This is a genomic window from Vallitalea maricola (assembly GCF_036985595.1).
In the GTDB taxonomy this organism is placed as follows: Bacteria; Bacillota; Clostridia; order Lachnospirales; family Vallitaleaceae; genus Vallitalea; species Vallitalea maricola.
Map to the genome: position 1 here is coordinate 57,672 of NZ_BTPU01000009.1, position 57,671 is coordinate 115,342.

At 40.6% G+C, this 57,671-nt stretch carries 53 protein-coding genes and 1 pseudogene (2 of these 54 cut by a window edge); 49 read left to right on the forward strand and 5 right to left on the reverse strand.

What is annotated here, in order from left to right; translation table 11 throughout:
- From AACQ14_RS03295 to AACQ14_RS03345, 11 genes are all read left to right on the forward strand, one after another.
- Window positions 1-87: the 3' portion of a BMP family lipoprotein gene (locus AACQ14_RS03295; protein WP_339362140.1), read on the forward strand. 966 nt of this gene lie to the left of the window's left edge; 87 of the gene's 1,053 nt are visible here — the last part of the coding sequence; its start codon lies off the left edge, out of view; it ends in the stop codon at window positions 85-87.
- Window positions 88-250: 163 nt separating this feature from the next.
- A complete protein-coding gene (locus tag AACQ14_RS03300; protein ID WP_339362141.1) occupies window positions 251-1,780 on the forward strand; it encodes an ABC transporter ATP-binding protein in 1,530 nt (509 codons plus the stop codon).
- Window positions 1,770-2,843: an ABC transporter permease gene (locus tag AACQ14_RS03305; protein ID WP_339362142.1), complete on the forward strand. Its 1,074-nt coding sequence runs from the start codon at window positions 1,770-1,772 to the stop codon at window positions 2,841-2,843. The genes AACQ14_RS03300 and AACQ14_RS03305 overlap by 11 nt, the downstream gene beginning before the upstream one ends.
- 1 nt (window position 2,844) lies before the next feature.
- Window positions 2,845-3,753 carry an ABC transporter permease gene (locus AACQ14_RS03310; RefSeq protein ID WP_339362143.1) on the forward strand — a complete coding sequence of 303 codons (909 nt, stop codon included), beginning with the start codon at window positions 2,845-2,847 and terminating at the stop codon, window positions 3,751-3,753.
- Window positions 3,746-4,324 carry a cysteine hydrolase family protein gene (locus tag AACQ14_RS03315; protein ID WP_339362144.1) on the forward strand — a complete coding sequence of 193 codons (579 nt, stop codon included), beginning with the start codon at window positions 3,746-3,748 and terminating at the stop codon, window positions 4,322-4,324. Before AACQ14_RS03310 ends, AACQ14_RS03315 begins: the two co-directional genes overlap by 8 nt.
- A complete protein-coding gene (locus tag AACQ14_RS03320; RefSeq protein ID WP_339362145.1) occupies window positions 4,317-5,273 on the forward strand; it encodes a carbohydrate kinase family protein in 957 nt (318 codons plus the stop codon). The genes AACQ14_RS03315 and AACQ14_RS03320 overlap by 8 nt, the downstream gene beginning before the upstream one ends.
- A gap of 30 nt (window positions 5,274-5,303) precedes the next feature.
- The gene (locus AACQ14_RS03325) at window positions 5,304-6,062 is read left to right on the forward strand and encodes a nucleoside phosphorylase (protein ID WP_339362146.1); all 759 of its coding nucleotides are present in this window, start codon (window positions 5,304-5,306) and stop codon (window positions 6,060-6,062) included.
- 87 nt (window positions 6,063-6,149) lie between these two features.
- On the forward strand, window positions 6,150-6,932 hold the full coding sequence (locus AACQ14_RS03330) for a BtpA/SgcQ family protein (RefSeq protein ID WP_339362147.1): 783 nt from the start codon (window positions 6,150-6,152) through the stop codon (window positions 6,930-6,932).
- 397 nt (window positions 6,933-7,329) lie between these two features.
- Window positions 7,330-8,496 (forward strand): iron-containing alcohol dehydrogenase, encoded by a 1,167-nt coding sequence (locus AACQ14_RS03335; protein WP_339362148.1) that lies wholly within the window; start codon window positions 7,330-7,332, stop codon window positions 8,494-8,496.
- Window positions 8,486-9,196 (forward strand): tryptophan synthase subunit alpha, encoded by a 711-nt coding sequence (locus AACQ14_RS03340; protein ID WP_339362149.1) that lies wholly within the window; start codon window positions 8,486-8,488, stop codon window positions 9,194-9,196. The genes AACQ14_RS03335 and AACQ14_RS03340 overlap by 11 nt, the downstream gene beginning before the upstream one ends.
- A gap of 426 nt (window positions 9,197-9,622) precedes the next feature.
- The gene (locus AACQ14_RS03345; RefSeq protein WP_339362150.1) at window positions 9,623-10,177 is read left to right on the forward strand and encodes a uracil-DNA glycosylase; all 555 of its coding nucleotides are present in this window, start codon (window positions 9,623-9,625) and stop codon (window positions 10,175-10,177) included.
- Between the two features lie 105 nt (window positions 10,178-10,282).
- On the opposite strand, the gene AACQ14_RS03350 is transcribed toward AACQ14_RS03345, so the two are convergent.
- The 5 genes from AACQ14_RS03350 to AACQ14_RS03370 form a co-directional block, all read right to left on the reverse strand.
- A complete protein-coding gene (locus AACQ14_RS03350) occupies window positions 10,283-10,987 on the reverse strand; it encodes a histidine phosphatase family protein (protein ID WP_339362152.1) in 705 nt (234 codons plus the stop codon).
- Between the two features lie 47 nt (window positions 10,988-11,034).
- Window positions 11,035-12,390: an MATE family efflux transporter gene (locus AACQ14_RS03355; RefSeq protein ID WP_339362153.1), complete on the reverse strand. Its 1,356-nt coding sequence runs from the start codon at window positions 12,388-12,390 to the stop codon at window positions 11,035-11,037.
- Window positions 12,391-12,513: 123 nt separating this feature from the next.
- Window positions 12,514-13,239: a sulfite exporter TauE/SafE family protein gene (locus AACQ14_RS03360; RefSeq protein ID WP_339362154.1), complete on the reverse strand. Its 726-nt coding sequence runs from the start codon at window positions 13,237-13,239 to the stop codon at window positions 12,514-12,516.
- A gap of 249 nt (window positions 13,240-13,488) precedes the next feature.
- Complete coding sequence (locus AACQ14_RS03365; protein ID WP_339362155.1) at window positions 13,489-14,859, reverse strand: PhoH family protein; 1,371 nt, start codon at window positions 14,857-14,859, stop codon at window positions 13,489-13,491.
- 60 nt (window positions 14,860-14,919) lie between these two features.
- Window positions 14,920-15,417, reverse strand: a complete 498-nt coding sequence (locus AACQ14_RS03370) for a shikimate kinase (protein WP_339362156.1) — start codon at window positions 15,415-15,417, stop codon at window positions 14,920-14,922.
- A 332-nt stretch (window positions 15,418-15,749) separates the two neighbouring features.
- On the opposite strand from AACQ14_RS03370, the gene AACQ14_RS03375 reads away from it, so the two are divergent.
- From AACQ14_RS03375 to AACQ14_RS03560, 38 genes and pseudogenes are all read left to right on the forward strand, one after another.
- Window positions 15,750-17,000 carry a Y-family DNA polymerase gene (locus AACQ14_RS03375; RefSeq protein WP_339362157.1) on the forward strand — a complete coding sequence of 417 codons (1,251 nt, stop codon included), beginning with the start codon at window positions 15,750-15,752 and terminating at the stop codon, window positions 16,998-17,000.
- Window positions 17,001-17,036: 36 nt separating this feature from the next.
- Window positions 17,037-17,300 (forward strand): hypothetical protein, encoded by a 264-nt coding sequence (locus tag AACQ14_RS03380; RefSeq protein WP_339362158.1) that lies wholly within the window; start codon window positions 17,037-17,039, stop codon window positions 17,298-17,300.
- 407 nt (window positions 17,301-17,707) lie between these two features.
- A complete protein-coding gene (locus AACQ14_RS03385) occupies window positions 17,708-18,529 on the forward strand; it encodes a ParA family protein (protein WP_339362159.1) in 822 nt (273 codons plus the stop codon).
- Entirely contained in the window at window positions 18,486-19,415 is a 930-nt protein-coding gene (locus AACQ14_RS03390) for a ParB/RepB/Spo0J family partition protein (protein ID WP_339362160.1), read from the forward strand. The genes AACQ14_RS03385 and AACQ14_RS03390 overlap by 44 nt, the downstream gene beginning before the upstream one ends.
- A 14-nt stretch (window positions 19,416-19,429) precedes the next feature.
- Window positions 19,430-19,744 (forward strand): DUF5720 family protein, encoded by a 315-nt coding sequence (locus tag AACQ14_RS03395; protein ID WP_339362161.1) that lies wholly within the window; start codon window positions 19,430-19,432, stop codon window positions 19,742-19,744.
- Window positions 19,745-19,791: 47 nt separating this feature from the next.
- Window positions 19,792-20,700 (forward strand): annotated as a pseudogene (locus AACQ14_RS03400) (DUF6017 domain-containing protein).
- A gap of 73 nt (window positions 20,701-20,773) precedes the next feature.
- Entirely contained in the window at window positions 20,774-21,118 is a 345-nt protein-coding gene (locus tag AACQ14_RS03405) for a DUF7768 domain-containing protein (RefSeq protein ID WP_339362162.1), read from the forward strand.
- A gap of 36 nt (window positions 21,119-21,154) precedes the next feature.
- Entirely contained in the window at window positions 21,155-21,631 is a 477-nt protein-coding gene (locus AACQ14_RS03410) for a PcfB family protein (protein WP_339362163.1), read from the forward strand.
- A complete protein-coding gene (locus AACQ14_RS03415) occupies window positions 21,628-23,418 on the forward strand; it encodes a VirD4-like conjugal transfer protein, CD1115 family (RefSeq protein ID WP_339362164.1) in 1,791 nt (596 codons plus the stop codon). The genes AACQ14_RS03410 and AACQ14_RS03415 overlap by 4 nt, the downstream gene beginning before the upstream one ends.
- A 160-nt stretch (window positions 23,419-23,578) precedes the next feature.
- Window positions 23,579-23,791: a Maff2 family mobile element protein gene (locus AACQ14_RS03420; protein ID WP_339362165.1), complete on the forward strand. Its 213-nt coding sequence runs from the start codon at window positions 23,579-23,581 to the stop codon at window positions 23,789-23,791.
- Window positions 23,792-23,801: 10 nt separating this feature from the next.
- Window positions 23,802-24,665 carry a VirB6/TrbL-like conjugal transfer protein, CD1112 family gene (locus AACQ14_RS03425; protein ID WP_339362166.1) on the forward strand — a complete coding sequence of 288 codons (864 nt, stop codon included), beginning with the start codon at window positions 23,802-23,804 and terminating at the stop codon, window positions 24,663-24,665.
- A 24-nt stretch (window positions 24,666-24,689) separates the two neighbouring features.
- On the forward strand, window positions 24,690-25,070 hold the full coding sequence (locus tag AACQ14_RS03430; RefSeq protein ID WP_339362167.1) for a PrgI family protein: 381 nt from the start codon (window positions 24,690-24,692) through the stop codon (window positions 25,068-25,070).
- Window positions 25,042-27,447 carry a VirB4-like conjugal transfer ATPase, CD1110 family gene (locus AACQ14_RS03435; RefSeq protein WP_459112794.1) on the forward strand — a complete coding sequence of 802 codons (2,406 nt, stop codon included), beginning with the start codon at window positions 25,042-25,044 and terminating at the stop codon, window positions 27,445-27,447. Before AACQ14_RS03430 ends, AACQ14_RS03435 begins: the two co-directional genes overlap by 29 nt.
- Window positions 27,448-27,459: 12 nt before the next feature.
- Window positions 27,460-29,223: a CHAP domain-containing protein gene (locus AACQ14_RS03440; RefSeq protein ID WP_339362168.1), complete on the forward strand. Its 1,764-nt coding sequence runs from the start codon at window positions 27,460-27,462 to the stop codon at window positions 29,221-29,223.
- Between the two features lie 12 nt (window positions 29,224-29,235).
- Entirely contained in the window at window positions 29,236-29,493 is a 258-nt protein-coding gene (locus tag AACQ14_RS03445; RefSeq protein ID WP_339362169.1) for a DUF4315 family protein, read from the forward strand.
- Window positions 29,480-30,208 (forward strand): DUF4366 domain-containing protein, encoded by a 729-nt coding sequence (locus AACQ14_RS03450; protein WP_459112795.1) that lies wholly within the window; start codon window positions 29,480-29,482, stop codon window positions 30,206-30,208. Before AACQ14_RS03445 ends, AACQ14_RS03450 begins: the two co-directional genes overlap by 14 nt.
- Window positions 30,205-30,363: a hypothetical protein gene (locus AACQ14_RS03455; RefSeq protein WP_339362171.1), complete on the forward strand. Its 159-nt coding sequence runs from the start codon at window positions 30,205-30,207 to the stop codon at window positions 30,361-30,363. Before AACQ14_RS03450 ends, AACQ14_RS03455 begins: the two co-directional genes overlap by 4 nt.
- Window positions 30,364-31,383: a DUF3991 domain-containing protein gene (locus AACQ14_RS03460; RefSeq protein WP_339362172.1), complete on the forward strand. Its 1,020-nt coding sequence runs from the start codon at window positions 30,364-30,366 to the stop codon at window positions 31,381-31,383.
- 4 nt (window positions 31,384-31,387) lie between these two features.
- Complete coding sequence (locus tag AACQ14_RS03465) at window positions 31,388-33,454, forward strand: type IA DNA topoisomerase (protein ID WP_339362173.1); 2,067 nt, start codon at window positions 31,388-31,390, stop codon at window positions 33,452-33,454.
- 19 nt (window positions 33,455-33,473) lie between these two features.
- Window positions 33,474-35,801, forward strand: coding sequence for a YodL domain-containing protein (locus AACQ14_RS03470; protein ID WP_339362174.1), 2,328 nt, complete (start codon window positions 33,474-33,476; stop codon window positions 35,799-35,801).
- Window position 35,802: 1 nt separating this feature from the next.
- On the forward strand, window positions 35,803-36,030 hold the full coding sequence (locus AACQ14_RS03475; RefSeq protein WP_339362175.1) for a transposon-transfer assisting family protein: 228 nt from the start codon (window positions 35,803-35,805) through the stop codon (window positions 36,028-36,030).
- A gap of 773 nt (window positions 36,031-36,803) precedes the next feature.
- A complete protein-coding gene (locus AACQ14_RS03480) occupies window positions 36,804-37,151 on the forward strand; it encodes a TnpV protein (RefSeq protein WP_339362176.1) in 348 nt (115 codons plus the stop codon).
- A 290-nt stretch (window positions 37,152-37,441) separates the two neighbouring features.
- Window positions 37,442-43,618 (forward strand): SNF2-related protein, encoded by a 6,177-nt coding sequence (locus AACQ14_RS03485; RefSeq protein ID WP_339362241.1) that lies wholly within the window; start codon window positions 37,442-37,444, stop codon window positions 43,616-43,618.
- Entirely contained in the window at window positions 43,618-43,953 is a 336-nt protein-coding gene (locus AACQ14_RS03490) for a plasmid mobilization protein (protein WP_339362177.1), read from the forward strand. Before AACQ14_RS03485 ends, AACQ14_RS03490 begins: the two co-directional genes overlap by 1 nt.
- A 70-nt stretch (window positions 43,954-44,023) precedes the next feature.
- Entirely contained in the window at window positions 44,024-44,305 is a 282-nt protein-coding gene (locus AACQ14_RS03495) for a CD1845 family protein (protein WP_339362178.1), read from the forward strand.
- 216 nt (window positions 44,306-44,521) lie between these two features.
- Window positions 44,522-45,676, forward strand: coding sequence for a toll/interleukin-1 receptor domain-containing protein (locus tag AACQ14_RS03500; protein WP_339362179.1), 1,155 nt, complete (start codon window positions 44,522-44,524; stop codon window positions 45,674-45,676).
- Window positions 45,669-46,091, forward strand: a complete 423-nt coding sequence (locus tag AACQ14_RS03505; RefSeq protein ID WP_339362180.1) for a hypothetical protein — start codon at window positions 45,669-45,671, stop codon at window positions 46,089-46,091. The genes AACQ14_RS03500 and AACQ14_RS03505 overlap by 8 nt, the downstream gene beginning before the upstream one ends.
- A 72-nt stretch (window positions 46,092-46,163) precedes the next feature.
- Entirely contained in the window at window positions 46,164-47,576 is a 1,413-nt protein-coding gene (locus AACQ14_RS03510) for a relaxase/mobilization nuclease domain-containing protein (RefSeq protein ID WP_339362242.1), read from the forward strand.
- A gap of 297 nt (window positions 47,577-47,873) precedes the next feature.
- Complete coding sequence (locus AACQ14_RS03515) at window positions 47,874-48,557, forward strand: response regulator transcription factor (protein ID WP_339362181.1); 684 nt, start codon at window positions 47,874-47,876, stop codon at window positions 48,555-48,557.
- Window position 48,558: 1 nt separating this feature from the next.
- On the forward strand, window positions 48,559-49,839 hold the full coding sequence (locus tag AACQ14_RS03520) for a sensor histidine kinase (RefSeq protein WP_339362182.1): 1,281 nt from the start codon (window positions 48,559-48,561) through the stop codon (window positions 49,837-49,839).
- Window positions 49,840-49,854: 15 nt separating this feature from the next.
- Window positions 49,855-50,517, forward strand: a complete 663-nt coding sequence (locus tag AACQ14_RS03525) for a hypothetical protein (protein ID WP_339362183.1) — start codon at window positions 49,855-49,857, stop codon at window positions 50,515-50,517.
- Between the two features lie 152 nt (window positions 50,518-50,669).
- On the forward strand, window positions 50,670-52,607 hold the full coding sequence (locus AACQ14_RS03530) for an efflux RND transporter periplasmic adaptor subunit (protein WP_339362184.1): 1,938 nt from the start codon (window positions 50,670-50,672) through the stop codon (window positions 52,605-52,607).
- 3 nt (window positions 52,608-52,610) lie between these two features.
- Window positions 52,611-53,813 carry an ABC transporter permease gene (locus AACQ14_RS03535; RefSeq protein ID WP_339362185.1) on the forward strand — a complete coding sequence of 401 codons (1,203 nt, stop codon included), beginning with the start codon at window positions 52,611-52,613 and terminating at the stop codon, window positions 53,811-53,813.
- Between the two features lie 31 nt (window positions 53,814-53,844).
- Window positions 53,845-54,396 carry a hypothetical protein gene (locus tag AACQ14_RS03540; protein WP_339362186.1) on the forward strand — a complete coding sequence of 184 codons (552 nt, stop codon included), beginning with the start codon at window positions 53,845-53,847 and terminating at the stop codon, window positions 54,394-54,396.
- Window positions 54,380-55,060 (forward strand): ABC transporter ATP-binding protein, encoded by a 681-nt coding sequence (locus tag AACQ14_RS03545; protein ID WP_339362243.1) that lies wholly within the window; start codon window positions 54,380-54,382, stop codon window positions 55,058-55,060. The genes AACQ14_RS03540 and AACQ14_RS03545 overlap by 17 nt, the downstream gene beginning before the upstream one ends.
- A gap of 273 nt (window positions 55,061-55,333) precedes the next feature.
- Window positions 55,334-55,756: an RNA polymerase sigma factor gene (locus AACQ14_RS03550; protein ID WP_339362187.1), complete on the forward strand. Its 423-nt coding sequence runs from the start codon at window positions 55,334-55,336 to the stop codon at window positions 55,754-55,756.
- Between the two features lie 536 nt (window positions 55,757-56,292).
- Window positions 56,293-56,523, forward strand: a complete 231-nt coding sequence (locus AACQ14_RS03555; protein WP_339362188.1) for a helix-turn-helix domain-containing protein — start codon at window positions 56,293-56,295, stop codon at window positions 56,521-56,523.
- A 107-nt stretch (window positions 56,524-56,630) separates the two neighbouring features.
- Window positions 56,631-57,671, forward strand: partial view of a tyrosine-type recombinase/integrase gene (locus AACQ14_RS03560; RefSeq protein ID WP_339362189.1) — the 5' portion only. It continues 255 nt past the right edge of the window; only the first 1,041 of its 1,296 coding nucleotides appear in the window; its start codon is at window positions 56,631-56,633; the stop codon falls past the right edge of the window.

A 57,671-nucleotide genomic window follows, 5' to 3' on the forward strand; every position in this document is an offset into this window, starting at 1 on the left:
AAACCAGAATATCTCGACCAACTTGAAGAAATAAGAGAAAAAATAGTTAGTGGAGAAATCAAAGTCACTGATGTGACAAAAGAATAAAAAAAGATATCAACTAATCCTTGAGGCAATACATTTCAAGGTTTGGAATAAGGGAAAAGGCCTTGAAATGTATTGTAGATTAGTTAATACCTGATAAACATATAAAATCATCCAAGTTTACATCATAAATAAACGAACTCGTTATGTAAAGGAGTGAATTTCCTTGTATATCATAGAAACTAAAAATCTCACAAAAAAATTTGGAGATTTTACAGCTAATAATAAAATTAACCTCCAAGTTAAAGAGGGTGAAATCCATGCGATTGTTGGGGAAAACGGTGCTGGAAAATCAACTCTCATGAATATGTTATATGGTTTATTACAACCAACAGAAGGTGAAATATACATTAAAGGAAAACACGTATCTATAAATAATCCTCGTGATGCAATTAACCTTGGAATAGGTATGGTTCACCAACATTTCAAATTAGTACCTACATTTACAATCTTCGAAAACATCTTATTGGGTGATGAACTCACAAAAGGCATCAGAATCAATAAGAAGAAAGAAATCAAAGTTGTAAAAGAGCTTATTGAAAAATATGGTTTTAATATTAATCCCAAAGATAAAATTCAAAACGTACCCATAGGAACTGAACAAAGGGTAGAAATATTAAAAATGCTTTATCGTAATGTGGATATTCTAATACTTGATGAACCAACTGCTGTACTTACTCCTCAAGAAGTTGATGAATTACTAATTAGCCTTAATGAACTTCGTGAGGCCGGCAAGACAATCATCATTATTACACATAAGCTAGGAGAAGTCAAGAGATGCTCAGACAGCGTAACCGTTATAAGAAAAGGTGAAATTGTTGACAGGGTTGAAACAAAAGATGTAACAGAAAAAGACCTAGCCAAATTAATGGTGGGAAGGGATGTTCTACTTCAAGTAGAAAAACCAGAAGCCAAAATTGGTGATGAACTCTTTGCTGTCAATAACCTTAGTGTAACCAATAAGCAAAAGGTTAAATTACTTGATAATGTAAATTTCGCTGTTAAAAGAGGAGAGATTCTTGGTGTTGCAGGAGTTGAAGGTAATGGTCAATCTCAATTAATCAAAGTACTTACAGGGCTTATGAAATGTACTAATGGAAAAGTAACATACAAAGACAAAAACATAACTAATTATCCATCTGAAAAAATTAGAAAACTAGGAATTGGTATTATTCCAGAAGATAGATATAAACATGGTTTATGTAGAAATATGAAGATATCAGAAAACCTTATGGCAGGTTATCATGATACTGATAAATTTGGTTCTACCTATCATTATAACTATAAGAAAATAAGAGATAACCGTGATGAATTAATAAATGATTTTGATATTCGTGTAGGTTCAGCAGATGGTAATGTGGGGCAACTATCTGGCGGGAATGCACAAAAAGTAATTATTGCAAGAGAATTATCTATGAATCCTGATCTAGTTATCGCCAGTCAACCTACTCGTGGAGTTGATATTGGTTCCATAGAGTTCATCCACAAACAACTCATCAGTCTTAGAAATGATAATAAAGCCGTACTAGTTGTATCATCTGAACTATCAGAGATTATGAATCTTAGCGATAGAATAATTGTCATGTACAAAGGTAGTATAATCGGCGAAGTCAATGCTAAAGAGACTACAAAAGAGGAACTTGGATACCTTATGGCTGGAATAACAGATAAAAGAGAGGTAGAGAATGATGACTAAAATAAATTACAAGCAAATTTCAAAAAAAGTATTTTATCTCATATTACCTGTTATCTTTGCCTTTTTAGTAGGAGCTGTCTTAATTGTTGTATCTGGTCATAATCCAATAGAAGCTTATGGAGCTATGTTTAGAGGTGCACTAGTTGGAAAAAGCGCTCTTTATAATACACTATTTAGCTCTACTCCTATTATTGTAACAGGGCTTGCAATAGCAGTTGCTTTCAAAGCCAATCTCTTCAATATGGGTGTCGAAGGTCAGATGTATCTTGGTGCATTTGCTGCTGCTTATGTAGGATTTACTTTAAAAGGACTACCACCTGTACTTCATGTAATTCTATGTATACTAGCTGCTGTTGTCGTAGGTGGACTATTTGCCCTTATCCCTGGAGTATTAAAAGGCAGATTTAACGTAAATGAAATGGTTGTTACCATTATGTTGAACTATGTAGCAATATTATTGACTGATTACTTAACTAACTTCGTATTCTATTCTGGAGAAGGTTATGCTGCTACATACCCTATAGAACAAAGTGCTTACCTTCCTCGTTTTATGAAAACATCTCAATTAAACTGGGCATTCATTATTGCTCTTATTATGGTATGTATAGTCTATTATATATTTAAATATACTAGGCTGGGATTTGAGATAAAAGCTATCGGGCACAATGTAAGTTTTGCAGAAGCTACTGGTATGAATACTAGAAATAAAGCAATCATCATTATGGTAGTTAGTGGAATGCTTGCAGGTATTGCTGGTGCAGGGGAAGTTCTAGGTGTTCATCATAGATTTATAGCTGGATTTTCACCTGGGTATGGATGGGACGGTATGACAATCGCCCTACTTGGTAAAAATAACCCCCTTGGTATACTAATAGCCGCACTTTTTTTTGGAATATTAAAAAATGGTGGCAGTACTATGGAACTAATGGTTGGAGTACCAAGATCACTTATCAGTATAATTCAAGGTCTAATAATATTCTTCTTAGCTGTAGATTACTTGAATACAGAATTTGGTTTCATGTCAAGACTTAAACTTATTTTTAGAAGGAAAGTGAGGGGTTAGTATGTTAGAAGCTATATTACACACATCATTAAGAATGGCCACACCTATAGTATTAGCTGCACTTGGAGGACTATTTACTCATAAAGCCAATGTTCTTAATATTGCATTAGAAGGTATGATGCTTATTGGTGCTTTTGCAGGCGTACTAGCCAGCTTTGCTACTGGAAATATTTTTATTGCAATAATTGCAGCTATATTTGCATCAATGCTATTTGCTTTATTATTTAATGTATTTGGTATAACTTTAAAAGGTAACTTCATAATTACAGGTCTTGCTGTTAATATATTTGCAGCTGGTCTCACATCCTTTGTTTTGCAGGTTGCCTTTGGCAGAAGAGGTGTGTTCTCAGATCCAAAAATAGTGGGCACAACTCCTGTTCATATTGATTTTTTAGATAAAATCCCTTTTATAGGGCCTATAATAAATGATCATTCACCTATGGTCTATGTAAGTATTCTTATTGCGATAGGTGTGTATTTTGTACTCAATCACACAAAATATGGAATATATGTTAGAGCCGTTGGAGAGAATGAAGAAGCTGCCAAAGCCATTGGAATTAAAGTTAATCGTATAAAATATTCTACGGTTTATATAAGTGCAGTTCTATGTGCCCTAGCTGGTGTTAATCTATCTCTTGGTAATCTTACCATGTTTGTTGAGAACATGACTAATGGACGTGGATTTATTGCACTTGCAGCTATATTCTGTGGAAGAGGTACCACTCTTGGTACTTATGTATTCAGCTTCCTATTTGGTTTTGCTGATTCCATTCAACTTAGATTACAGAATCTAAACATACCAGGAACTTTTGTACAGATGATACCTTTTATATTCATTGTAGTGGTATTATCTATTGTTGGTGCTATAAGAATGATTGGAAACTTAGATAGGGGGATAAAAGATGAATAAAAAAACGGCTCTACTTATTGTGGATATGCTTTATGACTTTGCCCACCCAGATGGAAAAGTATTTTATCCTCAAAACCAAGAGATTCTACCTAGAATTAGAGATGTTATAGATCATTGCAGAGAAAAAAATATATTAATTATTTTCGCTCAACATTATCATAGAAAATATTTATTTGATAAAGAATTAGGTTCAGGAAGAAGAATCAATTGTCTTGAAGGTTCTGGCGGGGAAGATATCATGCCAGAACTTGGATATCAAGAAGAAACTGATTATATTGTTAAAAAGAGAAGATATAACTCCTTTTTAGGTACTGACCTGGACCTTATTCTTAGAGAACATGATATAAGAAACCTTCTTATATGCGGTACAAAGACCAATTGTTGTATTCGAGCAACTGTAGAAGGTGCATATCATTTGGACTATAACCCAATTGTTATAAAAGAATGTGTAGCGACTAACGATGAAGTTGTTAATAACGTTCACTTGATGGATATAAAAAAATACTTAGGTAGCGTTATTACAATAAAGGAACTATACGACAAGCTAGATGGTGGTGAATTAAATGACTAAAGATATAGATTTTATAGCAGTTGGCTATCCCAGCCTAGATAGGATAATTAAAACAGGAGACTCCATCTCTATTGGAAACACCTCTATAATCCAAAATGCTGACAACAGCAAAATATATTATGGCGGCTGTAATGTTAATATAGCCTACACATGTGCAAAATTATCATTGAAATCAATGTTGATGATGCGTGTTGGAAATGATTTTGAATCCACAGGATATAGAGATTTCCTCCACAATGTTCACATTTGTTTAGATGGTGTAGAAATTATAGAAGAAGATGTAACCTCTAATTCTTATCTTATAGAAAATAATATGGGTAATCATATAACCTTGTTTTATCCAGGTGCAATGTCTGATAAATACCCTATTCATATTGATAAAGAGATTATTAAAAGGGCAAAATACGGAGTCATAACAGTTGGAAACCTTAAATACAATATGGCATTTGCTGAAGCTTGTGTAAAAGAAGATGTGCCAATCATATTTGGTATGAAATGCGATTTTGACGCTTTTCCAAAAGACAGTCTAAAATATTTACTCAATTCTTCTACTATCATCTTTATGAATGAAGGAGAAAAAGAAGAAATCAAGAAGTTATTTGGGCTTCATGACATTTGTGAACTGTTTGATAATGGTCGTTGTAAATGTTTAGTTATCACACAAGGAAAGAACGGCAGCCTTATCATATGCAACCATAATGATACTATTCTCAAAGAAACAGTACCAATCGCCAAACCTGACAAAGTTGTAGATACATCAGGTGTGGGAGACTCATATATTGCAGGTTTCATATATGGATTAGTTAATGGTATGTCTTATATTGATTGTGGGAAAACGGGAGCTACTGTTGCTTCATTCATAATTGAAGAAATGGGATGTCTAGGTAATGTTCCTACAGAAGAACAATTAAAAAAACGTTTTGATACTAATTTTATAAATAATAAATAGATAATGGACAATAGAAAGGAATTGGCATAAATGGAAAAAACTTTATATCTGAAATCAACGGATAAAGACATTAGCAAATACGTTGTTTTTTCTGGCGACCCAAGAAGAGTCGAAAAAATAATTAGTTTCATGGATGATGTTAAAGAGATTGCAGTCAGCAGAGAGTTTCACTCTTATACTGGATTTTATAAAGGTGTGAAAATAACAATAAGTTCAACAGGTATTGGAGGTCCTTCAGCCGCTATAGCTATGGAAGAAATGTACGAATGCGGTATGGAAGTTGCTGTTCGTCTAGGTACAGTAATGGGACTTAGAGATGATTTGTTAGGAAAATTCATTATACCTGTAGGTGCTATGCGTGAAGATGGAACAACTTCAACATATGTTGATAAATCATATCCCGCAGTAGCTGATTTTGAACTAATTGAGTACATGAATAAAAGTGCTGAGAATAATGGATTTGGTTATGATAATTCTATTATCTGCAGTTATGATGGTTTCTATAGTCAAATGAGAGAATCAAGATTATCCAAGAAGCTTGAAATGTCTATAGTAGAAGATATCCAAGAACTTAAAAAATTCAACATTGGTGGAATTGATATGGAAAGTAGTACAATCCTTACACTCTCACGTCTAATGGGGATAAAAGGATGTGTTGTGACTATGACAACAGTTCTTGAAAATCTTAAGAACTACTTAAAAGGAGGTAATAGACAAAAAGCTGAAGAAGAAGATCTTGTACGTGTAGTACTTGATGGCATTGTTTTATATGATACAGCAAAAAAATAGATAACTATATTATAACGTGGACATTCAATGCAATAGATTCAAGGAAATATAAAATAGATATTCCTAGATAAGAAAGGAAGATGAAACATGAGTTGGTGTGAAGAACTATTTGGAACAAATAAACCTATTATTGGTATGGTACATCTAAAAGCATTACCAGGTACAGCTAATTTTGATGGTGATATGGAGAAAGTTTATACAGCTGCAATAAAAGATGCAAAAGCTTTGGAAGAAGGCGGAGTCAATGGAATAATGGTAGAGAATGATGGAGATATGCCTTTTAGCCATTTGCTTTCTATTGAACAGACTGCTGCGCTTGCTGCTTTAACAGCTGTTATTAAGGAACATACTAATATACCTATTGGTGTAGATGCTGCTTTTAGTGATTATAAAAGTGCTCTTGCTTGTGCTAAAGGGGCTAGAGCTGATTTTATACGTTTAGCTGTTTTTGTTGATACTGTTGTCAGTTTCAATGGAGTTATGGAAGCTTGTAGTGGAGAAGCTCTAAAATATAGAAAAGCTATCGATGCTACTGAAGTTAAAATATTAGCTGATGTACAGGTAAAATATACTCATATGTTAAACTCAAATATCAGCCTTGAAGAATCTGCTGTATGGGCAGGGGCTTGTGGCGCTGATGGAGTTATTGTAACTGGTTCACATACTGGTGGAGAAACTCCTCTTGACGCAGTTAAAAGAGTTAAAAGCAAGGTAAAAATACCAGTATTCATCGGTAGTGGTGTTACAACTGATAATGCTGATGAACAACTTGATATTGCTGATGGAGCTATTGTTGGATCAAGCCTTAAGACTGATGGTGTTATTGATAGTGGTAAGGTTAGGGAGTTAATGGATAAGATAGAGAAATAATATATATGTGTGCTTCCGTAGGTTAATATATATACAAAACAGCTCCTGTTAAATACTCAGAAGAAAAACTAAGTTCGCTACAATTAATATTACTAAACCTTAACAACTCCTTCGTCAAACGAGAAATGGCTTAAAGGTTACTTCATCTTTTGTTAGTAAATATCTGTGGTCTTTAGATCTTTACTAACAATTAGTTGAAGTTAGCTTTCAACATTTCTAACCTATAATATGTAATATTAATTTCCGCTCACTAAGATTTTCTAACTTATATTTAAAAATCGCTTTATTTGTATATATATTACCTACTGGGCTACGTTAAATTATAAATATCAATATAATACTGAAACTTTATTTTAGAGAAATTATAAAAATAGTGATTAAAAAGGAGTGACTGAAGATGATGAGACCTATGAAGTTAGGTGGAGAGCAATTGATGTTCGGGCAAGGTGTTCTTGAACATTTGAAGACTATAGATGGTAAGAAGGCTGTGATTGTTACAAGTGGTGATTATCTGATTGTAAGTGGTCATATGGCTAAGATTCAAGGTTACTTGAAAGATGCTGGTATTGAGTCAATGGTTATTGATGATGTTGAGCCAGACCCATCTTTTGAGACAGTTTATAGAGGTGCTAAGGTAATGATGGATTATGGTCCTGATTGGATTGTAGGTGTTGGTGGTGGTTCTGCTATGGATGCTGCCAAGGCTATGTGGGTTATCTATGAGCATCCAGAGATCGATAACATTGATAAATTTGCAGCGAAACATAATAATATGCCTCCACTTAGAAATAAAGCTAGAATGATCGCTATTCCAACTACTAGTGGTACTGCAAGTGAGGTTAGTCGTTCTGTAGTTATAACCAATACAGTGACTCATAAAAAATCTGGTGCAAGTGATATGAAAATGATACCTGATGTGGTAATACTTGAACCTGATATTACTGCTTCCATGCCTCCAAAACTTACTGCGGCAACTGGTATGGATGCTCTTACACATGCAATAGAAGCTTATACTTCAACAAGAGCTAACATGATTTCTGATGTCCTAGCTGAGAAATCAGTATCTATGATAATGGATAATCTTGTAACCGCTTATACTGCTGGTGATGATTTAACTGCAAGAGAAAATATGCTGGTAGCATCATGCCTTGCTGGTATGGCATTTACCAATGTATCTCTTGGGATAGTCCATAGTATTGCACATACCGTTGGTGGATTATTTGGTATTCCTCACGGTTTAGCTGATGCTATTGTACTTCCTTATGTAATTGAATTCAACATGTCTGATGCGAATGCTGAAGAACGTTACAAAGAACTAGCTGAAAAGATTAATAAAGACTCTTTATTAGAAGCTGTAAAAGAAATTAATGAAAAATTAGATATACCTACATCATTAAAGGAAGTAATTAATGATGACAAATCATTCAATAAACAATTAGAAGAAATAGCAAAATTATCAATTGCTGATGGATGTACTAAAACTAATCCAATCGTTCCAAATGTAGATGAAATGAAAGCATTAATTCTAAAAATATATAATGGAGGTACAGCTAATGAGTGTTAAAATAATTGGTTATTTATCTTTTGGTTATCCAACAATAGAAAAAAGTATAGAAAGAGCAGATATCTATATCAAGGCTGGCTGTGATTTTCTAGAAGTTGATTTTCCTACTGACAACGCATATCTAGATAGTGACTTCATCGGCGGTAGGATGAAATCAGCTATGGAAGCTTGTGATGATTTCGATAAATATTTTAATGGTATCAAAACTCTAAAAGAAAAACATCCAGATACTCCAATAATCCTATTAGCTTATGAACACACCATAAAAGCTATTGGTGTAGAAAAATTCATTAACCGCTGCAAAGAATTAGAAACATATGATCTAATAATGGTTGGACTTGAAAACGAAGATATCAAGAATCAATTAATCAACGAAGGTATAAAAATATCCTGTTGGGTACCTTTTGACTTACCAGAAGAAAACGTTGCTAGCGCAGTAGCTTCCAATGGTTTCGTATACCTACAATCCAAATCAGGCGGCGAAGTAAAAGAAGGCTACGAAACACTAGACAAATGCGTAGAATATCTTAGACAAAAAGGCATCAAAAACCCTATCTACTGCGGAGTCGGTGTCTCAACTCGTGAAGATATACTACGAATACAAAAAGCCGGAGCTGATGCAGCCTTCATAGGAAGCGCTCTATTAAAACAAGAAACTGACGAAGATATTATGACTTACATTCAATCTTTAAAAGGCTAAAACCTACTAAGTATCTAATTTGATTTCACCCTAATAAAACCTAAAATAGCCTTGAGTATTCTAAGTAAGAAGAAAAAGTGTTTTGTGATACTATTAACGGTTACTTAAAGCAAAAGAGTATATGTATATGTGGAGTAGTGAGGCAGGACGCCGAACCCAGCATTTAATCTGACAGCCCTACTGGACTGTCAGAAATAATGATGGACTCGATGTCCATTATTATTTGTTGAGCTCAGGACGAGCAAGTAGCTGGCGTAACATATACATATACTCTTTTGCAAAAACCAAATCCGAACAAAACACCTTTTCTGACCTACATGCAATAATCTTTTTAAAAATACCTTAATGATATCCCTAATCTATTTTCAACCTCAAAAATATCTGATATAATATATGTCATCAAGAACATTGTGAGGCGAAAATAGAATGTTAGATTGGAATGAACTTGAAAAAATATGTAATAATTGCACAAGATGCGATCTATATAAAACCAGACATCACATGGTATTTGGCAAAGGAGATATAAATACAAATTTAATGTTTATTGGTGAAGGTCCCGGTGAACAAGAGGATTTAACCGGAACCCCCTTTGTTGGAAAATCAGGTCAGTTATTTGATAAAATCCTAAAAGCGGTAGATATAACTAGAGAAGAAATATACATAGCTAATATTGTAAAATGCAGACCACCTAGAAATAGAAATCCCCTTGAAAATGAGAAAAACGCCTGCTTACCATATTTAAGATATCAAGTTAAACTGATTCAGCCCAAAATAATTGTATGCCTTGGACGAGTATCCGCTCAATGTATTATAGATAAAAACTTTAGGATTACAAGAGAACACGGAAAATGGGTTAACAGAAAAGGATATAATTTAATAGCAACCTATCATCCTTCTGCTCTATTACGTGACCCTTCCAAAAAAAGAGATGCCTGGGAAGATTTCAAAAAAATCAAAGAAAAATATATTGAAATGAGTTAAATAAAAACCATGAGGCTGTCGGATAATACATTTTTGGAGATGGCTGCAAGTTTTAGAAGATAGACTAGTCCGACAGCTCTATGAATATATTGTTTATGCCTTAGATTAATAAAAATTTGCTCGTAATCCAGTTGATGAACATTCAATTCCAGATTCATATAAATGAGATGTATCTCCAAATCCTATACATCTAGGAACAGCCCATTCTTTTGACCTTTCCTCAAATAAAATAGTTGTAACAGAAGATGTTTGAATAAAAAAACTAGCCCAGAAAATAGGTAATGGAATATTAAGTAAATGAGCAATCCATGTTCGCCCAAACCCTCCATGACAGAAAATTGCCACTTTCTCTGTATTAGCTTTTAATATACGATATTTATTTCCTACTCTCTCATATCCTATTTGTTTTAAAAACGCATCTGATTCTTGTTGAATTTCAGTAAATTTTTCTCTAACTTTTACATCTTTTATTATTGGCAGCTTATGCCAATCTGTAAGTGTCAAGTAAGATGGTTCCTCAAAAATTACTTCTCCAGGCAAATTCCAAGCTGGACAATCTTCTATATTATCATTAGTTATTGGCATTCTTGGTATTTCCTGGGTCCAATCAAGTATTTCTGGTTTAATCTTCATTAAATCAGCAGTATATTTCATTGTATCAATGGCTCTGCCTAATGGTGAGCAATATATCTTAGTAATGCCTTCTTTGTTAAGCTTTTTGGCTAAAGCTTTTGCTTGTTCATGACCATACTCAGTGATGGTATGATTCTTGTAATCTGGTTCTGCATGACGAATAATATATAATCTCATAATTTCACCTTCCAGCCTTAATAGTATAGATTAAATCACCTTACATATTACCACTTTAATAATTGCTCTTCATATATTTTTTTAATTGATACCAATACAACTACGATACCAACAATCTCTGCTAAAACAAATGAAATCCATACTCCATCTAAACCAAATAATTTACCCAAAATGAACGCTCCAGGCAATAATACGACTAATTGTCTTAGGATTGAAACAATCATACTAATATATGCTTTTCCCATCCCCTGAAATGCAGTACCACACATTATGGAAACTGCCGCTAGAGGAAATACATAACTGATAATCCTAAATGCTGGAACTCCAATTTTCATCATTTCATCTGAACTATCAAATAGCTCTAATAACTGTGCTGGCATTATTTGGAATACCAAGAATCCTAGTGTCATATATACAACTGCAGCAATAACACCAAGTTTCAAAGCTTTTATTAATCGCTTTCTGTTCTTAGAGCCATAATTATATCCAATTATAGGCATGACTCCTTGAGATAATCCAAAAACAGGCATAAATATGAGTGATTGGAGCTTATAGTAAACTCCTAGAACAGTAACCGAAGCCTCTCCAAATCCTGCAAGAATTAAATTCAATCCAGTAACCATAACAGAGCCTATTGCCTGCATTATTGTAGCTGGCAATCCAACCTGCATTATTCCTTTTAAAATCTTACTATCATATTTGAAAGTTCTCAGATTCAATTTTACACTATTTTGCTTTGTAAACAAAACTATCAATATATAAACCATAGATAATATTTGAGCTAATATAGTTGCAATGGCTGCACCTTTAACTCCTAATGCTGGAAATCCGAAATATCCAAATATAAGGATTGGGTCTAAAATAATATTGAATACAGCTCCACACAACTGTGATATCATTGGATGAATCATATTACCGCTACCTTGTAGGATACTTGTTCCTGCTTGAGCCAGTAATCTACCAAATGAGAATATCATTATTATTTTTATGTATTCAGTTCCTAAGTTAATGATATTTTGACTATCTGTAAATAATGTGAAGAAACTATTGGCAAACAAGATACCGATTAATAAAATAATTACATATAAAACTATACATAGAAGTATTCCATGTTCAGCTGCATTAGATGCTGCTTCATGATCTTGTTCCCCTAATTTCCTTGATATGAGTGAGTTAATTCCTATTCCAAGTCCCACAAAGCAAGCAATTATTATTAATTGTATAGGAAATGCTAGTGATACAGCTGTTAATGCATCATCACTTACTCTTGAAACAAATATACTATCTACTATATTATATAATGCTTGGACTAACATAGATAGTATTGCTGGTATTGACATGGAAATCATAAGCTTAGATACTTTCATAGTACCCATCTTGTTCTCTTTAGTATTATTATTCATTACGACGACTTTTCCTTTCAGTATGGCTATATTATAATAAAGCAAATACTATTTTTTTTATTGTGTAAAATTTAGTTTAGTAGTTTTAGATGGAAATGTCAACTATGTTTTTAGCAATCTAGATTACTTATTTATAATCAACAGGGTTCCTAGAACAAACATTAAGACAATAACTATTTTATGTAATATGACACTATTTATTTTCTGGAACATGCTTAATCCAAGTAGATTTCCAATACTAGTACCTATTCCTCCAAACAGTGCAAATGTTATTATATCCTTATTAATATTTCCATATACAATATGCATAACTACAATCAACATTGACCTTATTAAAAAACTGAATTCCAGGGTTGCTTTGTAGGACAACCTGTTTTTGATTCCGTATAAGTAATATACAACTAAAGGTGGTCCACCAACATTGAACATTCCGCTCATAATTCCACTTAATGAACCTGCTATAATTCCATTTTTTACATTAGTCTTGATTTTTATTTCTTTTTTACTCTTTATAAATAGGAAAATAGAAATAAAGACTATAGTTACTCCAAGAATTCTTTTTAATATATTTTCATTTCCAAAAACCAATAGACGCACACCAATAGGCACAAGTGCTAATGAAGATATTAAAGGTACCATAGCAATTTTATAATCAATATGTTTTCTAAACTTAAAAACAACATAAGTACCCATAAAAAATGTCTGCATACCAGTTACTATGGCTGCTACTTTTAGAGGCATGATAAAAGGAAGAAAAAACATAACAAACATTGCAAAACCGAATCCTGATAAACCTTGAATTAAACTACCACCGAAACAAATCATTAAAGTCAATATTTTTTCTGTCATATTATTCTCTCCCGTATTTTAGTGATTTATAGTGTTATTATTGTTTTTTTAACTTTCCTATTAAATATATCATCTTTTGACCTTTTTGGCAAAAAGTTATGAGCTTCATTATTGTGCCAGTAAGACAGATAAAATATTTTTCTCTGTCTTGGCTATTTACAATTTTATATTAAAATACTGAAACTCAAAACAATGGGTTTTGAGTTTCGAAATTGAGCTTTACACTCAATACATATGCTCTTTTGATATTTACATATTTTTCTCTGCAATCTTAGCTAATGGACTACGTTCTACTCTCTTAAGTGCTACGTGTCCTGTTATATTAAAGGATTTCATCTTTTCTACGGTATATACTAAGCCATTAGATTTTGAATCTATGTAGTTATTATCAATCTGGTTATCACTGGGGTCTCCCAAAAATACAAATTTGGAATGTTCTCCTGCTCTAGTTAACATAAGTTTAGCTAAATGGGGAGTCATTTCCTGTGCCTCATCTACTATAATCAAGGAATTAGTGAATGTTCTTCCTCTCATATAGGTAAAGGTCTTGGTCTCTATAACCCCTCTTTGGCGAAATTGCTCTATAAAATCCTCTACTGTGAAAGTTGGTTTTCCTCCATTATTCTTATTGGTTTCTTTTATATCAGATAAGTTCTCTATAGCATCATAGAAACTTCCCATCCAAGGTTTCAATTTTTCTCTTTCTGTACCTGGAAGATAACCTATATCATTTCCTGCTGCTATTACTGGTCTTACAAATACTATTTTCCTATATTTATTTGTTTCTATTACATTCTGCAAGGCTGTGGCTGTCGCCAGAATTGTTTTTCCTGATCCGGCTCCACCTATAATTGTTACAAAATGTATATCTGGGTTCATAAGTAATTCAAATGCCATCTTTTGCTCTCTATTAATTGGGTTCAGCCCCCATGCGCTTTCGTTGGCATGTGTAAGAGGAACTATTTTATTTCCATCATATCTGGCTAATATTTCGTGAGAAACTTGGTCCTTACTTTTAATATGGAAGAATTCATTAGGGTATATTTCCTCTTGTAAATCAGGGACTTCTAAACCTCCATCAAATATTTTGTTAATATCTTTTGACAATAATTTAATCTCGGTATAACCTTTATAGATAGTATCAATGTCAATACGGTCACTTTGATAATCTTCTACTTCAATTCCTAATGACCTGGCTTTTATAGCCATATATAAATCTTTTGTCACTAATATTATCCCACTACTATCATTAACTTTTTTTAAACTTAATACAATAGCTAATATTCTTGAGTCATTTTTATTGGTATCAAAGCCATTAGGAAGAATGTCTATATCCATATGATTCAATTCTACACGCAAAACACTTTTGTTGGGTAATCTTATTCCTTTTTCTATGTCTCCCTTTTCCATTAATAACTTAATCTCTTTAGCTACCATTCTAGCATGGAATCCAACTAATCCTTCTCTTTTTTTTAGATTATCCAGTTCTTCTATGCAAAGTAACGGTATTATTATATTGTTACCTGCAAAATTATGCATGAATTCAGGATCATGAATCATTACATTAGTATCAATTATATAGTTTTTAACCGTATAATTTCCTCCCTTCAAAAATACCATTTATGTCATGGGGACGTTTCCCTCGTCATATTCTTAAGTCATTCTTATGATAATAATATTCTATTCCGGTATACTATCTTTTATGTCCTTAACAATTTCTTCCAAATTTTTGTTATTACAATCAATAACTATATTTGCATATTTTTCATAGAGTTTAACTCTTTGGTCATACACATCCTTCAATGTATGTCCTTTTGCCATGGCTATACCTCTAGTAGTTATATTATTTACTCTTCTTTCAATTTCTTCATAAGAAACTTTTAGATAGATTATATCTCCCATTTCCTTTAGATGTTCCATTGTTTCGTGTCTAAAAATTACGCTTCCACCAGTTGCTATAATAGATTTTGATACATCTATACTTAGAACCGCTTCTTTTTCCACATCTAAAAATCTTTCCATTCCAATATCATCAATAATCTCCTGCAACAACCTGTTTTCTCTTTTTTGTATGACCAAATCAGAATCAATAAAAGTAAATCCCAAAGTTTTTGCTAATACCACACCGATTGTACTTTTCCCTGCTCCTGGCATACCAATTAATACGATGTTTTTCATCTTATGCTTCCTCTCATATGATAGTATAATATTATGTTTTCTATATAATATAAATTAAGTATTCTTTAATTTTTGTCTTATTATACTTTATATGATGGTTTATTTCAATATCAGTGGTTTAGAACTACTCAAGTCCAAATGTACTTTTAAATCCATTTAATACTTCGTTGAATATAACTTCACCTTCTAATACTCCTCTTAAAGTGTTTATTTTTTTCATTCCTCATAAAATAACAGTTTGTTTTTTTTACCATATTTTAACATTTGTTACCAAAAAATACCCCTTTACCTCGAACACATGTTCGTGTATACTAATTTTAAGAGGTGTTTTTATGAAACATACAATTTTTCATATTGATGTAAATTCAGCTTATTTAAGTTGGGAAGCTACTTACAGAATAAACACACAAGTATCATGCATTGACCTTAGAACCATACCTTCAATTATAGGTGGTGACGAGTCTAAAAGACATGGAATTGTATTAGCAAAATCCATTCCTGCGAAAAAATATGGTATAAAAACAGGTGAATCATTATTTAGTGCTCGTCAGAAATGTCCATCTCTTGTAATAGTACCTCCTAATTATAAACTTTTTATGCAGTGCAGCAATGCAATGGTAGATATATTCAAAGAATATTTTCCTCTTGTTGAAAGATACAGTGTGGATGAATGTTTTCTTGATTATACTAATATGAGCCACCATTTTGGTTCTCCCATTAGTTTTGCTCATCACTTGAAAGACAAAATACAAAAGGAATTAGGATTTACCGTTAATATCGGTATTTCTAATAATAAACTATTAGCTAAAATGGCCTCGGATTTTGAAAAGCCTAATAAGATTCATACGTTATTTCCAAATGAAATACAGGAAAAAATGTGGCCTTTGCCAGTAAGAGACTTATTCATGGTAGGTAGAGCAAGCAATGCAAAGCTTATAAAACTAGGTATTTACACCATAGGCGAGTTAGCAAATTCAGACCCTGAACTCTTATATGCCCATTTTAAAAGCCATGGATACCTTATACATGCTTATGCTAATGGTATAGCTACCTCTATTGTGAAACCATGCTCCCCCGAAGCGAAAGGTATTGGTAACTCTACTACCATTTCATTTGATGTAACAGATTCCCGTACTGCTAAGCTTATCTTATTATCCCTTACTGAGACTGTTTGTATGCGTTTAAGAGATTCTGATATGATAGCAAAAATGGTGAGTGTAAGTATAAAATCACATGATTTCATTTCATTGTCTCATCAAATGCAGCTGACGGAATCTACTGATATAACTAATGATATCTATAAAGCCATATGTACTTTATTTGACGAAGCTTGGAACAAAGAGCCTATCAGGCACCTTGGAATTCGAGTATCTTCTCTTTCTTCAAAAACCAATACACAGCTGTCTCTATTTGATTTTGATAAACATGAAAAATACACAGCTCTTGATGAATCAATTGATAAGATACGTTTAAGATATGGAAATACTTCTATTATCAGAGCTTCATTTTTGCATAGTGGTCTAAGACCTCTTAATGGAGGTATGCCAGAAGAAAATTACCCTATTATGTCAAGCCTTTTATAAGTTTTGAATCAATATTAAGAAAGGAAGGTCAACTTTATGAAAGTAATAATGGAACCTATTGAAATGATTGGATGGTTCAATTTAAAAGGAATCTTGATGCCTCTAAGATTCAGACTAGAAACCAAAGAACACGAACTGAAGACAGTTAAGGTAAACAAAGTCCTATATCATACTGAAGAAAAGATTGCAGGAAATCCTATGAGAAGTTATACCTGTTTAGTTGCTATAAATGGTGTGGAAAAATCCTGTGAATTAAAATACGAATTAAATACCTGTAAGTGGATACTTTTCAAAATATAGGTGATAAATATAGCCCAGACCCTTTGAATGCTAAATCTTAAGAATCTGGGCAATACATATAATTTATATTGTAGTCACCAAATTTTATAGCTTTTTCTACCCTGCAATAACTTGTTATCCAATGCCCCGAAACCCTTGATTTTGCAGGGATTATCAAGAAAAAGCGAGTTGTATAGCAATCTATGTGTTATATGGTTTCAAGGGGTGTTGCAGGACTGGTGAGGGAAATTTTAAGGGAAGTTTACACGAAAAAACAGATGTATAGTGGGCAAAGGGAACTGTTGTAATGTGATAAGTTTGACAGTTACACCCCACAAATAAAATAGAATATCAACCGTCCTTGGGAGTTAGTTTGAAAAAAGCTAACTCCCTTTTTTCATGCCCAAAATCGAAAGGAGGAATAAAACTTGAACGCAAAAGTAATCGCCATCGCCATGCAAAAAGGTGGTGTTGGCAAAACCACGACTTGTGCCAACTTAGGCATAGGGCTTGCACAGGAGGGCAAAAAAGTCTTGATTGTAGACAGTGACCCTCAAGGGAGCTTGTCTATCAGTTTAGGACACCCACAGCCCGACAATATCCCAACCACCCTTGCAACCGTTATGGGCAAGGTTATCACAGATACTCCACTGGAACACAAAGAGGGTATCCTATCCCACTCCGAGGGCGTGGATTTGCTCCCTGCCAATATCGAACTATCCGGTATGGAGGTATCACTCATCAATGCTATGAGCAGAGAAACAATCCTCAAGCAGTATCTTGATACAGTGAAAAAGGACTATCAATATATCCTGCTTGATACACAGCCCTCTTTGGGTATGCTCACCGTCAACGCATTGGCGGCAGCAGACAGCGTAATCATTCCTGTACAAGCTCAATATCTCCCTGCAAAGGGCTTAGAACAGCTTTTACAGACCATTAACAAGGTACGCAAGCAGATTAACCCCAAACTGACCATTGACGGTATTCTGCTGACTATGGTAGATAACCGCACCAACTTTGCAAAGGACATCAGCACCCTGCTCCGTGATACCTACGGCGGTAAAATCAAGGTGTTTGCCACGGACATTCCCCATTCGGTACGAGCCGCCGAGATTAGTGCCGAGGGTAAGAGTATTTTCGCCCATGACCCCAAGGGCAAGGTTGCCGAGAGCTACCGAGAACTGACAAAGGAGGTGTTGAAGATTGAAAAGCTCCGCCAAAAACATAAATCTGACATCGGTAGATGATTTGTTTTCCACCGAAGAAAGCCGAGCCGATGCAGGCAGAGAAAAGGTCATGGAGATAGCCTTGACAGAGCTGTTTCCATTCAAAGACCACCCATTTAAGGTAAAAGACGATGAAGCAATGGCAGACACCGCCGAGAGTATCAAGGAATACGGTGTGCTTGTTCCTGCAATCGCCCGTCCCCGTGACGAGGGCGGCTATGAGCTTGTGGCAGGACACCGCAGGCACAGGGCAAGCGAACTGGCAGGACTGGAAACCATGCCCGTCATTGTCCGTAATCTTGACGATGATGCCGCCACTATCATCATGGTGGACAGCAACTTGCAGAGGGAAAATATTCTGCCAAGTGAACGAGCCTTTGCCTTTAAGCTGAAATTAGATGCTATCAAACGGCAAGGAGAACGGACGGATTTAACTTCTGCCCAAGTTGGGCAGAAGTCTAAATTATCCGTGGAAGTAGTAGCTGAACAGGCAGGCTCAAGCCGAAACCAAGTACAACGCTTTATCCGTCTTACCGAGCTTATCCCCGAACTGCTTGATATGGTAGATGAAAGGAAAATCGCCTTTAACCCTGCCGTGGAGCTGTCCTATCTAAAGCCCGAGGAACAAATGAACTTGCTTGAAGCAATGGATATGGAACAGGCAACCCCCTCTCTTTCACAGGCACAGCGTCTTAAAAAGTTTAGTGCCGAGGGCAAATGCACCCTTGAAGCCATGTGTGCCATTATGAGCGAGGAAAAGAAAACCGAGGTGGATAAGGTTACTCTTTCAAGCGATAAGCTCAGAAAATATTTCCCCAAGTCTTACACACCGCAGAAAATGGAAGAAACCATACTCAAGCTACTGGAAACATGGCATAAAAAGCGTACCCAACAGCAGGAGCGTTAGAAAGGAGTAGCACGATGAATAAGAATAAAACCATAGGCGAATTGCTTGATGAAGCCCGAAAGAAGTCGGGAGAGCCTGTTTTGGCAGGGCATGACATTATGGCACTGGAACGCTTTGGAGAGGACACACGGCACATGATTGTCTTTGATGTGCTTTCCCATTCTTCTCCTGTTGGCGATAAGGGTGAGCGTATGCGGCTGTTCCTCACCGATACAGGCTACCAAAAAGCATTAGAAAGCCAAAGCCGCAAAGAAATTAAAATCCTCAAACACGCCAAGGTAATACGGGGTGATATTTTCTATGACCGCCCCAAAGAACATACACGCTGAAGCTGACTTCTATTTCAGCTACTTACAGCAGGAAAGGAAGTGAGGAAATGGCTGTGTGCAGAATAGAAAAAACAAAGGATTACACCGTCATGGCAAACCACCATTTACGCAATAAAGCCCTGTCGCTCAAGGCAAAGGGCTTGCTGTCCCTGATGCTGTCGCTCCCCGAGGATTGGGATTACACAGTAAAAGGGCTTGCCTACATCTGCAAGGACGGGATTGACAGCATTAACGGAGCGATTAAGGAACTGGAAACAATGGGATATATGAGCCGTCAGCGTATCCGAAACGAAAAAGGACAGCTCACCACGGTGGAATATACAATCCGTGAGTATCCCAAAGACATGGACAGCGGCACAGCTCCTATTGCTGAACCTCCTGCCGAGGGTGAGCCTATGCAGGAGCAACCTATACAGGAAAATCCAATACAGGCTGTCCCTGTACAGGAAGAACCCCACCAATTAAATACTTATCTACAAACTATGTAACAATCAAAAAAAGATTTATTGAGTAAAGAAACATCAAATCCTTATCAATCTTATCCTTACGGGCAACCGAAAAACACAGGATATGATGGGATTGGATACGATGACTATGAAGAAATAAAGCAAACGGTCTATGAGAACATTGAGTACGAGCATTTTAAGCAGTACGGCAAAATCGGTATGGGTGAGCGTTTGGACGAAATAGCCGACATCATCATCGAAACCCTGTGTTCCACCAAGGACACCATAAACATTGCCGGAGAGGATTACCCTGCAAAGCTTGTGAAAGACAAGATGCTGAAAATCACCTCGTCCCACATCGAGTATGTCTTTGACTGCTTAGACAAAAACACCACCTATGTGCGGAATATCAAGCGGTATTTGCTTGCAACACTCTTTAATGCCCCCTCCACCATAGACAGCTACTATGCGGCTTTAGTCAACCACGATTTATACAGTCCAAACCGTTAAGGCACTTTGCACCTAAATTTGCAGAGTGCCTTTTTCTATGCCCAAAACCAAAAATTGAAAGGAGATTTTGAATATGAGAAAACCAATGGCATACATCACCGCCGCTTGGTCGGACAACGAATTTGAAACAACCGAAACAGCGGCTAAATATTGCAGAAAGCTCTATGAAGCAGGCTATACCCCAATCTGCCCACCTCTCTATCTGCCGCTTTTCCTCAACGATAAAGTACCGCAGGAGCATAAGGACGGCATTGATATGGCAAGGGATATGCTCCGCCGTGCAAGGGTGCTTGTGGTATGCGGTGACTTGATTGATGAGAATGTCAAAAATGACATTGCCGTAGCCCAAAGGCTGAATATCACCGCCACTACCCTTGAGGGTATCTTGACCGTCAAGGGGCAAGGCAGAGAGGAATGATGCTATTCCCAAAAACCGTGAAAGGAGGGATTTTTCATGCAGGAAGAAGTTGAGCAGAAAACCGTTGCTCTTGTTATCAGTGCAAGTAAGCTCACAGGCAGGGAGCTGAAAAAGGCAATCGTTAAGCTGCTTGCACACCTAAAAGATAAGCAAAACCACCCCAATATCCCACAGGGGAAACAGACGGTAAAACAGCTTGCAGGGCAAGGGCAAGGCATGAGCAGTATTCAAATCACCGACCAAAACATCAAAGATTTTGAGCGTGTGGCAAAGAAATACGGTGTAGACTTTGCTGTGATGAAAGACAAGCATGAGATACCGCCGAAATATGTGGTCTATTTCAAAGGCAAAGATGCCGATGCCATTACCAATGCCTTTAAAGAATACACCGCAGATATGGTGAAAAAGGCGGCTCGTCCGTCCGTACTTGCGGAGCTTAGAAAACTTGCGGCACTTGCGAAAAATACCGTTATCCAAAAGGTAAAACACAAAGACAAGGAGCAGAGCCTATGAGTAAAAAGATGAAAAAGCTCCTTATTCTTAATATCCCTTACCTTGTGTTGGGGCTGCTGTTCACCAAGCTGCCCGAAGCATGGCGGTATACAAGCGGTGCTGATTTTGGGGAAAAGATACTGCATTTAGGCGAGGGATTTTCCCAAGCCTTTGCAGTCCCTTTTCCGTCCTTTTACCCTGCTGATTTGCTGATTGGGCTTGCCATTGGAGGACTGCTCCGGCTTATGATTTATGTCCGCAGCAAAAACGCAAAAAAGTACCGCAAGGGCATTGAGTACGGCTCTGCCCGTTGGGGCAATGCAAAGGACATTGAGCCGTATGTAGACCCTACATTTCAAAATAATGTGATACTTACCCAAACAGAACGGCTGACTATGAACAGCCGCCCCAAAGACCCTAAGACGGCACGAAACAAAAATGTGCTGATTGTGGGCGGCTCGGGAAGTGGTAAAACAAGGTTTTGGCTGAAGCCAAACCTTATGCAGTGCCATTCCTCATTCGTTGTCACCGACCCCAAAGGCAGTATCGTAGTAGAGTGCGGCAAGCTGCTGCTCCGTGAGGGCTACAAGGTGAAAATCCTCAACGCTATCAATTTCAAGAAATCCATGCACTATAACCCTTTCGCCTACATCAAGAGTGAAAAGGATATTTTGAAGCTCGTCACCACCTTAATCGCCAACACCAAGGGCGAGGGCAAAGCCGGTGACGATTTTTGGGTGAAAGCGGAAACCCTGCTCTACACCGCCCTTATCGCCTATATCTACTATGAAGCCCCCGAACATGAGCAGAACTTCACTACGCTGATTGAGTTTATCAATGCCAGTGAAGTCCGTGAGGACGATGAGGAATTTAAGAACAATGTGAATTTGATGTTTGACAGGTTGGAAGAAAAAGACCCACAGCACTTTGCGGTAAGGCAGTATAAGAAGTACAAATTAGCCGCAGGCAAGACAGCCAAGTCGATTTTAATTAGCTGCGGTGCAAGATTAGCTCCCTTTGATATTAAAGAGCTACGGGAGCTGACCGCCTATGATGAACTGGAGCTTGACACCCTTGGGGACAGGAAAACTGCCTTGTTTATCATCATCAGCGACACCGATGCCACATTCAATTTCCTTGTATCCATGTGCTACACACAGCTTTTCAATCTGCTCTGTGATAAAGCAGATGATGTGTACGGCGGCAGGCTGCCTGTTCATGTGCGGTGCTTGATTGATGAGTGTGCCAATATCGGGCAGATACCCAACCTCGAAAAACTCATGGCAACAATCCGAAGCCGTGAAATCTCCGCCTGCCTTGTGTTGCAGGCACAATCACAGCTCAAGGCACTCTACAAGGACAACGCTGACACCATTATCGGCAACTGTGACAGCATGATTTTCCTTGGCGGCAAGGAGAAAACCACCCTCAAGGACTTGACCGAAACCCTTGGCAAAGAAACCATTGATATGTTCAACACCTCCGACACAAGAGGAAGTCAGCGGAGCTATGGTATCAATTATCAGCGGCTTGGAAAAGAGCTTATGAGCATGGACGAGCTTTCCGTTATGGACGGCGGTAAATGTATCTTACAGCTTAGAGGTGTTCGCCCCTTTTTCAGCGATAAGTACGATATTACAAAGCACCCAAAATACAAGTATCTGTCTGATTTTGATAAGAAGAACGCTTTTGACATTGAGAAATTCTTATCCACAAAACTAAAGCTCAAGCCCAATGATGTGTACGAGGTATTCGACATGGGTAAGGAGGAAGAAACAGACGAGCCAAAGCCCACCGAGGGGCAATAAGCACTGCCGTTTACGGTGGTGCTTTTCATATATACACAGCCACAGGGAAAGGAGGTGCTGCCTATGATTGTGGTCATCTAACGCTGTCAGTGTACAGCGTTTTTTCATTTGCAGAAACCTAACAACCAAACCAAAAACAAATTTAAAGGAGAAAAACACTATGGAATTTTTTAATCAGGCAATTACCGTTTTACAAACACTCGTTATCGCTCTTGGTGCAGGACTTGGCATTTGGGGAGTTATCAATCTCTTGGAGGGTTACGGCAACGACAACCCCGGGGCTAAATCACAGGGCATGAAGCAGCTCATGGCAGGCGGTGGCGTAGCACTGATTGGCATGACCCTTGTACCGCTTCTTTCTGGCTTGTTCTAAGGAGTAGCTTATGGATTTTATCCTTGATGCAATCAACGAGTGGATTAAAAATCTGCTCGTTGACGGCATTATGGGTAATTTAACAGGCTTGTTCGATAACATCAATTCCGAAGTTGCAAGAATAGCCGGAGATGTAGGAAAAACACCGTCACAATGGAATGGCGGTGTTTTTTCTATGATACAGAACTTATCGGACACCGTTATCATGCCCATTGCCGGAATAATCTTGACCTTTGTGATGTGCTACGAACTGATACAAATGGTCATTGACAGAAACAATCTGCACGACTTTCCACCCTCGGACATTTTCAAGTGGATGATGAAAACCTTTATTGCCGTGGTACTGGTCACAAACACATTTCCCATTATGATGGGGATATTTGATGTGGCACAATCGGTGATTTCCGATGCGGCAGGAGTAATCCTCACCGACACCGCCATAGGCGTGGAAACCTTAGATGCCCTGCGTGAAAGCCTGCTTGAAATGGATATAGGCTCACTCTTGGGGCTGTATCTGCAAAGTTTCCTCATGGGGATAATCATGTGGGCATTGACTGTCTGCATTTTCATCATCGTGTACGGCAGGATGCTTGAAATCTACCTTATGACCTCCCTTGGAGCAATCCCCATTGCCACCATGTCAAGCAAGGAATGGAACATGGGAAACAACTATCTCAAAGCCCTGCTTGCCCTCGCATTTCAAGGTTTCCTCATTATGGTGTGCGTTGGCATTTATGCGGTGCTTATCCAGTCCATCGCAACAGAGGGTGACCCCATCGGGGCAATTTGGACTTGCATGATGTACACGGTGCTGCTCTGCTTTGCCCTCTTTAAGACAGGAACGCTTGCAAAGAGCATTTTCTCAGCCCATTAAAATCAAAACGGAAAGGAGGATTTTATGGCTTATGTACCAATCCCCAAGGATTTAAGCAATGTAAAAACAAAGGTGATGCTAAACCTCACCAAGCGGCAGCTTATCTGTTTTTCGGCGGCACTGGCGGTAGGTTTACCGCCTTTTTTCATTCTCAAGGACTATATCGGCATTAGCCCTGCGGTACTGGTGATGATGTTTCTCATGCTGCCGCTGTTCATGTTCGCCATGTATGAAAAGCACGGTCAGCCCCTTGAGGTCATACTCAAAAACTATGTGGCGGTGCGTTTCCTAAACCCCAAACAAAGACCTTACAGGACGGATAATTTTTATCCGTTATTGGAAAGGCAATATCAGTTAGACAGGGAGGTAAATCAAATTGTCAAAAATCGAAAAGAAGCCCGTTAAGCCCCTAAAGCTGGCAAAGGCAGAAAAACAAAACATCGCATTGGCGGTGCAAAAGGCAAACAATAAACCCAAAGGAGTAAAGTCCGCACAGGACAGTATCCCGTACCGTCATATCTTCCCCGATGGTATCTGTCATGTAGGCGATAAGCTCTATACCAAAACCCTGCAATTTGGTGACATCAATTATCAGATTGCACAGAACGAGGACAAGACCGCCATTTTTGAAAGTTGGTGCGATTTCCTCAACTACTTTGACAGCACAATCAAATTTCAGCTCACATTTCTTAACACCACAGCCAATGCAAAAGACTATGAAAAAAGCATTTTTATCGCTCCGCAGGCAGATGATTTTGACAGTATCCGAACCGAGTATACCGAGATGCTGCATAATCAGCTTTCAAGAGGAAACAACGGGCTTGTAAAAACAAAGTACCTCACATTCGCCATTGAAGCGGATAACATCAAAATTGCAAAACCTCGTTTGGAACGCATTGAAAATGACCTGTGGAACGCCTTTAAGCGGCTTGGTGTGCAGCTCACTTCCCTTGACGGCAGAGAACGGTTAAGGCTCATGCACAACATTCTCCGCATGGGCGGCAATGACCCCTTTGCGTTTGAATGGAAATGGCTTGCCCCCTCGGGGCTTAGTACCAAAGACTTTATCGCTCCGTCCTCCTTTGAGTTTAAGGAAAAAGGCACGTTCCGCACAGGGGATAAATACGGTGCAATGTCATTTTTGCAGATACTCGCCCCCGAGCTGAATGACCGTGTGCTGTCGGACTTTTTGGAAATGGAAAGCAACCTCATTGTCACCATGCACATTCAGTCGGTAGACCAAATGAAAGCCATTAAAACTATCAAGCGTAAGATTACCGACCTCGACAAAATGAAGATTGAGGAACAAAAAAAGGCGGTCAGAAGTGGCTACGATATGGACATCATTCCCTCCGACCTTGCCACCTACGGCGGTGAAGCGAAAAAGCTCCTTGCCGACTTGCAGAGCCGCAACGAGCGAATGTTTTTAATGACATTCCTTGTGCTGAACACGGCTGACAGCAAAAAGGAACTGGACAATATCCTGCTGCAAGCAAGCGGTATTGCCAACAAGCACAACTGTACTCTCATAAGACTTGACTATCAGCAGGAACAGGGCTTTATGTCCTCTCTGCCCCTTGGCAAAAACCTTATCCCCATTCAGCGGAGCTTGACCACCTCAAGCACCGCTATTTTTGTACCATTTACCACGCAGGAGCTGTTCCAGTCCGGCGGTGAAGCCTTGTATTATGGGCTGAACGCTCTTTCAAGCAACCTTATCATGGTAGACCGCAAGCAGCTTAAAAACCCCAACGGGCTAATCCTTGGAACTCCGGGCAGTGGCAAGAGCTTTTCTGCAAAGCGTGAAATCACCAATGTCTTTCTCATCACCACCGATGACATCATTGTATGTGACCCCGAGGGCGAATATTTTTCCCTCGTGCAAAGGCTCAAAGGACAGGTGATTAAAATCTCGCCCACAAGCAGCCAGTACATCAACCCGATGGACATTAACCTCAATTACAGTGAGGACGACAGCCCACTTGCCTTAAAGAGTGATTTTATCCTTTCCCTTTGTGAGCTGATTGTAGGCGGCAAGGACGGATTGACTCCTGTGGAGAAATCCATTATTGACCGTTGTGTGACCCTTGTATATGCCGAGTATCTTGCCGACCCCACCCCTGCCAAAATGCCAATCTTAGGCGATTTGTATGATGCTCTCGGCAGGCAGGAGGAAAAAGAAGCCAAGCATATCCGTTCCGCCCTTGAAATCTATGTCACAGGTAGCCTTTCGGTGTTCAATCATCAGACCAATGTGGATATTCAAAACCGCCTTGTCTGCTTTGACATTAAGGAACTGGGTAAACAGCTTAAAAAGCTGGGTATGCTTGTGGTGCAAGACCAAGTTTGGAACAGAGTGACGGTCAACCGTGCGGAAAAACGCTCCACCCGCTACTATATGGACGAATTTCATCTGCTCTTAAAAGAGGAACAGACTGCCGCCTATTCAGTAGAGATTTGGAAACGCTTTCGTAAATGGGGCGGTATCCCAACAGCCATTACGCAGAACATCAAAGACCTGTTATCCTCTCGTGAGGTGGAAAATATCTTTGAAAACAGCGACTTTGTGTATATGCTCAACCAAGCCGCAGGCGACAGACAGATACTTGCCAAGCAGCTCAATATCTCCCCTCATCAGCTCTCCTATGTAACAGGCAGCGGTGTCGGTGAGGGACTGCTCTTTTACGGCAATGTCATTCTGCCATTCGTGGATAAATTCCCGAAAAACACCGAGCTTTACAGCATTATGACCACCAAGCTTGATGAAACCAAGCAGGAGTAAAGGCGGTGTGCGATGAAAAAACAATCAAGGCTTCAATTTACCGAAGAAGAACGAGCCGACCCCACTTTAGAAAAGCCCATAGCAAAATCGGAAAAAGCGGCTGACAAAGTGGATAAGGCACAAGCCAAAATCCCCAAAAAGACAGTCAAGACCAAGGAACGCACCGTTGATGCCGATACAGGCAAAGCAAAGGTGCGTTTGTGCTTTGAAGAAGTGGATAAACCAAAACCGTCCTCCAAGCTTACCCATGGTATAAAAAAAGCTCCCCAAAGAGCTGTTACATCTTCCGTTCATAAGAAAATCAGTGAAGATGAGCAGGACAATGTGGGGCTTGAAGCGGCACACAGCACGGAAAAGGCAGGCGAATTTGCCCTGCACCGTGTACAGGGTGCGTATCATTCCCACAAGCTGAAGCCCTACCGCAACTTAGCAAAGGCAGAGAAAAAAAGCATACAAGCCGATGTGAATGTCCTTTACAAGAAAAGTCTGAGGGACAATCCGCAGGCGGCAAGCAACCCTATTTCCCGCTTTCAGCAAAAGAGAGCTATCAAAAAACAGTACCTTGCCACAAGGCACGGCAAAGGCTCCAAAGCGGCACAGACCACAGCACAGACCACAAAATCAGCAGTAAAAAAAGGGGCTGATACGGTATCAAAGGCAGTAACGGCAATCGCTAAAAATCCAAAGGTACTGCTTGTGATACTTGCCCTGTTCCTGCTCCTTGCGGTAATTGTCAGTGCAGTATCTTCCTGCTCGGTGATGTTTCAAGGAGCAATGTCCAATGTGGTGTCCACCTCTTACACCTCCGAAAATGAGGAACTCATTGCCGCCAATGACGATTACACCGCACTGGAAACGGCACTGCAACAGCAGATTGACCATATTGAACAGGATTACCCCGATTATGACGAGTACCGCTATGATTTAGACCCTATCAACCATGACCCTCATCAGCTTGCTTCTTACCTTACCGCCTTACTGCAATATTTCAAGGCAAGCGAGGTACAGGGCGAATTACAGAGGGTGTTTGAACAGCAATATAAGCTCACCATAACCGAAACCGTGGAGGTACGCTACCGCACTGAAACGAGGACGGACACATGGACAGATGAGGACGGCAATACCCATACCGATACTTACGAGGTGGAAGTCCCCTATGACTACTACATCTTGAATGTGAAGCTCACAAACAGCTCCATAAACACCGTGGCAAACAGCCTGCTTACCCCCGAACAGCTTGAAATGTACCATGTCTATCTGCAAACCAAGGGCAACAAACCCCTGCTTTTTGGCGGCGGCTCGATTGACGGCAGCCCCTCCACCGATTTAAGCGGTGTGGACTTTGTAGACGGTGAACGGCAGGGCAACCAAAACACTGTGAACATTGCACTTTCACAGGTGGGCAATGTGGGCGGTCAGCCTTACTGGTCATGGTACGGCTTTAACAGCCGTGTGGAATGGTGTGCCTGCTTTGTATCTTGGGTGCTTAATCAAGCCGGATATTCCGAGCCTAAGTTTGCCGCCTGTCAGAGCCAAGGTGTGCCGTACTTCTCGTCAAATGGGCGGTGGGCAAACCGAGGGTACAGTGACATTGCCCCCGGCGATGTGATTTTCTTCGACTGGCAGGGTGACGGACATTCCGACCATGTGGGCATTGTCATCGGCACAGACGGCAGCCGTGTTTATACCGTAGAGGACAACTCCGGCGATGCCTGCAAAGTAAGGGATTATGACCTGAACAGCAGCGTGATTATGGGCTATGGACTGATGAATTAAGGAGGAAGCTATTTGAACGCAAAACTAAAAAAGGTGCTGTCCGATATGAAGAAAATCGAGGATAAAATCGGGCTTTTGCAAGAAAAATGGGAAGAACTGAACAGGCAAAAGACCGAGCTTGAAAACCTTGAAATCATCGGGCTTATCCGAGGTGCAAAAATCAGCACAGAAAATCTAAACGATGTTATCACGGCATACCGCAGCAAAAGCGGTGTGCCTTTTTCATCTGAAAAACAGGAGGAAAACAAGAATGAAAATGAAGAAATCTAAAATCCGTATGTTCGCTGTACTGCTTATGACGGTGCTTTGTATGACCGCTTTTTCCACCACTGCCTTTGCAAGCGGCGGTGAGGATTACACAGAGCCAACACCCGAGCCAACCGAAACGCCGTCCGTTCCCCTAACACCCGAGGGCAATTTAACCCTTGTGGACGATGTGGAGCGAACAGACGAAATTGATAAGCAGTTTATTACCGCCGTATCCAAAAACGGCAACTACTTTTACCTTGTCATTGACCGTGCAGGCAAAGAGGACAATGTGTATCTCTTAAATATGGTCGATGAAGCCGACCTGCTTGCTCTTATGGAGGACGGCACTGCCACGCCTAAAGTCTGCTCCTGCAAGGATAAATGCGAAGTGGGTGCAGTCAATGGCGATTGTCCTGTATGCAGTACCGACAAAGGGAAATGCACAGGCAAAGCCCCCGAAGTAACCGAGCCTACTGACGAGCCGCAGCCCGAAAAAGAAAAAGGCAATCCAATGGGAATTGCGGCACTTTTACTTGTGTTCGGTTTAGTGGGCGGCGGTGCGTTCTATTACTTCAAGGTGGTAAAAAACAAGGCAAAGCCACAGAGCAACCCCAATATGAACGAATATGCTTTCAGTGATGACGAGGACGATGAGGACGAATACGAGCCTGCCGCCGAAGAACAGGAAGAAATCCCCGCAGAAACTGCCGAGGAAAGCGAGGACGATGTGAAATGACATACTTTACCGACAGCCCCTATGAAAAAATGATGATGCAAAAGCCGCAGTATTCCTCTGCTCCTGCCAAGGACAGACCGCCCAAAAAGGAGAAGAAAGTCCGCAAGCTGATTATTGTCCATGAGAAAAAGGAAGAAAAAAGCGGAGGTGCATAAATGCCGAAACCGCTGCCATTCACTGAGGAAGAAATGAAACAGGTCTTTGCCACAAACTTGATAGAATATGCAAGGTCACAGGGCTTTGCGGTAGAAAAATCGGACAGGAAAACCTACCATGTGAAAGGACACGGCGGCTTGTATCTATTCCCCAAGGGCTACCACCATTTCAGCCGTGGGGAAAGCGGAAATATCATAGACTTTGCAAAGGAATATCAAGGCTTATCTTTTATCACAGCGGTGGAAACCATTTTAGGTACAAGGGCTTACGCAAATACTTTGCTGCCCTTACCGCCAATTCCCGAGCGTGGGGAGTTGATACTGCCGCCCAAAAGCATGGACATACAGCAGGCACGGAACTATCTCATAGAGGAACGCTGTCTTGACCCACAGATAGTAGACCGCTTAATCGGACAGGGCATGATTTATCAAGCGGTCACAAAGAGCAAAGGCACGGTGTATCAAAACTGTGCCTTTGTTTCCTTTGATAAGGACGGTAAGCCACGCTACTGCTCCCTGCGTGGCATGGGCGGCTCCCGTTTCCGGCAAGATGTAGTCAATTCCGATAAAAGCTACGGCTTTACCATGCAAGGCACGGGCAGCCGTGTCTTTGCCTTTGAAAGCCCCATTGATGCTATCAGCCATGCAACCCTTATGCGGCTAAACGGCATGGACGATACCAAGGATTTCCGTATCTCCGAGGGCTGTTTATCCGACAAGGCACTGACAAGATTTTTAGCCGATAACCCACAAATAACCGAAATTGTGTTTTGCTTTGATAACGATGTTGACGGCAAAGACCATAAAGGCAATCCCCACAACCACGGACAGGAGTTTGCCAAAAAATGTGCAGAAAAATTGGGGGCAAAGGGATATGCCGTGTATATCCAAACACCCCACCGAAAAGATTTTAATGCCGATTTACAGTATATACGGCAATCGGTAATTGCAAAGTTAAGAGAAAAACAAGTCCCCTCACCACAGAGGGCAGAAAAGAAAAAACAGGATAAGGAGAGATAACAATATGCAGTTAGTCATAGCAGAAAAACCAAGCGTTGCACAGAGTATCGCCAAGATATTAGGTGCAACAAGCCGCAAGGACGGCTATACCGAGGGAAACGGTTATATTGTCAGTTGGTGCGTTGGGCATTTGGTGGAGCTTGCCGCAGCCGACAGCTACGATGAAAAATACGCAAAGTGGCGGTATGAGGATTTGCCCATACTTCCTGCCCATTGGCAGTACCAAGTTTCAAGCAACACCAAAAAGCAGTTTACTGTGCTGAAAAAGCTCATGGCAGACAGCCGAGTTGACACGGTGATATGTGCCACCGATGCAGGGCGTGAGGGAGAACTCATCTTCCGTCTTGTCTATGAAAAGGCAGGGTGCAAAAAGCCTGTGAAAAGGCTTTGGATTTCCTCCCTTGAAGATACCGCTATTCAAAAGGGCTTTGAACAGCTAAAGGACGGCAAAGAATATGACAATCTCTATCAAGCGGCACTGTGCAGGGCAAAAGCCGACTGGATTGTGGGTATCAATGCCACCCGTCTTTTTTCCGTTCTTTACGGTCAGACCCTTAATATCGGGCGAGTGATGTCACCCACCCTTGCCATGATTTGTGAGCGTGATGCCAATATTTCCGTTTTTAAGCCCGAGCCGTTCTATACCGTACATCTCACCTGTAATGGATTTTCCATGATAGGTGAAAAGCTCAAAGACAAGGCACAGGCAACAAAGCTGTTAAAGGCTTGTGACGGTCAGAGTGTTACAATAGCGAGTGTGGAGCAAAAGGAAAAGACGGAAAAACCGCCCAAGCTCTATGACCTTACCACCTTACAGCGTGAAGCCAATAAGCTGTTGGGCTTTACCGCCGAACAGACCTTGCAGTATGCACAGAGCCTTTATGAAAAGAAATATATCACTTATCCCCGAACAGACAGCCGATTTTTAACTGAGGATATGGAAAGCGGTATTCCTGTCTTAGCCAAAGCTACGGCAGGATTTTTTATATCCGAAGCCGCCGAGCTGCCTATCAACCCTGCACAGGTCATTGACAGCTCCAAGGTCAGTGACCACCACGCCATTATCCCCACCATGAATATCAAGGGGCTTGATGTGCAGAGCTTGCCTGCCGGAGAGCGTGAAACGCTGCTGCTCCTTGCCATTCGTCTGTTAGTTGCCGTGGGCAATACCCATAGGTACAGTGAAACTGTTATCACAGCAAAGTGCGGTGAGTCTGTTTTCACAGCTAAGGGCAAAACCGTCATCCAAGAGGGTTTTAAGACGGTACAAAAGCTCTATAAGGGAGAGCAGGAAAAAGAGGATAAAGACCAAGCCCTGCCGAGTATTGCCCAGGGCGAAGTCTTTACCGCAAAAGCCGAAATCAAGGAGGGTAAAACCTCACCGCCCAAGCCCTTTACCGATGATACCCTGCTGTCCTCAATGGAAAATGCCAACAAAGCGGAAACCGATGCCGAGCGTAAGGGCATTGGCACTCCGGCAACGAGAGCAGGCATTTTGGAAAAGCTGATTAAATCGGGGCTTGCGGAACGAAAGGGCGATAAAAAAGTAAAGTATTTCACTGCCACCCACAAAGGCACAGCCCTTATTACCGTACTGCCCGAACAGGTGCAGTCCCCATTGATGACCGCCGAATGGGAAGAAAAGCTAAAGCTCGTGGAGCATGGAGAGCTGACCGCTGATGCTTTCCTGTCCGAGATTGTGGATATGACATCTTCCCTTGTAAAGACCTATGAAATGATTAAGGGAGCTGACACCCTCTTTCCCTCTGAGCGTGAGAGCATGGGAAAATGCCCTCGCTGCGGCGGTGCTGTTACCGAGAATAAAAAGGGCTTTTGTTGCAGTAATAAGGCTTGTGGTTTTGCTATTTGGAAAGAAAACCGCTTTTTCACGGCAAAGAAAAAGACCGTAACAAAGGCGATTGTTGCGGAGCTTTTGAAAAACGGAAAAGTATCCCTCACAGGCTGCTATTCTGAAAAGACAGGCAAGACCTATGATTGTGTGGCGGTGCTTGATGATACTGGAGGACAGTTTGTGAATTTCACAATGGAATTTGCACCGAGGAAAAAATAATGGAAAGGAGTAGACCTCTATGGCAGAAAAACAAAACCCTAAAGAACGGTTAAAGGAAATAACCGACAGCATTGAAACAGGTATCAAGGAGCTTTTTGAAAGTGACAAGTACAAAAGCTATCTCCAGACCATGAGCCGCTTTCACAAATATTCTCTGAACAACACCCTGCTCATCTCCATGCAAAAGCCCGATGCCACCCTTGTGGCAGGCTTTAACAAATGGCGGGACGGCTTTTCCCGCCATGTCAAAAAAGGAGAAAAGGGCATTAAAATCATTGCACCCACACCCTATAAAATCAAAGAGTCACGGGAGAAACTCGACCCACAGACCAAAGCCCCTCTCCTTGATGCAGGCGGCAAGGTGCAGACCGAGGAAGTGGAAATACAGATACCCATGTACCGTGTAGTGTCTGTATTCGATGTTTCCCAAACCGAGGGCGAGCCACTGCCCACCCTTGCAAGCAATCTGACGGGCAATGTGGAGCAATTTGAGGTGTTCATGGAGGCAATTAAACGCACCGCACCTGTTCCCATTGAAATCAAGCCGCTGCCCGAGAATACCGACGGCTACTATCACACCGAGGATAAACGCATTGCAATTCGTGAGGGCATGAGCGAGGTGCAGACTGTTTCCGCCGCCATTCACGAAGTTGCACATTCCCTCCTGCACAATAAGGAAACAGAAAAGGAGCTGCAAGCACAGCAGGACGAAAGCATACAGCCAATCAAACCCAAAGACCGCAATACCGAAGAAGTTGAAGCGGAAAGTATCTCCTTTGCCGTTTGCAGCTATTATGGTATTCAGACAAGTGAGAACAGCTTTGGATATATTGCTTCTTGGAGCAAGGGCAAAGAGCTTGCGGAGCTTAGGGCTTCACTGGAAACTATCAATAAAACTTCATCGGAGCTGATAAGCGGTATTGATAAGCACTTTGCCGAGATTGTAAAGGAGCGTGGTATTGATTTGACTGCCGAAACTGCCCTGCCGGAGCAAGCCCCCGACCCTAACAAGGGGCAGATTACCGAGGACGGCTCTTTTATAACCGTAGAAGGTCACATCGGTACTTGGTGTGCCATTGACAGCCAAGAGATAGAGGGTAAAAAATACTTCCTGTTGGAGCATGAGGAACATGGTGATGAAGCAGCTTGCGTGATTGTAGACAGTGACGGCAAACTGGTATTAGATGATGTTTGGAATGGATTTGATGACCTCAAGGAGCATTTTGAAAGCAGAACTGCCGAGGAACAGCGGATTGATGAGCCTATCCAACATGATTACCCTATGCCCGACCCTACGGTGAGCATTGATGACCGCAATGCCTATGGCTATACCGCCGATGAACTTCTGCCACTGTCAAAGGAACGAGCCGCAGAGCTGTGGGAACAGGATTTACCTGTCTTTATTCTCTATCCTGATAATACAGAAGCCATGATTTTTGACATGGAAGAAATGAAAGACCATGACGGTTTGTTTGGGATTGAAACGGCTGATTGGCAGGCTTTTCACAACCGAGATAAGGACAAAGACCATTTACCGCCACAGGAGGTTGAAGCACAGTTTTTAGAGCAGACCCAAAATGCCTTTGCCATTTATCAGCTAAAAGACGGTGAGGATTTGCGTGATTACCGTTTTGAGGGAATGGACTGGCTCATCGGTCATGGACTGACCGTAGACCGTGCTAATTACGAGCTTGTCTATACCGCCCCTCTTAGGGATTTTGGCGGTAACAAAGACCATGCCCTTAACAAGCTGTATGAGCAGTTTAATATCAACCACCCCACAGATTTCAAAGGACACTCCCTGTCGGTCAGCGACATCGTTGCCTTAAAGGTGGACGGTACGGTATCCTCTCATTATGTGGATAAGTTTGGCTTTCAAGAAGTACCGCAATTTTTAGAGCCTGCACCACCACAGCCGGATAACTTCTTGACAGGAGAACGAATTGAAACCCCACGAGGGAGCTTTTCGCTAACCTCCATGACAAGGGAGCAGATGGAACAGGCAGGATACGGCTACCACCATTCATCAGACAACGGAGCGTATCTCATCATGGGTAACGGCACTCGTGCTTTTGCTGTTGTGAATGAGGATAATCCCCTCCGCACCGCAGAGCTGTCTACCGAGCAAAACTATAATCATATTGACGGTATCATCAACAATCAACCCACCGTAGCACAGCTTGAACAAGATGCCAAAAGCGGCAAGCCTATCTCTCTTATGGACTTACTTGATGCCACACGCAGAGAAGAAAAACAATCGGTTATGGAACAGCTCAAAGCCAAGCCACCACAGGAGCAGAAAAAAGAAAAAACAGCACCCTCAAAGGGTGCAGAAATGGAGCGATGATATGAATTTTACAGTTGAGGAAAGCAATTTGATGTGCATTTACAATACAGGCTCAAGAGCAGATTTGATTGCAGAGCTTACCGAAATGCAGACCCACTTGCAAAGCGATGAAACAGAATTAAAGGAGCTTGCTCATTCGGTAATTGCCAAGCTGCAAGCAATGAGCGATGATGATTTTACCGCTGCTACCGATGAATTGATAGCTGATTTTGGAGAAACGGAGGACTAATATGCCGACTGCTACGCAAACAAAACAGGCGTATCTAAGTGAACTGTTTGAAGATACCGCAGGCAGGGTGACAAGCAGCCTTGCAAACTGGACGGGCTTTCTAACTACTGTTGGAAAGCTCTATAAATATCCGTTCCATGAGCAGCTTATGATTTACGCACAGCGACCCGATGCCACCGCCTGTGCCGAGTATGGCTTGTGGAATGACAAGATGAACCGATATGTTCGCCGTGGCTCTAAGGGGATTGCCCTGCTTGACCCTACCAGTGACAGGCCTCAAATTAAATATATCTTTGATGTTTCCGATACGGGCGGCCGAGAAAATTCTCGCCGCCCTTTTCTTTGGGAAATGAGGGAACACCATGAACAGCCGATTTTAGAAATGCTTGAAGATAAATTCGGTGTAAGCGGTGATAATCTTGCCGATGGATTTTACAACATTGCCAACACTTTGGCGAAAGAGTATTATGATAACCACAAAGAGGACTTACCCTATTTTGCAGAAAACAGCTTTTTAGAGGACTATGACGAGGATAACCTCAAGGTAGCTTTTGAAAATGCCACCACGGACAGTATCGCCTACACCCTGATGAAGCGGTGCGGGCTGGATACCGAAAACTACTTTGAGCATGAGGATTTTTCCCCTATCTTTGACTTTAACACCTCCGCTGCTGTCAGCCTTTTGGGTACGGCAGTCAGTGAGCAAAGCGAGCAAGTATTCAGACAAATATCACTCACTATCATCAAAACAGAGCGTGAAAGGAGAAACGAATATGAACGAAATCACTTACAGCCGGAACGGGGATTATCTGATACCCAACATCAAGCTGAAGGAGCAGCCGACACAGCCCCTCGGCAAGTACGGCAGAATGAGGGAAACCTATTTACAGGAACACCGCAAAGCCCTGTTCAACCACCTGTTACTGAGCGAGAAGCTGCAAGCCCACCTACTGGAGATAGACCAAACGGCGAACAGACGACTGGAACAGATAATGGCAGACTTGCAGAAAACCCAAGTGCCGCCCAACAAGATGACACAGCAGTTGGAATGGGTAGGATACATGAACAATCTGAAATCTCAAGCGGAGGAAATCATACTGACGGAGCTTATTTACAGCTAACCCTATTCCCCTCAGAGCAGGAACAAATACAGAACATAGCGGACAGACAAGAGCGTGAAAACACGCAAGGTCAGTCCGCTTTTTCTATTTCCCACAGTGAGATTGAAAACGAGTTAAAGCATGGCACAGGTACACAAGGCGGCAAACTCCGTGTCTATGGGTTTTACAAGAAAAACCCTACTGAAAAGGCGGCAGTTGACTTTCTTAAAAATGAGTTTGGATGGTACGGTCACAGCCATACATTTGCAGACGGTACAAGCGGTTTTATAGATTATCAGCCGTCAAAGGGAATGACCATAGACCACTATGATACCAACAGCAAAAGCACTGTCAAGTGGACGGAAATTGAAAAACATCTCCGTGCATTAGTAGCCACAGACCGCTATTTAACAGCGGAGGAAAAAGCACAAGATGAGGAACAGCAGCAAGCTGCTGTCGGGCTTGAAAATATTACACCTCCACCAACAGCAGAGCCGCAGCCACAATCTGCATTGACCGACACCGTGAAAGCGGCTATCTCCGAAATCAAGGCAGAAATCACCCAATCCGACATTGAAACCGCCTTGCTTGACTGGAACGGTGACGAGGACAGCAAAGCAAGGGTGCTTTCCTATATGCAAAGCCACAGCCGTGAGCGTGGCACAGCCGACTGGCTGAAAAATGAGTACGGCGGTAATCTTCCTGCCTTTCCTGTAATCAAGGAAGATTTATCCGTTGAACTGCCGTGGGCAAAGATGCAACGGCTTCTTGGTCAGCTTGTTATGCAAAACAAGTTTTTTGTAAATGACGAAACCGAACGCTACACCGTGGAGCAGACCTCCGATGCGTGGGAACAGCCCTTTATTGTTCGTGATAATACTATCCCCGACGGCGATAAGGACAGATACCACCATACAGAGGACACCTATCCCACCTATAACACCGAGGAACAGGCACAGGCGATGGCAGACCGCTTGAACAGCATAGAGCCACCACACACAGCGGAGCTTACCTTGGAAATGTACGATACTGAAAACCCCGACATTTTTAAGGTCAAGGAAAACAGCTATTTAGTTTCAGCCGAGGTAAATGCCCCGCAAGAAATATGGGAGCGTTTTGCAAGCAAGGGGCTTGTTCCAAAGGAGGACAGCCAACAGCGGCTTGTCTTTGAAACGGACGGCAACAACTGGAACAGATTTTATATCCCCGATACCTATGGCAACAAGTGGAACAACATCAATGCCCTTGATGTGCTTACCTCCGAAGAAGTCAAAACCATGTGGGAGGTGGTACAAAAGGTAATCCCTGCCGAGGAAAAGCAAGCCGAAATTCCCCCTATCCCATACACCAAGGGCGATACCGTCTATCTCGAAAACGGTACGCCTTTTTTCATTGAGGAAATCACCGAAAATCAAGTGACCCTGCGTGACCCCTCTTTGTTTTATCCTGTGCTGAGAGCCGAGAGCCGTGACAGCTTTTTGCGGCTTTTGGAGCGTTACCCACAGACTAAAACAGAACAGGAAAAAGCCGAGGACTTCCGTATTACCGATACCCATTTAGGCGAGGGCAATAAACGAGAGAAATTTCAGCGTAACATTGCCGCTATCGCCACCTTGCAGACCCTTGAGCGTGAAAACCGCCCTGCCTCTTCCGAAGAACAGGAAACCCTGTCGCAGTATGTCGGTTGGGGCGGCTTGCCCGATGTTTTTGATGAAACAAAAGACAGTTGGCACGGTGAATACTTACAGCTAAAAGACCTCTTAACCGAGGACGAGTACGAAATGGCAAGGGCAAGTACCTTGGGTGCTTACTACACCTCACCAACGGTCATTAAGGCAATTTATGATGCGGTGGAGCAAATGGGCTTTACCACAGGCAACATCTTAGAGCCTGCCTGCGGCACAGGCAATTTTTTCGGTATGCTCCCCGAAAGTATGCAAGGCTCTAATCTTTATGGTGTGGAGCTTGACAGCATCACAGGCAGGATTGCAAAGCAGCTCTACCCAAGTGCCAATATCGCCGTGACAGGCTTTGAGAAAACAGAACTGCCCGACAGCTTTTTTGACCTTGCAATCGGCAATGTACCTTTTGGCAACTATAAGCTCAGTGAGAAACGCTATGATAGCCAAAACTTCCTCATTCACGACCACTTTTTCGCTAAGGCACTGGATAAAGTCCGCCCCGGCGGTATCGTTGCTTTTGTCACCTCCAAGGGAACAATGGACAAGAAAAACCCCGAGGTCAGACGATACCTTGCACAAAGAGCCGAGCTTTTAGGAGCTATCCGCTTGCCAAACAACGCATTTAGCAAAAATGCAGGCACAGAAGTCACCAGTGATATTATCTTTTTGCAAAAGCGTGACAGCCCCATTGATGTAGATAAGGATTGGATACACCTTGGGCTTGATAAAAACGACATTTCTCTCAACAGCTATTTTGCAGAACACCCCGAAATGATACTGGGTAATATGGAAATGGTCAGCGGTCAGTTTGGTATGGAAAGTGCCTGTGTTCCCATCGAGGGTGCAGAGCTATCCGAACAGTTAAAATCGGCTGCCCGAAACATCGAGGGCGAAATCAGCGAAGCGGAGCTGCCCGATATAGAAATCTCCGAGCAAGTGTCTATTCCTGCCGACCCTAATGTAAAAAACCACACCTACACCCTCGTGGACGGTGAGGTGTACTTCCGTGAAAACAGCCGCATGGTAAAGCCTGCTCTTAACCAAACTGCAAAAGAGCGTGTCACAGGGCTTGTGGAGCTGCGTGAGTGTGTCAATGACCTAATCTATTATCAGCTTGAAGATTTTAGCGATGAAGTCATTAAAACGGAACAGGTCAAGCTAAATCGGCTCTATGATACCTTTACCGCAAAATACGGGCTGATTAACAGCCGTGGCAATGCCCTTGCCTTTAGTGAGGATAACTCCTACTATCTTCTTTGCTCTTTGGAAGATGTGGACGAGGACGGCAAGCTGAAAGCCAAGGCAGATATGTTCACCAAACGCACCATTAAAAAAGCTGCTAATATCACAAGCGTGGATACTCCCTCTGAAGCTCTTGCCGTTTCCATTTCCGAAAAAGCAAAGGTAGATTTGTCCTTTATGGCAGAGCTGACAGGATTATCGGAAGAAGAAATTGCTGCACAGCTTAAAGGGGTTATCTTCCGTGTTCCCGAGCTGTACCACACCGATGCACCGCCCCATTATGTCACAGCAGACGAATACCTTTCCGGCAATGTCCGTGAAAAGCTCCGCACCGCCGAGCTTGCCGCCAAAACAAACGAGGAATACAAGGCGAATGTAGAAGCACTGGAGCAGGCACAGCCCATAGATTTAGATGCAAGCGAAATTGAGGTGCGTATTGGCAGCACTTGGATTGATAAAGAGTATATGCAGGAATTTATGTACGAACTCTTTGACACTCCATATCGCAATCAAGGAAGTATTAAGGTCAATTACTCTAACTTTACCGCTGAATGGAGCGTAACCAACAAGAATTCCATCTACTATGACGATGTTGCCGCCTATGCCACCTATGGCACAGACAGAGCCAACGCATACAAGATTTTTGAGGATACCCTTAATCTCCGTGATGTGCGTATCTATGACACCAAAACCGAGCCGGACGGTAAGGAAATCCGTGTACTCAATATCAATGCCACACAACTTGCACAGCAAAAACAACAGCTAATCAAGGACGCATTTAAGGATTGGATATTCAGAGATGCAGACAGGCGGCAGACCCTTGTAAAGCTCTACAATGAGCGTTTCAATTCCATAAGACCCCGAGAATATGACGGCAGCCATATCAATTTTGTGGGAATGAACCCACAAATCAAGCTCCGTGAACACCAAATCAATGCCATTGCCCATATCCTCTACGGCAATAACACCCTGCTTGCACACGAAGTAGGTGCAGGCAAAACCTTTGAAATGATTGCAGGGGCAATGGAAAGCAAGCGGCTTGGACTGTGCCAAAAGCCACTCTTTGCCGTACCCAACCACCTAACCGAGCAATGGGCAAGCGAGTTTCTAAGGCTTTATCCTGCCGCCAATATCTTGGTGGCCACGAAGAAAGACTTTGAAACGAAAAACCGCAAGAAGTTTTGTGCGAGGATTGCCACAGGCGAATATGATGCGGTAATTATCGGTCACAGCCAGTTTGAGCGTATCCCTGTTTCTTTAGAACGGCAGGAACGCCTGCTCCGTGAGCAGATTGATGAAATTGAGCAAGGTATCCGAGAGGTAAAGGCAAGCGGGGGTGAGGGCTTTACTGTCAAACAGTTTGAACGCACCAAAAAGGGGCTGATTGAACGGCTGAAAAAGCTTGAAGCAAGAGAACGCAAGGATAGCGTTGTTACCTTTGAGCAGCTTGGTGTAGACAGGCTCTATGTAGACGAAGCCCACAGCTATAAAAATCTTTTCACATTTACAAAAATGCGTAATGTGGCAGGCTTATCCACCTCCGATGCTCAAAAATCCAGTGATATGTTCTTAAAGTGCCGCTATATGGACGAGCTGACAGGCGGCAAAGGTACGGTGTTCGCCACTGGAACTCCCGTGAGCAACTCAATGGTGGAGCTTTACACCATGCAGCGGTATTTGCAGTATGACCGCCTTAGAGAAACAGGGCTAATCCACTTTGATGCTTGGGCTTCTACCTTTGGGGAAACCGTCACGCAAAACGAGCTTGCCCCCGAAGGGAAAGGATACCGCCAACGCACACGATTTTCAAAGTTTTTCAATCTGCCCGAGCTTATGTCCATGTTCAAAGAGGTTGCCGACATCAAGACCGCCGATGAGCTGAACTTGCCTACTCCCGAGGTTATCTATGAAACGGTGGTGGCAAAGCCCACCGAAATACAACAGGAACTGGTGCAGGAGCTTTCAGAGCGAGCCGCTAAAATCCATAATGACCGCATAGACCCCTCTATCGACAATATGCTGAAGGTGACCTCAGACGGGCGAAAATTGGGGCTTGACCAGCGAGTGATTAACCCTATGCTGCCCGATGATGAAAACAGCAAGGTAAACACCTGTATAAACAATATTATGCGGATATGGGAGGACGGCAAGGACGATAAGCTGACACAACTTTTGTTCTGCGACCTGTCCACCCCAAAAGGCAGACCAAAACTTGACCTTGTTGCAAAGGCAGGCGGCAGCACCATTAACGGCGTAGAACTTCATGCTCTTGAAGATGCTCTACCCGATGATGTAACAGCTCCCGAAGCACAGTTTAGCGTGTATGAGGATATTCGTGATAAGCTCATCGCAAAGGGTGTGCCTGCAAGTGAAGTTGCCTTTATCCACGAAGCCAATACCGACACACGAAAAAAGGAACTGTTTGCAAAGGTGCGTAACGGTGATGTGCGTGTTCTTCTTGGCAGCACAGCAAAATGCGGTGCCGGCATGAATGTGCAAGACCGACTTGTAGCTTTGCACGATTTAGATTGCCCTTGGCGTCCGGGGGATTTAACCCAACGCTCCGGCAGAATTATCCGTCAAGGAAATCTAAACGAACAGGTAAAAATTTTCCGCTATGTTACCGAGGACACCTTTGATGCCTACCTTTGGCAGACTTTGGAAAACAAGCAGAAGTTTATTTCACAGATTATGACTTCAAAATCCCCTGTTCGCTCCTGTGAGGACATAGACGAAGCGGCTCTGTCCTATGCAGAAATTAAGGCTCTTTGTGCAGGCAACCCAGCGATTAAAGAAAAGATGGATTTGGATATTGAGGTGGCACGGCTGAAGCTCTTAAAAGCCAACCACCAAAGCACAAAATACCGTTTGGAGGACAATCTCTTAAAGCATTTCCCCGAAAGCATTGAGCGAAATAAGGGCTACATCAAGGGCTTTGAGCAAGATTTGATTACACTGGCAGAGCATACCCCGAAAGCCCCACAAGGCGGCGAGCTGCCAAAAGATGATTTTAAGATTACCATTAAGGGCGATGTTCTCACCGACAAGGACAATGCAGGTGCGGCAATTCTTGAAGCCTGCAAGGAGATAAAAAACAGCGACCCTGTGGAAATCGGCAGTTACAAAGGCTTTACCATGTATTTGAGCTATGCCGCCTTTGGAAACGAGCATACCCTCACCCTCAAAGGAGCAATGAGCCACACAGCGAAACTCGGGCTTGATGCAAGAGGAAATCTCACCCGTATCGACAATGCCTTAAACGGTATGCAGGGGCGGTTACAGGCGGTACAAAAGGAGCTTGAAAACCTCTATAATCAGCAGACGGCGGCAAAGGTTGAGGTACAAAAGCCATTTGTGCAGGAACAGGAGCTAAAGGACAAAACCGCACGGCTTGCCGTTCTTGACAAGGAGTTAAACATGAGTGCCATGCGGTCTGCACCCTCAAGGGATAGCGAGGTAGTAGCCAAACGGGAGCGACCCTCTATTTTGGACAGCTTAAAGCAGCCGCCACCAAGAGCCGCAATCACTCCGAAAAAATCAAAGACAGAAAGAGAGGAACGCTAATGGTGAAAAGGCAAAGAGATATACAGCTTCATTTTATGGTATCGCCCGAAGAACGAGGCATGATAAACGAAAAAATGGCGAGCATCGGCACAAAAAACATGGGTGCTTATCTCCGTAAAATGGCGGTGGACGGGCTTATCATTCACCTTCATACCGCCGATGTGAGAGAGCTTGTGAGGTTACTTCGTGTAACCTCCAACAGCCTAAATCAGCTTACCAAACGGGTACACGAAACAGGCAGCATTTACGGTGAGGACATCGAGGATTTGCAAAAAAGCTATGACAGGCTTTGGGGAGCTGCGGAGGAAATTATGCTCCGGCTTGCGGCGATTTGAATTGACAAGATGGACAATATTCCTCGCATCTGTTATGGTAAATACAGATTGATGTAGGGAGGGATTTTTTATGAAAACGATACTTAAAATTATACTGTTGCCGATTACATTAGCACTGAATATCTTGCTTGGAATGTCAAAGTTTGTGCTTCTTTTTGGCAGTGGGCTGCTTGGTGTTTTGTCCTTTTTGTTTTTTATTCTCGGCATCGGCATGATTATTGTGGCAAGCTTTTCACAGGCAATCCCTGCATTTATTGTAGGCTATTTGTTTAGTCCGTGGGGCTTGCCAATGGTAGGCGTATGGATTATAGCAAGAGTGGAAGGCTTCAATGAGTGGCTGAAAGGAATATAGCTCAATAACCAAAATCGGGGCGGTAGCATTTGTGTGCTATCGCCCCGATTTTGCTAAGTAGCAGAAGTTTTTATCATAAAGTAAGGGCGGCAAAGCCGTTTATCTTGACCCTTGCTTTGTGGTGGTACTTCTGCTTTTTTGTTCAGATTATGTTGATGAATTTTCCAGAGATGCGTGGTATAATTTAGAAAAACAGATTTAATTTGGAGGTGCAGTATGCCGGGAATTGCACGCAGAAAGTATGATGGTGAAACCATACGGATACATAAAAAATTAAAACAACCCCTATATCTTATCGCTGAAATTCTACCCTATGAATATGATGAGAAGTTACTTTTGAGTTTTTTCATGGAGCTATACCCTTTTGAATGGAAAGAAATTGTTGAAAGATGCAAGGTTTTTCAAGAAAAGGATAAGTTTCTTAAATCTCATGGCAAAAAAACGAGGTACAAATCACCTTCTCCCGAAAGCTTTTTCTACCATATACCTGTTGTAAGAAATATCTTAAGCGACAATTACAAGAAAAAACACAAAGAGTGTTATGTTGAAGCTGAAAGAGGAGAAAAATATCAGCACTTTAAGCAGAAGCGAAGCAATAAAATCCAACAAAAGAATGCTCAAGTTAATAGCTTTACTGATTTAATGCAAGAGGTCGAACCTTATTATGTGGATGTACTTATTGTTGCCTATCACCAAAAAGGCATAACCACTGAGGGGAAAATAGAAATTTTAAAGGAAATGGGAAAATTTATATGCCCTAAAACAATAGAATTTTTTTACAAAATCAACGACGCAGAACGCAATAACCAAATCCGCCGTACCGCTTTTTTTCATCTTCAGAAAAGTGGACACTATGCGAAGTTAAGAAAAAGTTTCAAAGGAAAGAAAAAGTCCTATATGACCGAAACCACTAAGTTTGATATGACCCCAACGGATTTAGTAGCTCGCCTTGAAAAAGATACTATTCAATGTAAAAAACGATTTGGTGTTTTTATTTCGCATAGTTTCAAAGATGCTGAACTTGTAAAACAAGTTATCTCGATTTTGAATAAGCAAGGATTAACCTGCTATTGCGACTGGTCAAGCGACAATGATTTTTTGAAGCGTAGCTTAGTAAGCGATTATACAAAAGAGGTTTTGAAAAAACGGATTGAGCAATCAGATAAGCTCTTGTTTCTTCGTACCGAAAATTCGATGAATGGTACTACTGTAAACTCTCCTTGGATAGAGTTAGAATTGCTGCACTGTCAAACTCTTGGAAAACCAATTTACTGTGTTGATTTACTTGATGACAAAGTGACTTTACCATATATATTCGTTAAACAGGATATTAAAAATAAAAACATTTCTTGGGAGGTAAAAGATGAATGATAATATAGAAGTTAAAATTCGCTATTTAGAGATGATACAAAATATAATGACAAGAATGTCAACCAATTCATTTATGTTAAAAGGTTGGGCTGTAACTTTGATTGCGGGTATTTTTGCTTTGTCGGCTAAAGAAGCTAACCCTATGTATTTTTTACTTGCCTATGTACCTGCTATATTGTTTTGGCTTTTAGATGCCTATTACTTGATGTTAGAAAGACAATATAAACATTTGTATAATTTAAGCACCGAGAAGGCAGTTTCTGATATTGACTTTAAGATAAAACGACCTAAAGCAAATTGGGAAAATAAAACTTGTTATTGTCAATGTTTGATGTCAACAACGGAGCTTTTCTTTTATGTCCCCACTGCCATACTTGTTGCAATCGTTGTTATTTTAGGTCAAAATATATTATAAGCGTTGTAGATGTTATAAATGAGAGTTGCCAGACTGGCAACTCTTTTTTCTTGCCCCAAAGGAGGTGTTATTATCGCTACCACAAGGCTTATTTCCATGCACCAAAACAAAGGAAAATCCATTGCAGATTGCCTTGCTGACCGTACCGACTATGCGAAAAATCCCGACAAAACAAATGACGGTGAGTTGTTGTCCTCTTACGAATGTGACCCTAAAACCGTGCAAGCTGAGTTTATGCTCTCTAAGCGACAATATGATGATATTACCGGCAGAAAACAAGCAAGCAATGTCATTGCCTATCAGATACGGCAATCCTTTAAGCCGGGGGAAATAACACCCGAGCTTGCCAATAAAATCGGTTATGAACTTGGCACGAGCTTCACCAAAGGCAACCACGCTTTTATCGTTGCCACTCACATAGATAAATCCCATATTCATAATCACATTATCTTTAATTCCACCTCCCTTGACTGCACAAAAAAGTTTCGTGATTTTCTTGGTAGTGGTCGGGCGATTGCCAAAATATCAGACCGCATTTGCCTTGAAAATGGGCTTTCTATTATTGAAAATCCCAAACGCTCCAAAGGGCATTATGGCAAGTGGCTTGGTGATAAAAAGCCCCTCTCTCATTCTGATAAATTAAGACAGACCATAGATGAAGTGCTTGCTAAAAAGCCTACAACCTTTGACGAGTTTTTACAGCTCATGCAGGGTGCAGGCTATGAAATAAAAAGTGGCAAGCACTATGCCTTTAAGGGTGCGGAGCAAAAGAAATTTATCCGTCTGCGTTCTCTCGGTGAGGGATATTCCGAAGATGAACTCAAGGCAATCATTGAGGGTAAAGCTCTCCAAAGAGAGGTTAAAAAGTCCTCTGTTAAGCAACCGAAACGGCAAGAAAAATCAATTAATCTGCTTGTGGATATACAGGCAAAATTACAGCAAGGCAAGGGCAAAGGCTACGAACAATGGGCAAAAATTTTCAACCTAAAACAAATGGCACAGACGGTCAATTTCTTGCAGGAACATAAGCTCCTTGCTTATGCCGATTTAGAGGAAAAAGCAAAGAAATGTACCGCTACCTTTGACGAGCTGAACACGCAAATCAAGACTGCTGAAAAGCGTATGGCAGAGATACAAGTGCTAAAAAAGCACATCATCAACTATGCTAAAACCCGAGATGTTTATACCGCCTACCGCAAGGCAGGCTACTCCCAAAAGTTTTTTGAGGAACACCGTGCCGAGCTGACATTGCATAAGGCGGCAAAGGCGGCTTTTGAGGAACTTGGTGTGAAAAAGCTCCCCACAGTTAAGACCCTGCAAGCCGAATATGCCGACTTGCTTTCAGAGAAGAAAAAGGCATACGGACAGTACCATGCAGTGAAAAAAGAAATGCAGGATATTCTGACTGCCAAGGCGAATATTGACCGACTTTTAGGACTGGAACAGGAACAAAAGGCAAAAGAAAACTCACAGGAACAGCGGTAAGCCGCACTGTGAGTTTATAGCACCGTTTACGGGGCGTAGCACGATGATTTATCATCGTTTCAGTGGGGATTGGGGATACTGCCCAACAAGCAAAAGCAACGAGGTGTGTACCGAGTTGCCCTGCTTGCCACTTTTGTTTATGATTAAGCTTGTATCTTTGTGCGAAAATTGAATAAAGACATTGCTTATGATAAAATATCACTAAATTCACAAATAATATTAACATAATGGATTAAAGCTTCATTAAAGATTTTTATGTTACTCTATATAAGAGTTTATAGAGATTGGAGGAAATAGATGAGAATACTGCTTGTTGAAGATGAACGACACATGGCACAGGCTATTGCCAAAGTGTTAGAAAAGAACAACTACACCGTAGATTTAGCTCATGATGGAGAATATGGACTTGATTGTGCATTGTCTGGCATATATGATATCGTAGTTCTTGATATTATGCTGCCAAAAATAAATGGGCTTGATGTTTTAAAGGCAATGCGCAATGAAAACATTGCCGTTCCCGTATTGCTTTTAACTGCCAAAGGAGAAACGGAGGATAAGGTAAAAGGGCTTGATTTTGGTGCCGATGACTATTTAGCAAAGCCATTTATAACAGATGAGCTTTTAGCAAGACTTCGTGCTTTAGCAAGGCGTAAAGGAGACATTGCAACAAGTGATACCCATTCGTATGGAGATATTTCTCTTAATCCTAATACATTAAATTTGTATTGCCACAAAAATTCTTTTAATCTAACATTAAAAGAAAGTCAGATTATTGATTTACTTATTCAAGCCAAAGGAAATGTAATTTCTAAAAACACTATCATTGAGAAAATATGGGGCTTTGATAGTGAAGCTGAAGATAGCCATGTTGAGGTTTATATATCTTTTTTACGAAAGAAGTTAAAATCCTTATCAGCAAAAACATCTATAAAAACTATTAGAGGTTTGGGCTATTCACTACAAATCGAGGAGGGTATATAGAATGTTTAAGCAGTTAAAAAGAAAAATTGTGCTTATTAATATGATAACCCTTTCGGTTGTAATGCTTATATCTTTTGCAACCATTCACTGCATCACTTATTTTAATATTCAAAGTCAAAATAAACTTAGAATGGAAAGCATTGTAGCAAGCACGCAAAGATTAATGGAACTGTCACAAAATAGTGGAGTAATTAGCACACAAGTGTTTGGCGAGTATCTACATGGATTTGGTATTGTAGTTGATGAAGCAGGACAGGTGGTTTTTGATAGCTCTTTTGGTACCATTCCATCATCGAATTTAGAAGAAGTTATTGGAGATATAAAAAAAGAAAATAAAGAATCCGGCGAAGTTACTCTATGCGGGGAAAAGTATAAATACATGGTTTCTGTTGTTGCTGCTACCGTTAAATTTGATGATAGTGACACCAATATAAATCCAAAAATTGAATCCCTTTATCAATTTAGCTTTTTGAATATAACTGACTCAAACAATACGTTAGTTCAGCTACTTGTTACATTCGTAATCGTTGGCTTGACAACGCTAATTATTATTTTTTGCATCAGTTTATACTTTGCAAAGCAGTCTACTCTACCAATTGAACAATCATACAGCAAACAAAAGCAGTTTATACAAGATGCTTCTCACGAGCTTAAAACACCTCTTGCAACTATTAGAGCTAATTTAGATGCAGTAAATTCAAATCCAGAGGAAACAGTGGCTATGCAGAAAAAGTGGCTTAGTTTTATTTCTTTGGAAGTGGAACGAATGACAAAACTTGTATGCGACCTACTTTATCTTGCAAGGAGCGAATATGGACAATCGCCAACTAATAATACCAAAGTTGATTTAAGTAAATTGGTTGACAGTACCTCAGCTTCAGTTGAAGCAGTTGCTTTTGAAAAAGGCATTGTTTTTGAAATAGAAAAACAAGCCGATATATTTATCATAGGCGATGAGGAAAAAATATTGCAGGTCATTAAAATCCTATTTGATAATGCCATTAAGTATAACAAAGTAAGTGGCGTAGTTAGAATACAACTAACCCAAGATAAATCCAACGTCTTTCTTTGTGTTTCTAATACAGGTGAAGGAATTGCGAAAGAGCATATTCCTAAAATTTTTGATAGATTTTATAGGGTGGATGAGTCAAGAGAACATGACGGTAGTTATGGCTTAGGGCTTTCCATCGCAAAAAATATAATAGAAAATATGAGTGGAGAAATCACTGTTCATAGCATTCTAGGCGAACAAACCACTTTTACCGTGAAATTCAAAAAATAATCAAGGAGATTTAATATGCAAGCTATTATGGAAACTTTATTTGATGTAGTTTATCTAACTACTGTTATAACCTTGGGAGTTCTGATGATTAAGAACGCAAAAGGAAACAAGCAATACACCCTATTTGGAATTATGGCAGTTGTGCTTGGTCTGGGTGATTCTTTTCACCTTGTTCCTCGTGCAATAGCTCTTTGCACCACAGGGCTTGAAAACTATACGGTATCGCTTGGTATTGGCAAGTTTATAACTTCCATTACCATGACAATCTTTTACATCATTTTATATTATGTATGGAGAAAGCGTTATGATGTTAAAGGAAAACAAAGCTTAACCCTTGCGGTTTATGCTATGGCAATTATTCGTATTGTGTTGTGTCTATTCCCTCAAAATGAGTGGATAAGTGCTAATCCTTCACTCGCTTGGGGCATTTATAGAAATATTCCATTTGCAATTATGGGAATTATCATTATTGTTCTTTTCTATAACAGTGCAAAAGAAAATAATGATAACCCATTCAAATATATGTGGCTTACTATAGTGCTTAGCTTTGCCTTCTATATTCCTGTTGTCCTATGGGCAGATGTAAATCCATTAATCGGTATGCTCATGATTCCCAAAACCTGTGCCTATGTTTGGACTGTTTGGATTGGATTTAGCGATATGAAAAGAAGAAAATAAAGCAAATACAATTTAGTTTGTGTCAAATGCAACAGCTTGAGAAATTAACTTTTCTTTAGCTGTTGTATTTTTTTGTTTTCATTAAGGGTTCATTAAAGCTTCGCATTTTATAATTTGTATTGTAAAGAAAATCAGTACAAAGGAGCTATGATGTGAAGATTAAAATATTTAAAAATAAAAAGATTTTGGCAGGAATAATTGCAATAAGCGGCATTATCGGAATAGGCATATTCCTTTTATTTACACCACAGGAAACTCAAACTACCGTTCGTGAGCGTGAATATATGGCAAAGAAAGATAACATTACAGTTGGAGTAGAAACAAGTGGTCAGATAAATACTTTGCCTAATCTACACACTTTTGCAGAAAATACGGTTATTGACAATGTGTTTGTAAAGCTTGGTAGCGAAGTCAAGAAAGGCGACAAGCTTGCATCTATTTCGCAGGAAAATTTGGAAGAGCTTATCAAGGCTGCAAAAGATGAACTTTCCGATGCGAAAGCCGCACTGCTTTTGGCCTCAAGTGCCAAAGATGTGCTGCTAAAGCAAAATGACAAAAACAAGCAAGATGGAATTAATAGCATTCAGCAAGATTATGATATGAAGCTCTCCATGCTTTATAGTGAAAAATCTCGGTTAGAAAAAGCAATTCATGATTATGAAGTTAAAATTTCAGAGCTTACAAAACAAATTTCTGATTTATCTTCGCTGGTAAAAGACACTGCAAACATAGTGGAGTCCCTGCAATCTAAAATTAACGCTAACATCATTAAGATAGGCGAGCTGAATGAAAAATTGTTGAAGATTGATGATGGTTCAAGTGATAGAAAATATTTAAATAGTAGAATATTGGATGTTCAGTTTGAAATACAAGGGATAAGCGATTTAATTAGTGATAAAGAGGTTTTGGCTAACAAAAATCAAATATCCATTCAAAACTTAAATAACGAAATTCTCGACATAAACAAGCAAATTGACGAGCTTTTAAAACTGGTAGAGCAAACGGAAAATGAAGAAGAGAAAGAAATACTAAATAGTCAAATTCAGCTCTTAAAGGATACCGCGAAGAGCAAAATAGAAAAGATAGATGAGCTTTCATATAAAAAGGAATTGTTGCAGCTGAAAGATAAACTTGCCGAAAGAAAGAAGGAACTAAAGAACCTTCAAGTAAATCTGAATTATATTGATGACGGCTCAGAAGAAGCCACTTTAATACGCCTTGAAATAACAAAATTGCAAAACCAAAATACCACTTGGCAGCAAGAAATAGATACACTTTTGAAAGATAAATCTGTTGCTGAGTTAGAACAATTAAAAAACGAAAAAGCGACTGCCGAAGTTTCTCTCGAAAAAGCCTATACGGATTTTTCACTAAAGCTTGAGGAAATTCAAAGGACAGAAAAGCAGTATAATCAGGCGGTTGAAAGCCAAGGAAAAGACAACACTTTTTCTGATTATAAAGTAAACGAAGAACTAAAAGCGATTAACGAAAACATTTCCAAAGCAAACAGAAATACAGGCTATGCACAAGATAAATTGAATAAGCTGATAGAACTGCAAAATAATCCCGTTCTATATGCACAAATGGATGGCATTGTTACTTCACTCAATTACAAGACTGGGGATATGGTTGCAGATGGAAAAGCCGTATGCACCATTGGAAAGGTTAGTGAAATTACAATTACAGTTCCTGTAAGTGCTGTGGATATTGGAAGCGTTGCACCCGGGCAAAAAGTAAATATTTTTGTTGATGCATTTGCCGAGCAAAAATTTACAGGCACCGTTACCGAAAGGCTTCTTGTAGCAAATGACAATGGAGATTACCCTGTCACCATTACCCTTGACCAAACAGAGCAGATGGTGCTTCCGGGTATGAAAGCTTTTGCAACAATTATTTTAAAGGAAAAACAGGATATTTTGACAATCTCAAACAAAGCGATATTGCTTGAGAATGGTGAGCAATATGTAAATATTAAAAATGAAGACGGCGAACTTGTAAAAACGAAAGTGGTTACCGGATTTTCAGATGGTCGAATTAGTGAAGTGATAAGTGGGCTATCTGAAAATGATGTCGCTGTGGTACAGGAGTAGCCTATGAGATTAAGTGAGATTTTTCATATTGTTTATATCAATATGACTCAAAACAAGTTTCGCCTACTTTTAACGACCTTGGGTATTATTGTGGGTACGATTACCATTATCTTAGTAATTGCAATAGGCAAAGGTGGCGAGCTGGAAGCCGCAAAACAGTTTTCTAATCTGTCTGCTGACACGGTTTATGTCAACTTGGACTATGGAGCAGTAGGACAGAACAGAGATGTTAGCACTGTCCAGAAGTTATCAGTTGACATTATTGAAAAAATCAAAGAAGAAAGCTCTGCTTTGCAAGGCTTGTATCTTAGAGCTAATGTTTTCAAAGAAGTTCAATTTAAAAGTACTAAGCTATCCTCCAGTTTGGTGGGGGTGACTAATGGCTATGCTCAAATCTCTAACATTCAATTTGAGCAAGGTGCAGATTTTAGCGAATACGATTTTGAGGACGGAGAACGAGTAGCTGTTATCGGAAGCAAGCTTGCTGAAAAATTATTTGGAGCAGATGAACCCGTTGGCAACTACTTAAAAATCGGTGACTTTAGATATAAGGTAATAGGGCTGTTAAAACGAAGTGAGGACGGCTTACAGGGAGTAGACACAGATAGCAGTATATTTGTACCTTATGCGGCTATGGAGAAAGATAAATTCCTTGATAAATACACCACCACACAGGCGGTTGGAAAGGCTGTTAGTATTCAAAGCGTAGAGCTTGCTAAAAAAGAAATAAAAAGCACATTAGGATATTACATGGATGATGCCAACCTATACTCTGTTTCTGATGCCGGAACAAGAATTGAAGCGGCAACCGCTTCTGCAACCACGATGAAACTTCTTTTGGTCTCCGTTGCTTTGATTGTCTTTGTAGTTGGCGGCATCGGTATTATGAATGTTATGTTCGTAACGGTAAAAGAGCGTACAAAGGAAATAGGTATTTTGAAAGCACTGGGAGCAAAGGAAAAAGATATTCTATTGCAATTTTTGATTGAAGCTTTTTGTATCGGCGCTTTTTCCGGGATTGTTGGGGTAGCACTAAGTTTTTTTGCCATAGCCTTAATGAGATATACAGATATACCCGTCTATCCAACATTAGAGGGTAAAATGATTGCTTCGCTGTTTGCAGTGGCAACTAGCACAATTTTTGGATTTTATCCAGCTTACAAAGCTTCGATGTTAATGCCCGTTCAGGCATTGGCTGAAGAATAAACTAAAAACTTAATTTAAAGGAGTTAACACAATGAAAAAAATTATATTAATGGCGGTAGCCGCAACACTTGTACTTACACTTGCTGCTTGCTCAAATGGAGCAAATAATTCAAGCAAACCAAATCCACAGCCGGAATCATCACAAGGCGAACAGGAACAAACAGCAAAAATCCAAACCTATATAGGGGAGGTTAAAGACAAGGTCGGAAACGATATTACACTTAGCGTGGGTAATCTCATTCTTGAGAATGAAAATGGTGATGGACAGGGTATGATGATTGACGAAAATGGTAATCAGGTTCCTATCGAAGGTGGCATAGGCGATAACGCAGGCGGACAGACCATTATGATTCCCGCTCCTGATGATGGTGGCGCAGATGGAAATTCCACAGATGGCAGCGAAATTGAAAAGCTTCCTATTGAATTTACAGGTGAGGTCAGAGATTTTACCATTCCTGCCGGTGCAAAGGTTATCAATGCAATGGGTAAAGAAACTACGCTAGATAGCATCAAAAAGGGTAGTTTGGTGCAGCTGATTATCAACGAAACCAGTGGTGTAGTTGAAAGTGTCATGGTCTGGTAATTTCATGATTAGCTTAGAAAAAGTTAATAAATCCTATCACATGGGTGCTTCTTCCCTTCACGTTTTAAAGGACGTATCTATGCAGGTAGCAAAAGGCGAATTTGTTTCTATCTTAGGTGCTTCTGGTAGTGGAAAGTCTACATTAATGAATATTATTGGATGCATGGATACTTTAGATACAGGTAGCTATATTATTGATGATATTTGTGTTGAGAACAGTGATACAAGTATTCTTGCAACTATCAGAAATGAAAAAATAGGGTTTATTTTTCAAAAATATCACCTCATTCCTAAGTATACTGTTGAACAAAATGTAATGATGCCTCTGCTTATCCGTGGAACAGAAAGAAATATTGCAAAGAATAGTGCAAAAGATATTTTGGAAATGGTAGGGCTTTCAGACCGAGGACAGCACAAACCAAGCGAACTTTCCGGTGGTCAGCAACAGCGTGTTGCCATTGCAAGAGCATTGATTACAAAGCCAGCCATACTACTTGCCGATGAGCCAACAGGTGCATTGGACTCCAAGACTGGTAAGGAAATACTGGCACTATTTAAGGAACTTAATAGCCAAGGAAACACAATTATACAAATTACCCATGATACAAGTGTAGCCAAGGCAGGTGGAAGAATTTTGACTTTGGTAGATGGTGTGCTTACCTAAATGTTTTAATTAGTGAGTTAAGAAATCATGTTTTGAGGTATTAGAATGAAAAAGCAAAAAAATTACTATCTGAAAAAATCAAGTTCTTTATACCTTGGCATGTTCTATTAACATCTCCAAATAATTATTTACAATATAAATATACCCATGCCCGATTGAGATTTTATGAATTTCAGTCGGGCATTTTTGCGTTCATAGCCTCTCGGTGTCGTTCACCTCCCACCGTCCTTTCAAATTCAGCTCTTAACCAAAATTTGAAAGGAGGGTACAGCCATGAAAAAAATAAACCTAAAAGATTACTATGACCATATCGTCATAGATACCTATATTGACATTCCCAATGAGGTGTTTGACATCTTTGAAGAACACCGCAAAGCAGAACAAGCCTACCAAAGCCGCATACGCTACCACAAAGCCTACTACTCTCTTGACCGTGGTGACGGTATCGAACATAGTGCCTTATTCGTATCCCTCTCGCCCGATGAGATTTACGAACGCAAGCTCACAACCGAACAACTCCACGCTGCCATTGCCACATTGCCGGACAAGCAGGCAAAACGCATTTACGCTCATTATTTCTTGGGCATGAGTAAGACCGCTATTGCCAAAGCCGAGGGTACATCAGCAAGTAGCGTGAAAGATGCAATTCGTAGAGGGCTATGCAGTTTAGAAAAGTATTTGAAAAATAATTTGTAAGCTGCCCACGTCGTTTGCCCCTCTTTTTCTAAAGGTATATGAGAGGAAGTTTTTTCTCTGATATTCCTAACAGCATAATTGCTCTTTGACAATTTCATATACGATATTTTGAGTACATAACTTATGTGAGCCGAAAGGCAAAGCGACTTAACAGACATCGCCATGATAACGGTATGGGGAGGTGAATATAATGCCATTGGAGCGATAAAATGGACTGTTAGACCGAGTTTGGCACACTCGTCCGCAATGACCCACATAAGGAATAATGATACTTCGTGACGTTCCGCCCCCAAGACGATAGAAACAGGGGGAGTTCCTGCGGTATGCGTAGCTTCTGAAAGGACAAGCTACGGTACTGTGGGGCTATGATGGCTGTGCCAACAGCAACTCAAAATATCCCCTTTGTCGGGGGTGCGTGGCAAATACGGCAAACTACGATAAAACAAAATAGACCGTAACACTCTATTTCTGTTCCAAAGAAAAGGTGTTGCGGTCTTTCTATTTATAAATATGATTTCTCGAAAGGAGGTCAAAACATGAACGCTAATGCAATTCACACAGGCAACAAATTCGGACTAACCGTTGATGAAGCTGCCGCTTACACAGGTATAGGCAGAAATACACTGCGAATGTTGATAAAGCACGGAAAATTACCTGTGCTTTTTGTTGGCAGAAAAAATGTTATTCGTACAGATGTGTTAGAGCAATTTTTGACTGCCAATCAAGGGATAAATCTCTTAGATATGGAGCGAGTGAAAAGCTTATGAGAAAACAAAAAATAAAACGGCAAAGTTGTATGGGTGATGTTTTTCCTTTATAATTGTGGTATCACATTACAACAGTGACCTTTGCCGTATCGAAAGGAGAATATATTATGGCAAAAGGTTCTGTTAGGAAAAAAGGAAAGAAGTGGTACTATCGCTTTTATGTAGAAGATGCAAGCGGTAATCGCATACAAAAGGAAATGCCCGGCACGGAAAGCAAGAGCGAAACAGAAACTCTACTCCGCAAGGCTATGGAGGAGTATGAAAATCAAGCGTTTGTTGCAAAGGCTTCTAATCTTACACTCAGCGATATGTTAGATATGTGGATTGATGAAGAACTTACCCCAAGCAAACGCAGTAACGGCACTGAACGGTCATATCTGAATACAGCCAACCGCATTAAGCAACATTCCATTGGTAAGAGAAAGTTAAAAACAATTACAGCAGAGCATCTTCAAAAGTTTTTCGACTCTCTTTCCTCTGCTCAACCATTATCAAATGGAAATAAGTCTAAGCCACTGTCAGCAGGCAGTCTAAATGTATATGCAGCAGTCATGCGTGGAGCGTTTCGGTTTGCTGTGTTTCCAAAACAGCTCATTACCTTTAATCCTATGCAATATGTGGTGCTTAGAGGAAATCAAGATGATTATGAGATGTTCAGCAGCGATGAAGATGGAGAAGCAGGAAAATCCCCAGTAGTGACTGACGAGCAATTCAAGCAAATGTCAGAGTATTTGCAGGGAATAAACAATCCGGCATTGTTCCCCATACAAATTGCTTACTACACAGGGTTAAGGCTTGGTGAGGTTTGTGGCTTGACTTGGCAGGATATTGACTTAGAGGGAAAATACTTAACAGTTAGGCGTAGTGTGTGTTATAATAACACTCGGAAGGCTATGACTATCGGACCGACAAAACGCAAAAAGATACGCACCGTGGATTTTGGAGATACATTGACCAACATACTGATACAAGCAAAAAAGGAACAGCAGAAAAATAGAAAGCAGTATGGTGAGTTATATAGCCAAAACTACTATACCATAGAAAAAGTCAAAAACCGCACTTACTATTATCTTCATTCAAAGCCTGTGACAAGCAGTGTGCCGGAAGAATACAATGACATTTCCCTCGTTTGTCTGCGACCAGATGGA

Bases quoted from the DNA above. Each gene is read 5' to 3' on its own strand.
- AACQ14_RS03305 (WP_339362142.1), top strand. From the start codon at position 1,770: ATGATGACTAAAATAAATTACAAGCAAATTTCAAAAAAAGTATTTTAT.
- AACQ14_RS03310 (WP_339362143.1), top strand. From the start codon at position 2,845: ATGTTAGAAGCTATATTACACACATCATTAAGAATGGCCACACCTATA.
- AACQ14_RS03315 (WP_339362144.1), top strand. From the start codon at position 3,746: ATGAATAAAAAAACGGCTCTACTTATTGTGGATATGCTTTATGACTTT.
- AACQ14_RS03320 (WP_339362145.1), top strand. From the start codon at position 4,317: ATGACTAAAGATATAGATTTTATAGCAGTTGGCTATCCCAGCCTAGAT.
- AACQ14_RS03325 (WP_339362146.1), top strand. From the start codon at position 5,304: ATGGAAAAAACTTTATATCTGAAATCAACGGATAAAGACATTAGCAAA.
- AACQ14_RS03330 (WP_339362147.1), top strand. From the start codon at position 6,150: ATGAGTTGGTGTGAAGAACTATTTGGAACAAATAAACCTATTATTGGT.
- AACQ14_RS03335 (WP_339362148.1), top strand. From the start codon at position 7,330: ATGATGAGACCTATGAAGTTAGGTGGAGAGCAATTGATGTTCGGGCAA.
- AACQ14_RS03340 (WP_339362149.1), top strand. From the start codon at position 8,486: ATGAGTGTTAAAATAATTGGTTATTTATCTTTTGGTTATCCAACAATA.
- AACQ14_RS03345 (WP_339362150.1), top strand. From the start codon at position 9,623: ATGTTAGATTGGAATGAACTTGAAAAAATATGTAATAATTGCACAAGA.
- AACQ14_RS03350 (WP_339362152.1), bottom strand. From the start codon at position 10,987: ATGAGATTATATATTATTCGTCATGCAGAACCAGATTACAAGAATCAT.
- AACQ14_RS03355 (WP_339362153.1), bottom strand. From the start codon at position 12,390: ATGAATAATAATACTAAAGAGAACAAGATGGGTACTATGAAAGTATCT.
- AACQ14_RS03360 (WP_339362154.1), bottom strand. From the start codon at position 13,239: ATGACAGAAAAAATATTGACTTTAATGATTTGTTTCGGTGGTAGTTTA.
- AACQ14_RS03365 (WP_339362155.1), bottom strand. From the start codon at position 14,859: ATGGTATTTTTGAAGGGAGGAAATTATACGGTTAAAAACTATATAATT.
- AACQ14_RS03370 (WP_339362156.1), bottom strand. From the start codon at position 15,417: ATGAAAAACATCGTATTAATTGGTATGCCAGGAGCAGGGAAAAGTACA.
- AACQ14_RS03375 (WP_339362157.1), top strand. From the start codon at position 15,750: ATGAAACATACAATTTTTCATATTGATGTAAATTCAGCTTATTTAAGT.
- AACQ14_RS03380 (WP_339362158.1), top strand. From the start codon at position 17,037: ATGAAAGTAATAATGGAACCTATTGAAATGATTGGATGGTTCAATTTA.
- AACQ14_RS03395 (WP_339362161.1), top strand. From the start codon at position 19,430: ATGAATAAGAATAAAACCATAGGCGAATTGCTTGATGAAGCCCGAAAG.
- AACQ14_RS03405 (WP_339362162.1), top strand. From the start codon at position 20,774: ATGAGAAAACCAATGGCATACATCACCGCCGCTTGGTCGGACAACGAA.
- AACQ14_RS03410 (WP_339362163.1), top strand. From the start codon at position 21,155: ATGCAGGAAGAAGTTGAGCAGAAAACCGTTGCTCTTGTTATCAGTGCA.
- AACQ14_RS03415 (WP_339362164.1), top strand. From the start codon at position 21,628: ATGAGTAAAAAGATGAAAAAGCTCCTTATTCTTAATATCCCTTACCTT.
- AACQ14_RS03420 (WP_339362165.1), top strand. From the start codon at position 23,579: ATGGAATTTTTTAATCAGGCAATTACCGTTTTACAAACACTCGTTATC.
- AACQ14_RS03425 (WP_339362166.1), top strand. From the start codon at position 23,802: ATGGATTTTATCCTTGATGCAATCAACGAGTGGATTAAAAATCTGCTC.
- AACQ14_RS03430 (WP_339362167.1), top strand. From the start codon at position 24,690: ATGGCTTATGTACCAATCCCCAAGGATTTAAGCAATGTAAAAACAAAG.
- AACQ14_RS03440 (WP_339362168.1), top strand. From the start codon at position 27,460: ATGAAAAAACAATCAAGGCTTCAATTTACCGAAGAAGAACGAGCCGAC.
- AACQ14_RS03450 (WP_459112795.1), top strand. From the start codon at position 29,480: ATGAAGAAATCTAAAATCCGTATGTTCGCTGTACTGCTTATGACGGTG.
- AACQ14_RS03455 (WP_339362171.1), top strand. From the start codon at position 30,205: ATGACATACTTTACCGACAGCCCCTATGAAAAAATGATGATGCAAAAG.
- AACQ14_RS03460 (WP_339362172.1), top strand. From the start codon at position 30,364: ATGCCGAAACCGCTGCCATTCACTGAGGAAGAAATGAAACAGGTCTTT.
- AACQ14_RS03465 (WP_339362173.1), top strand. From the start codon at position 31,388: ATGCAGTTAGTCATAGCAGAAAAACCAAGCGTTGCACAGAGTATCGCC.
- AACQ14_RS03470 (WP_339362174.1), top strand. From the start codon at position 33,474: ATGGCAGAAAAACAAAACCCTAAAGAACGGTTAAAGGAAATAACCGAC.
- AACQ14_RS03475 (WP_339362175.1), top strand. From the start codon at position 35,803: ATGAATTTTACAGTTGAGGAAAGCAATTTGATGTGCATTTACAATACA.
- AACQ14_RS03480 (WP_339362176.1), top strand. From the start codon at position 36,804: ATGAACGAAATCACTTACAGCCGGAACGGGGATTATCTGATACCCAAC.
- AACQ14_RS03485 (WP_339362241.1), top strand. From the start codon at position 37,442: ATGACCATAGACCACTATGATACCAACAGCAAAAGCACTGTCAAGTGG.
- AACQ14_RS03490 (WP_339362177.1), top strand. From the start codon at position 43,618: ATGGTGAAAAGGCAAAGAGATATACAGCTTCATTTTATGGTATCGCCC.
- AACQ14_RS03495 (WP_339362178.1), top strand. From the start codon at position 44,024: ATGAAAACGATACTTAAAATTATACTGTTGCCGATTACATTAGCACTG.
- AACQ14_RS03500 (WP_339362179.1), top strand. From the start codon at position 44,522: ATGCCGGGAATTGCACGCAGAAAGTATGATGGTGAAACCATACGGATA.
- AACQ14_RS03505 (WP_339362180.1), top strand. From the start codon at position 45,669: ATGAATGATAATATAGAAGTTAAAATTCGCTATTTAGAGATGATACAA.
- AACQ14_RS03515 (WP_339362181.1), top strand. From the start codon at position 47,874: ATGAGAATACTGCTTGTTGAAGATGAACGACACATGGCACAGGCTATT.
- AACQ14_RS03520 (WP_339362182.1), top strand. From the start codon at position 48,559: ATGTTTAAGCAGTTAAAAAGAAAAATTGTGCTTATTAATATGATAACC.
- AACQ14_RS03525 (WP_339362183.1), top strand. From the start codon at position 49,855: ATGCAAGCTATTATGGAAACTTTATTTGATGTAGTTTATCTAACTACT.
- AACQ14_RS03535 (WP_339362185.1), top strand. From the start codon at position 52,611: ATGAGATTAAGTGAGATTTTTCATATTGTTTATATCAATATGACTCAA.
- AACQ14_RS03540 (WP_339362186.1), top strand. From the start codon at position 53,845: ATGAAAAAAATTATATTAATGGCGGTAGCCGCAACACTTGTACTTACA.
- AACQ14_RS03550 (WP_339362187.1), top strand. From the start codon at position 55,334: ATGAAAAAAATAAACCTAAAAGATTACTATGACCATATCGTCATAGAT.
- AACQ14_RS03555 (WP_339362188.1), top strand. From the start codon at position 56,293: ATGAACGCTAATGCAATTCACACAGGCAACAAATTCGGACTAACCGTT.